The following is a 57065-nucleotide window of genomic DNA, read 5'->3' as shown; positions in this document are numbered from 1 at the left end:
TAAAGCTTAGTTTTAAGTGAGCACTTAGTTCTCAAGTGCTGGGGTTGCAGCAGCAATCGCAGCGGCAACAGCATCATCTTCAGATTGAGCACCTGTGTTATTGCTTGGACGTGCTTGAGTTGGTTTATCTTCTGCTACAGGAGCTGCCGCTTTCGGCGCAGGCGCAGGTGCAGCAGCAGGTTGTGCAGGTGTTTCACGACGGATTTCAGTTGTGGTGTTCACTGTTTCAGTGCGCTCCACTTCTACCTGTGCAGGCGCTTCTGGTTCAGCATCTTGAATGTTTTCAACAGGTTCTAGTGGTTCAAATTGAGCAGTTTCAGTAGTTTGTTCAGTTTGAACCTCTACTTGTTCTTGCTCATCTTGCTTTGGCTGTTCTTTTTTTACACATGCAGTTAATAACAACGCCGTTGCAATTGCACCACAAATTAAAAGTTTCTTATTCATAATTGCACAAAATAAAAGATCGGATAGACGGACGTATTATAGCAATAAAATGACAGATGAAAATCCTCTCAAGAAGTTCTAATTTTTTATAGGAAATGCTGATAGAATAACCAATTGTTTATTGTTCTATGAATTGATGCGGAATGACTTTGCTTTATTGGTGCAGAGTAAAGTAAAATTGCGCAACATTGCAGGCCGATTTAGGCTCGATTGTACGAGAAACCCAATGACCCATTTTATTTTCGTGACTGGTGGTGTAGTTTCATCACTAGGTAAAGGTATTTCAGCTGCTTCAGTTGCTGCACTTTTAGAAGCCCGTGGTTTAAAAGTAACCATGGTCAAAATGGATCCATACATTAATGTCGATCCAGGGACAATGAGTCCTTTCCAACATGGTGAAGTTTTTGTCACAGAGGATGGTGCCGAAACTGACTTAGATTTGGGTTATTACGAACGTTTCTTGCGTCGTGCGAAAATGACCAAGTTAAATAACTTTACATCTGGTCGCGTGTATCAAGACGTTCTAAACAAAGAGCGCCGTGGTGATTACTTGGGCGGTACTGTTCAGGTGATTCCACACATTACCGATAATATTAAAGAACGTGTACTTCGCGCTGGCGAAGGCTACGATGTCGCAATCGTAGAAATTGGCGGTACAGTAGGCGACATTGAATCTCTCCCATTCATGGAATCTGTACGTCAATTGATGGTGGAATTAGGGCATAAGCGTACTATGCTCATGCACTTAACTTTATTGCCATATATCAAATCTGCGGCAGAGTTAAAAACCAAGCCAACTCAACACTCAGTTAAAGAATTGTTATCTATCGGTATTCAGCCAGATATTCTCATCTGCCGTACTGAACATGATGTTGATGCTGACACTACCCGTAAAATTGCGTTATTTACCAACGTAGAAGCACGTGCGGTTGTGGTATGTAAAGATGCCAAAACCATCTACCAAATTCCGCGTACATTCTATGAACAAGACGTTGATGATTTAATTTGTGAGCGTTTTGGCTTCAATGATCTTCCAGAAGCAGATTTATCTGATTGGGATAACGTAGTTGATGCATTATTGAACCCTGAATACAGCGTTCGTGTGGCGATGGTGGGTAAATATGTTGAACTGCCAGATGCCTATAAATCTGTAAACGAAGCATTATTGCATGCGGGTATTCAAAACCGCGTCAAAGTTGAAATTGACTATGTCAATGCAGAAGACCTTGAAAGCCAAGACGTTAATACTGTACTTAAAGATGCCGATGCAATTTTAGTTCCGGGCGGCTTTGGTGAGCGCGGTACCGAAGGTAAAATGCAAGCCATCAAATATGCACGTGAAAACGGTGTCCCATTCTTGGGAATCTGTTTGGGTATGCAATTGGCTGTGATTGAATATGCACGTAATGTGGCAGGTATTGCCGATGCAAGTTCAACAGAGTTTAACCGTTCGACTAAGTCGCCACTTATTGGTTTGATTACTGAATGGTTAGATGAGCGCGGCGAAGTTCAACAGCGTTCTGTCGATTCTGACTTGGGCGGCACTATGCGTTTAGGTGCACAAAAATCTGAATTGGTTGAAGGTACCAAAACTCGTGAAGTGTATGGTTCTGCAGAAATTGTAGAGCGCCATCGCCATCGCTATGAAATGAATAACCGTTATATTCCTGTGCTTGAAGAAGCAGGTCTTAAAATTTCGGGTTATTCACCAATTCAGCACTTGGTTGAAACTGTTGAAATTCCGCAACATCCTTGGTTTATTGCGGTACAATTCCACCCAGAATTTACCAGCTCGCCACGTGATGGACATCCATTGTTTGCTGGCTTTATCGGTGCGGCAAAACAACAGCATCAAAAAACCAAATAAGATGGCTTTAGGGATAAACTAGGAAGTTGAAATGTCACAATTAAAACCACAAGAAATTGTACGTTTGGGTGATATACAAATGGCGAATCATTTGCCATTTGTATTGTTTGGCGGCATGAATGTACTTGAGTCTAAAGACCTTGCATTTGAAATTGCTGAAACTTATGTGGATATTTGCACACGCTTAAATATCCCGTATGTATTCAAAGCCAGTTTTGACAAAGCCAACCGTTCTAGCCTGAACTCATTTCGTGGTCCCGGTTTAGAAAAAGGCATTGAATGGCTGGCTGACATTAAAAAGCATTTTAATGTGCCAATTATTACCGATGTGCATGAGCCGTATCAGGCTGCGCCTGTGGCAGAAGTGGCAGATATTATTCAGCTTCCTGCGTTTTTAAGTCGCCAAACCGATTTGGTTGAAGCGATGGCAAAAACTCAAGCCATTATCAACATCAAAAAAGCACAATTCCTTGCGCCGCACGAAATGCGTCATATTTTGCATAAGTGTTTAGAAGCAGGGAATGACAAATTGATTCTTTGTGAGCGTGGTTCAGCATTTGGTTACAACAACTTGGTTGTCGATATGCTGGGCTTTGACATCATGAAAGAAATGAATGTACCTGTGTTCTTTGATGTAACCCATGCTTTGCAAACTCCGGGTGGTCGTGCAGATTCGGCAGGTGGTCGTCGTGCACAAATTACCACCTTGGCACGTGCAGGTATGGCAACTGGCTTGGCAGGTTTATTCCTAGAAGCACATCCTGAACCAGAGCAGGCAAAGTGTGATGGCCCATGTGCATTGCGTCTATCACAACTTGAGCCGTTCTTGGCACAGCTTAAAGAATTGGATACCTTGGTAAAAGGTTTCCAAAAGCTAGATACACACTAAATTAGATCCATATTAAATTATAGACTCATTGATGCCTAAAGCATCACGTTATTAATCAACTGAGGAATTGTTCATGAGCCAAATCGTTGACATTCGTGCACGTGAAATTTTGGACTCTCGTGGTAACCCAACCATCGAAGCAGACGTAATCTTAGCATCTGGCGTAGTTGGCCGTGCATGTGCACCATCAGGTGCTTCAACTGGTTCTCGTGAAGCTCTAGAACTTCGTGATGGCGATAAAGCACGTTACTTGGGTAAAGGCGTTAAAACTGCGGTAAATAACGTCAATACTTTAATTCGTGATGCTTTACTTGGTAAGTCTGTGTTTGAACAAAAAGACATCGACAACACCATGATTGCGCTTGATGGTACTGAAAACAAAGAAAAATTAGGTGCTAACGCAACTTTAGCCGTGTCTTTGGCTGCTGCGCGCGCTGCTGCTGATGAAAAGAAAATTCCTCTTTTCCAATACATCGCAGACCTTCGTAACAACAGCATTTTAACCATGCCTGTACCAATGATGAACATCTTAAATGGTGGTTCACACGCAGACAACAACGTTGATATTCAAGAGTTCATGATTGAGCCAGTGGGCTTTACTTCATTCTCTGAAGCATTACGTGCTGGTGCAGAAATTTTCCACTCATTAAAATCTGTATTGAATCAAAAAGGTTTAAACACAGCAGTGGGTGATGAAGGTGGTTTTGCGCCAAACTTACGTTCTAACGAAGAAGCAATCACAGTTATTCTTGAAGCTATTGAGAAGACTGGCTACAAAGCGGGTTCTGACATCATGTTGGCGCTTGACTGTGCATCTTCAGAATTCTACAAAAATGGTCAGTACATTCTTGCAGGTGAAGGCAACAAAGCATTCACAAGCAACCAATTCTCTGACTATTTAGCTGGTCTTGTAAATCAATATCCAATTATCTCAATTGAAGATGGTTTAGATGAGTCTGATTGGGAAGGTTGGTCTTACCTCACTTCGATCTTAGGTGACAAGATTCAATTGGTCGGTGATGACTTGTTCGTTACTAACCCGAAAATCTTAAAACGCGGTATCGATGAAAAAGTAGGTAACTCAATCCTGATCAAGTACAACCAAATTGGTACTTTGACTGAAACGCTTGATGCAATTTACCTTGCGAAAGCCAATGGTTACACAACTGTTATTTCACACCGTTCAGGTGAAACTGAAGATTCTACAATTGCGGATCTTGCAGTAGGTACAGCAGCAGGTCAAATCAAGACTGGTTCACTGTGCCGTTCTGACCGTGTAGCAAAATATAACCAATTACTTCGTATTGAAGAATTGACGAATGCTGCATATCGCGGTAAAGCTGAGTTCAAAGGTTTGAACTAAGCGAAATCAGTAGATGTCATTATTAAATGTATTTGACTCCAAAGCGAGTAAAGCATTGTTGGGCCTTGCGATCTTTTTGATCGCAGGGTTTCAATATTTACACTGGTTTGGTGAAGGTGGTTATCGTGACCATGCTGCACTGACAGAAAAAATCCAACAACAAATAGAATTAAATACAGAGCTGAAGGAGCGCAATCGTGTACTTGCAGCAGAAGTTTATGATTTAAAAAATGGGGTAGAAGCCATTGAAGAGCATGCCCGTTTAGATTTAGGCTTAATTAAGCCACATGAAACCTTTGTGCAAATGAGCACCATCAGCACACAATATAAACCAATTTATATTCAACCAAATTCCACAGTAGATTTACGCACCAATGAATCACAACAACCTGCAGCAGCAACCGCCCCGACACCCTAAACTTTGGGCGGTTATTCCCGCAGCGGGTTCTGGTAGTCGTTTTTCTAGAACTGAACTTAAACAATATCAGTATATTCAAGATCAAACAGTCTTAGCGCACAGCATCGCACGTTTAAATCACTTGCCTTTAGCGGGTTATGTTTTGGCGATTGGTCAAGCAGATGATGTGGCGCAAAACCTAAACTTGGCAGAAAAAGAAAAAGCACATTTTTGCGTAGGTGGTGCAGAGCGAGTGAATTCAGTCTTGAATGCACTGCATTATTTATCTGAAATCGCCCATGTAGATGACTGGGTTTTGGTGCATGATGCAGCGCGTCCTTGTGTGACAGCTGCTTGCCTTGAACAGTTGTATCAGACTGCACTGGCAACAGATCAAAGTGCAATTTTGGCTATTCCAGTGCGTGATACTTTAAAAAAGGTAAGCCAAGGCACAAAAATTGAAACCACGGTAAGCCGTGACCAACTTTGGCAAGCGCAAACTCCGCAAATTGCTAAACTTGATGTGCTTAAAACAGCCATTGAATCTGCATTAAAACAGCAATTGACGATTACCGATGAGGCCAGTGCTTTAGAAGCAGCAGGGCAAATTGTAAATGTTGTGCACGGTCGTTCGGATAATATTAAAATCACCTATCCCGATGATTTAGAGCTGGCACGTTTAATTTTAGCCTCACAACAACATGGATGATAAAAATCTAGTGTAATTAACACCGCGTTAAACTTGAATCTTCAACGATTAAGCTTTAATGATTCACTCTGTGCCGCTTTGCTTCTATAATTGTCCATCCTGTCTATTTTAAATACCTTTGAGTCGCATGAATCCATCGCAGCAGTATCGTTTTTTACGTCACTCATTACGTGATGGTAGAAGCATTAAAAATGATTCCTCACGCTGGACTAAATTACATTTAGATCCATGGTTGCTGTGTTTTCTGATTTTAAATGCGATTCTGGGTTTAATGGTGGTATATAGTGCCACCGCGCAAGATATGGGGATGGTGCTGCGTCAAGCAACCAGTTTTGGCATTGGTTTTATCGCCATGATTATTTTGGCGCAAATTCCGCCTAAGGTATATCAAGCTGCCAGTCCATATTTTTATATCTTTGCAGTCATCATGCTGGCTTTGGTTTTGGTCATTGGTGAAACCCGTATGGGGGCAAAACGCTGGATCAGCTTGCCGGGTATTGGCAGTATGCAACCCAGTGAATTTATGAAATTTGCCATGCCATTGATGATGGCGTGGTATTTTTCGCGTCGTGCTTTCCCGCCTAAATTGATCCATATCATTGTCGCTTTAGTGATTATGATGATTCCTTTTGTCTTGGTGGCATTGCAACCCGATTTAAACATTGGTTTGATTATTCCTGGTGTCTTTGCGCTATTTTTAAGTGGCATGTCATGGCGATTAATCTTAGGAGCAATCACTGCATTGGCGCTCGCAGCACCATTGCTTTGGATGTTCTTTTTGCAGGAGTACCAAAAGAAAAGGGTACTAACCTTATTTGACCCAGAGTCGGATGCCTTGGGGGCAGGCTGGAATATTATTCAATCTAAAATTGCCATTGGTTCAGGCGGCTTTACAGGTAAAGGTTATTTAGAAGGAACGCAATCACATTTGGGTTATCTGCCTGAACATCATACTGACTTTATTATGTCGACCTATGCCGAAGAATTTGGTTTTATTGGCGTATTTTTACTGTTCAGTTTGTTTGCTGCCATTATTTTACGTTGTTTGATGATTGGGATGAATTGTTTCCATAATTTTGGACGTTTGTATGCAGGCACGGTTGGTCTGACTTTCTTTTTCTTTGTATTTCTAAACTCAGGGATGGTGAGTGGTATTTTACCTGTAACGGGTGACCCATTGCCGCTGATGAGTTATGGTGGAACGGCTGTTATTTCCATGTTGGCGAGTATGGGGATTGTGATGTCTATCCATACTCATCGTTAATACAGAATCCATCTGAAAGATGATGTAGGTGAGTTTTGCTATTATCATCTTTTTCTCTTTTTGTGGTTTTAAAAAGCCTAAGCAATTAGGATAAACACAAAACAATCCTTATAATATCCAGTAAATTTACTTTATTTATTAAGCAATAATTTAAAAAGAACAGCATAACAGTAACACAGAGCACCCCATGACCCATTTAATTTTTATTGCACTTTTCCCTTTGATTGCCTTAATTGCAATGGGTTATCTGCTTAAGCAATCACGTATGTTGGATGAGCCATTTTGGAAGGGTGCAGAAAAGTTAAATTACTATATTTTGTTTCCTAGCATGTTGTTTTTAAACCTCGCTACAGCAAACATTGAAGCGAAATCAATCGCACAGATTTTGTCGGTCGTAGGGATTATTGTGGCTTTAGTAAGTTGTCTGTTATATGCCTTGCGCGGCTATTTCAAAACACCCGCAGTCCGTTTTGGGGTGTATATGCAAAGCATGGTACGTTTCAATACGTATATCGGTTTGGCTTTGGTCGCAGCATTGTTTCAGGTGCAGGGCATGGCGCTGTTTGCGATTATTTTGGTGTTCTGCATTCCATTGGTGAATGTTTTATCTGTGCTGGCTTTAAGCGATACTAAGACTTTACAGGCAAAGCAAATCTTATGGTCATTAATGAAAAATCCATTAATTTTAGGCTGTATTGTTGGCGGTCTATTTAATTTATCAGGTTTGAGCTTGTGGGAAGGTGCAGCGCATTTTATTCGTCAAATAGCGTTATGCAGTTTGCCTTTGGGATTAATGTGTGTGGGCGCAGCATTACAATTTAATGGCTTGCAACGAGATGTATTCGCATTGGCATTGAATGTGTTCGGGCGTTTGTTATTTATGCCTGCTTTGGCTTGGCTAATTTGTCAGAGCTTAAATGTTCCAGTGTTGGAGTCGCAAATTTTAGTCTTGTTTTTTGCTTTACCTACTGCATCGGCAGCTTATGTACTTACACAAGTTTTAGGGGGAGATAGTCGTTTAATGGCTTCAATTATTAGCTTGCAAACCGTATTCGCCGCATTAACTTTGCCAATTGTGTTGTGGTTGCTCATTTAATCTGTCTAATACAATCTATTGTTCAGCATTAATCGTATAAACGATAGATGCCCGCAAAGCGTTCACAACCTTTTTGTTTGGTTTGAATTTTTAAGATTGCTTTAGAATAATTAAACTCATAACTGCAATCGTGCTCATTGTCGATGATTTTGTTTTTTTGATCAGGTGTTGTATAAGCTAAAAAGGCAATACTTTGGCTTTCAAGGCGGTTATTTGGATTGCGATAAGCAATACCTTCAATTTTAATGCTGTTTTTATTGAGTTGATGAATTTGTAAATGTACGGGTTGTGCAGCAAATTGACCATTTTCATATTTTAAATAATGTTGAGTCATGCTTTGATTCATTGAAGTGAAAAAATTCAGTTGATCAATTCTAAAATCAAATTGCTGAGTATAACAATTTAAGCTTTTGCATTGCTGTAAGCGTTGGATCCACAATTGCTGAGTATCTTCTAACAAGCGAATAGGCGCATCACTCATCAAATAAGCTGTTAAATGTTGATCACTTAATTTTTCACGCAATTCTGAGAAATTTTCTGTGCACACCTGCGCCAACTTTTTATTGGGTGTAGATCTACAATCAATCCCTTGTGCATAAGAGAAAGATGAATATAAACAGCCAAATAACAGCAGTGTACTTAAGTTTTTGATAAGATGAATCTCAGATTTCAACAGCATGATCGCTTATACTTTCACTATGTTGCGCTAGGTCTAATATAGCGAAATCGAAAGTATGAATACAAGATTTCAATGATTTATTTCTACAGGAGTTGAACATGGTTGCACAGATTCGTATTGGACAAGGATTAGATGTTCATGCCTTTGAAGCGGGAGATTTTGTGACGCTTGCAGGTGTTCAAATTCCTCATACACAAGGTTTAAAAGCACACTCAGATGGTGATGTAGTGCTGCATGCACTATGCGATGCATTATTAGGTGCTTTGGCGCTGGGGGATATTGGGCAGCATTTTCCAGATACCGATCCAAATTATAAAGGTGCAGATAGTCGGGTATTGCTTAAACAGGTTTATCAACTCATTTTAGACCGTGGCTATAAACTGAATAACGCCGATATTACTGTGGCGTGCGAACGTCCTAAACTTGCACCGCATACGCTAGAAATGCGCCAAAGTGTCGCTGATGTATTGGATGTAGAGGTCACACAAATCAGTATCAAAGCGACAACCACTGAAAAATTAGGTTTTACTGGGCGTCAGGAAGGTATTTTAGCAACAGCGATTGTATTGATTTCTCATACAAAATAATCGCGTTAGAATTTTATCTATACAATCTGCTGAATTAAGAAAGTTCAGCAGATTCTAAAGCTTGTTGTAAATCTTGCGTGGCTTTACGACCTTGTAATTGCAAAGAAACGGCGTGAATTAAGCCTGTCCAAGTTTCATTTGGTTTCCAAATATCATGTAATAAGTCTTGAGCAGTTGCAATATCCACATCCATAAAATATTGACGATATAAATACATCAAACTACTGACGTGGCTGTTATTGCTGCAATGTACCCACACCATTTGGCTTTCTAATAAATGATTGACCAAATCGAGCAATAATAAACATTGATCAGAAGATGGTGTTTCCCATGAAATTGGCAGCTGAATATAGTTCAGTCCAACATCCAGACAAATTTTGTCCTCATGAGGAAGGGTATGTTCAGCATCACTTTTAGCCAAATTAATAACAGTGCCAATACCATATTCTTTAATTTGTTTTAATTCTTCAGCCGTGGGCTGACCTGAAGAAAACAAACGCTCATGAATGAACTGGAAATTTTTAATTTGGCTAAGTTGGGTTTCAATGTCATTCATGCGCGCAGAATTTCCTATGCTACAAATAGAAACGCCATCATGAAGATGGCGTTTTTAAATCTTAACGATTCACTAAAACGTCTTTTAATGCTTCATGCATTTCAAGCAATGCTTTTTCAGTGGTATCCCAGTCGATACAACCGTCAGTCACAGACTTACCATACTCTAAATCGCATAAGTTTTCAGGAATATCTTGACGACCACCTTTCAGGTGACTTTCGACCATAATCCCAACAATAGACTTATTGCCATCTAAAATTTGCTCAGTGATATTTTTTAATACCAATGGCTGTAAGAATGGGTCTTTGTTTGAGTTAGCATGGCTGGTGTCAATCATGATTTTGGTGCTGACTTTGGCTTTGCTTAATGCATTTTCAGCATTTGCAACAGAACCTGCATCGTAGTTAGGCTTACCATTCCCACCACGTAAAACCACATGTGCATATGCGTTTCCGCTAGTACGAATCACAGAAACCTGACCTTGATCATTCAGACCTAAGAAACTGTGGCCGTGTTTTACAGATTGCATAGCATTGGTTGCAACCGTTAAGCCACCATCTGTACCATTTTTAAAGCCGACTGGAGAAGAAAGACCAGATGACATTTCGCGGTGCGTTTGGCTTTCTGTAGTACGTGCGCCAATTGCAGACCAAGAAATTAAATCTTGATAATACTGTGGTGAGTTTGGATCAAGTGCTTCAGTCGCACATGGCAAACCTTTTTCATTTAACTCAAGCAAAAGTTTACGACCAAGACGCAAGCCTTTTTCAATGTTAAAAGAGTCATTCATGTCTGGATCGTTAATTAAGCCTTTCCAGCCCACTGTAGTACGTGGTTTTTCAAAATAAACACGCATCACAATATAAAGAGAATCTTTTACTTTTTCGCTTAATACTTTTAAACGATCTGCATATTCATGTGCAGCAGCAGGGTCATGAATAGAACATGGACCAATCACCACAAATAGACGCTTGTCTTTACCATCTAAAATATTGCGGATTGTTTCACGACCACGAAGAACGGTTTGATAAGCATTTTCAGTCAAAGGTAACTCAGTTTTTAATTCTGCAGGAGTCACGAGTGGCTGAATACTTTCAATATTCACGTCATCGATGTCTGATTGTGTAAGAGGATTAGACTGTAAAGTATTCATTGCCGTCACTGGTTTGATCATACAAAAGATTGTTTAATAGTCTGAATATAACATGAATTTCACTGTATTTTGTTATAAAAAGATGAATACTTCTTTAAAAAATAAGTGATGAATCGGGTAGATAAATTAAACGGTCTGTTTTAGCAAAATCCTGTCAGATAAAGCATTCATTATTGGCTGGTTTGTGCCTCAGAAACTGCTGTTGCAGTTTCTGGTGTGCTGATAGGTTTTGATTTCACAGGATTAACCATAAAGTTAATCCCGATAATAAATAAGGTAATACCTAAAACTTTACGAATCACTTTTTCAGGTAAACGTGAACTGACTAAAGTTCCCACCACAATTGCAGGAATCGAGCCAACCAACAGCCAAACCAATAGGTGAAAATCGACATTACCTGAACTCATGTGACCTAAGCCTGCAACTAGGGTAAGTAAGACGGCATGCACGACATCTGAACCGATAATACGAATCATCGGTAGATTCGGGAACATCAGCACCAATGCCATGATGCCAAAAGCACCTGCACCCACTGAAGAAAGTGTGACAAATACACCCAGTACAACTCCCATAATTACAATGAGGGCACGCTTATCTGCAGCCTGTAGTTTGACCTTTTCAAGGTCTTGGGTCATATCGGGCAATTCTTGTTTACGGTATTTATTAAAAAACGTTTCAATTTGACTGCGAAACACAATTGAGATGCCAGTTAAGGTCAACATAAAGCCCAGTACCACGGTCAGTACCATTTTGTAATGGGTAGATTGGCTTAAATAATTCTCTAAAACCCAGTGGGTCGCAAATGAAGCAGGGATACTGCCCACCGCAAGCCAAATGACAATGGGCCATACAATATTCATTTTTTTGGCATGAACCAATGAACCGCAGAACTTTGAAATAGCGGCATAAAGTAGGTCTGTTCCAATTGCGATATGCGGTTCAATTTTAAACAAGCTGATCAGAATGGGAGTCATCAGTGAGCCGCCACCCACGCCAGTCACACCTACGCAGAAGCCGACCAATACACCTGCCAAAATAAACTCTAAAGGACCAACCATGAAAATATGCCGAAGTCAAAAAACGTGAATATATTATGACTTTTGGCAATAAGTTGTTGTCTTGATTAGTGATTTACTTATTCTTAAAACAGATATAGTCGATGTGGAAAACCAGCGCAAAAGATTGCAGATTCAAGCCACGGCTTACTTTCTGTTTCTTACAAAATACAGAGGCTATGCTAAAATATGAAAAATTCATATCAATTAAAATTTAGAGGACAAAACGCTTGCAAAATCGGAAACTTAAAATAGGTATCGTTGTGGGAGAAGTATCGGGTGATACTTTAGGGGCACAACTCATGCGACGTTTTCGTGAGCAAGGCATTGATGCAGAGTTTGAAGGCATTGGTGGCCCGCAAATGATTGCGGAAGGTTTTAAAAGTTATTATCCGATGGATATTCTATCGGTAATGGGCATTGTTGAAGTGCTGAAAGATTTGAAAAAACTCTTTGCAGTACGGGACGGTTTGGTCGAAAAGTGGACTCAACATCCCGTCGATGTCTTTGTCGGAGTTGATGCGCCTGATTTTAATTTACGTCTTGCCAAAAGTTTAAAACAGAAAAACTTGCCGATTAAAACCGTGCAATATGTCAGTCCTTCGGTATGGGCATGGCGACAAGGTCGGGTACATGGCATTAAAGCCAGTATAGATTTGGTACTGTGTTTATTTCCGTTTGAAAAAGCCTTTTTTAAAAAATGGGGTGTGCCTGCAGCCTTTGTCGGACATCCTTTGGCGAGTCAGTTGCCGTTGGAAAATCCAATTGCTGCAGCAAAACAAGAATTGGGTTTAGACCAACAGCAACAACATATTGCGTTATTGCCTGGTAGCCGACGTGGTGAAATTGAGCGTTTAGGGCCGTTAGTTTTAGATGCGGCTTATATTTTGACGCAAAAATATCCGCAGTTTAAGTTTTTAATTCCTGCAATTAATGATGCACGTAAACAACAAATTGAAGCGTTACTGCAGTCTTATCCGAGTGCATTACAAGACAAAGTGCAATTGATGGAAAATCGTGGCACAGAATCCAAAATTGGTCGTCAGGTAATGAATGCGTCCGATATGATTGCACTGGCTTCAGGCACGGCGACGTTAGAAGCGATGCTATTACATCGTCCAATGGTTACGTTTTATAAGCTCAATCGCATTACGTACTGGATTGCGAAACTGTTGGTGAAAATTCCTTATTATTCATTGCCAAATATTATTGCAGGTAAAAAGGTTATTCAGGAATTAATTCAGGATGATGCAACACCAGAGCGTTTGGCAGCAGAAATTGAAAAGTTAATTTATATCGAAACTGCACAAATTCAAGTGATGCAACATATCACTATGCATAAGCAATTATTGTCCGATAACAGCGAAGACCCTGCACAAGCAATTTTGGCGATTTTAGATCGTTAAACTGTTCATTTCGTGATTGCATTGTTGTTTTGAAACTGCTGCCGATACTGGCTAGGTGTTAGCTCGAATTGCTTTTTAAAAGTTTGGCTAAAGGCGGTTTCGGAAGAATAACCGACACGATGGGCAATTTGTTGAATCGACAATTGTCCTTGCTGTAAATAATGCGATGCCAAGCGTAGCCGATGTTGTTGTAAGTATGCCAAAGGCGGCTCACCAATCACCTGATTAAACAAATTGGCAAATTTAGAACGTGACATGCAACATTGTTCTGCCAAACTTTCTACCGTCCATGCTTTTTCGGGTTGACCATGAATAGCTGCGAGCGCATTGGAAAGTTCAGGATGTGCCAAAGCGCCGAGCCAGTTATTTGAGTCATCAAGCTGAAAAATATAATCACGCACACATTCAATCAGTAAAATACTGACCAAGTGATCTAATATTTTATCCCGTCCCGGTCGGATTTGATGACTTTCCACCGCTAAAAATTGCAAGCCAATTTGTAACCACTCGGGCGCTGTGCTGCACATGATATGCGGAATATGCAGATATTCGGGTAGGGCACTTAAAAGCGGTTTTGCCATGGTGGTGTCCATGTGGCATTGAATCACCAAAATAAATGCGTCTTCAGCTTGTGTGTGATTTATCGTGCCAAAATTTATTGACTGCTGTGACTGAATTTGAAATAAATCCGAAATATCAAAGTGTTCTGTCCAGTGAGTGTCTGCAGTTGCACTTGCGTAATGACTGCAACCCGATGGAATCAGGACAATATCACCTGCATCAATGTGAAGGTGTGTCTGTGCAGATAAATGGATATGCAGCGAGCCTTGTAGTACTACATAAGCCAGCATTGCCCCTTGGTCACGATATTGAAATGACCAATCTCCTTGAGGATTTAAATAGATATATTCTGATTGGTGCAGATGTATATCATCAAAAATTTTACTTAAAGCATCCATATTTTAAGCATAAATCATTATAAAAAATAAACCTGTGATTTCAGGACAATATAGCGCATTTTTGCGCCAAAGACTTTTGCATAGCTTTTTTGGACGTCTGCAACTGTTCATTCTCGTGTCTTTCCTCAAATATATAGGTAGAACAGCGTAGAAGGAAGAAAATAAGATGAACGCACCACTTCATTTGCTTAAAGAGATGGAACAGGATGTTCCTTATAAAAGCGCGGCTCAACTCGATAAAAAGCGTTATTTATGGTTGATCAGCCCATTTTTACCTGTATTGGGGATGGGGATTTTGGCGGGTTATCAATTCGCTCCGAAGCCTGCGAAAAAAGTTTTTGCTCTAGGTGGCCCTTTATTATTGCATGTGATTATTCCAACAATTGATACTTTAATTGGTCAAGATGCCAATAACCCAAGCAATGAAGATGTGAAACGACTTGAGGAAGATCGGTATTATTCGCGTTTGGTGAAAAGTTTTATTCCTTTGCAATATGCCGCCAATATTTATGCAGCTTATTTGGTTGGACGGCCACAAACCTCGTTAGTCGATAAAATTTTTCTGGGTATTTCCATGGGGATGGTGAATGGTATTGCTGTCAATACTGCGCATGAACTCAGCCATAAATCTTCAAAAATAGATCACTTACTGTCACATTTGGCTTTAGCACCAACAGGATATAACCATTTTCGGGTTGAGCATCCGTATGGGCATCATAAACGTGCTGCGACACCTGAAGACCCTGCATCTTCACGTATGGGAGAAACATTTTATGAGTTTTGGCCCCGCACGGTAAAAGGTTCGTTTAAGTCTGCACTGCAAATTGAAACTCAGCGTTTAAAACGTAAAGGCAAAAGTTTTTGGTCGAAAGACAATGAATTATTACAAGGCTGGGGCATGAGTGCGGCATTTCATGCTGCATTGTTGGCGCGTTTTGGTACTGGGATCATTCCGTATTTGGCGACACAGGCTTTTTATGGCATTAGCCTGTTTGAAATAATTAATTATATAGAACATTATGGCTTGCTTAGACAAAAAGATGCGCATGGCAAATATGAGCGCACTATGCCTGAACACAGCTGGAATAATAACAATATTGTGACCAATTTGTTTTTGTATCAATTACAACGTCATTCCGATCATCATGCTTATCCAACCCGACCATTTCAGGCTTTGCGACATTTTGATGAAGCGCCTGAATTACCAAGCGGTTATGCCAGCATGTTGCTGCCTGCCATGATTCCTCCTTTGTGGTTTAAAATTATGGATAAACGTGTATTTGAACATTATCAAGGCAATTTAAACAAAGCCAATATTCAGCCTAAACGCCGTGCACGAATTTTTAAGAAATTTGGTGTGGTGGATAATTGATTGAATTATTAAGATTATTTTTTAATATTCATTTTGATATTTCTTTTGTATATATCTTTCAAAGGAAAGATTGAGATGTATACCAGATGTCTATTTTCACTCATCTTACTATGAATTGACTTCATCTCATTTTGGCGCATAATAAAGTTATATATTTATATAATATTGAGGTGGGTATGATTCATACAAACTTGAGAAAAGTAGGTGGTTCGGTCATGCTTGCCGTACCGCCTACATTATTAAAAAGTTTAGGTTTAGATGCGGGAAAGGAAGTTTCTCTGAGCATTGTGAATGGTAAGTTAGTGGTCGAACCTAAAGCGAAGCCATCTTATAAATTGGCTGACTTGCTGCAAGAGCATCAAGCTTTAGCATTAGAGCAAGATGCGTGGCATGATGTAAAAGCAGTTGGGCGAGAAGAAATCTAATGAATCAAGGCGATATTTATTTGATTTCATTAGATCCAACACTTGGACATGAACAACAAGGTAAGCGACCTGTATTTGTTATTTCACCTAAGTCATTTAATCTTATTACTAAAATGCCGATTGTTTTGCCTATTACTTCTGGTGGAAACTTTGCACGAAATATGGGTTTCGCTGTAGAGCTTATTGGTGGGAAAACTACAGGTATTGTGCGTTGTGATCAATCTAGAGCTTTAGATTTTGAAGCTAGACACGCGCGGTTTTTAGAATCCTCGCACGCAGATGTTTTGGATGAGGTTTTAGCAAGATATATCGCAATTTTTTCACCTGAAGATTAATTTATATCGAAAAAGACAGAAATTTATAGCAATATTTCTATGAAAATCTGTCTTTTATCTTACTTTACTATATGCCTTAAATCATAAAATCACTTGAGCTCACTCGAACTTTTACCTAATTCACGACGGGCAATAATCAATAGCTGAATCTGTTGCGTACCTTCAAAAATATCTAAAATTTTCGAATCACGTGCCCATTTTTCCAATAACTCATCTTCGTTATAACCCACCGATGCAGCTAACTCGACACACCTGAGCGTGATTTCATTACACACGCGACCAGCTTTGGCTTTGGAAATAGAAGCTTCGCGTGAGTTAGGCTGTTTATTGTCTGCCATCCATGCTGCTTTGAGCATCAATAAACGTGCGGCTTCCCATTCTGCTTCCATCCGATAAGTCTGTGCTGCGATATGTGAACACTGTAAATAGGGCGTGGCATAATTTGCATCTAATTGGTCTTTAAAAATTTCCTTAATCCGCTCTAAAGCGGCTTTGGCACAACCAACGGCCATAGCTGCCACCAAAGGGCGAGTGTTATCAAAGGTTTCCATCACACCTGCAAACCCTTTGGCAACATCAATTTCTGTATTGCCTAAAAGGTTGCTCGCAGGAACACGGCAATTTTCAAATCGAATTGTTGCTGTGTCCGAGGCTTTAATCCCTAATTTATGTTCTAAGCGTTCCACGGTCATGCCAGGTGTGCCCTTAGTCACAACAAGGGATTTGATCGCAGCACGTCCCAGTTTTTTGTCTAAGGTTGCCCACACAACAACGGCATCGGCGCGGTCACCAGAGGTCACAAAAATCTTTTCACCATTTAAAATATATTCATTGTCTACTTTGGTGGCAGTGGTACGAATAGCCGCAGAGTCAGAACCACAGTTGGGTTCGGTAATTGCCATGGCTGCCCAAACACCATTAAAGCGTTGTAATTGTTCTTCATTGGCCACCGCAGCAATCGCAGAATTACCTAAACCTTGGCGTGGCATACTGAGTAATAAACCTGTATCGCCATAACACATTTCGACAATACTCAGTGCGGTAGACATATTTACGCCATTTTTGTTACCTGTAGATGTGTCACCACGTTTGTTGACTGCTGCACCTGCATTCATGCCATCGCCCGCTTGGTTCATACCATCAACTAAGGCGGCAAGCATGTCTAATTCTTTCGGGTAGGCGTGTTCGGCTTTATCATATTTCCTTGAAATGGGACGTAATACATTTAAAGCAACTTCATGTGCCTGATCGACCAACATTTTGAATTTTTTTGGATTTTGTAAATTCATGGATGTATTCCTTATTTTTCTAGCTGGCTATCGTTTATTGATGGTGTGAGATTAAGCATGCAAGCCTGAATGCATAATTGCAGTCGCACGTAAATCACGATACCAACGCTCTACAGGATGTTCTTTGGTAAAGCCATGACCACCTAAAATTTGCACGCCATTGGTGGCAATTTGCATAGATTTTTCTGCACAGAGCAGACGTGCTAAATATGCTTCTCGATGAAAGTTTTTACCCGATTCGGCAAGACTCGCTGCATTCAGCAACAGCATGCGCATGGCTTCAATTTCAATGGCCATATCTGCAATCATAAAAGCCACACTTTGACGATGTGAAATTGGTTCGCCAAATGCAGTGCGCTCATTGGCATAGCGAATACAATAACTTTTCACTGCTTCACAGCAACCAACTGCCATGGCGCACCACATGAGATTGCCTAAATCTAAAAATGCGCTGTAATCGAAATCATCTGTGCCTAAACGCTCCGCAGGGGTTTGATTAAACTTTAAAGTCGCCGTTTCGCAGGCTTTTAAGCCCATTGCAGGCGCTGCTTTAAATTGAATAGAAGCATCACGTTGCACAATGAACACATCGGCTTGACCATTTAGCTCTGCACTAACCAAAAATAAATCTGCTGTTTCGGCCAAAATCACCAGCGTTTTTTCACCTGTAATTAGGTACTGTCCATTTTGCAAAGTCGCTTTGGTTTTTAGCTGATACGGATTAAACGCAGCAGTATTTTCCTGAATCGCAAAAGTGGCTTGAAGTGGCGTTGGATGGTTCGCGTCTGTTTCGGAAAACGCAGATAAATACTGATTTTGAACCTGTTCTGAACCCCAGCGAGTTATGGCATTCATTACGCCAAATGTGGAAAGTAATCCTGCGGTTAAGCCAAAGTCGCCACGTGCCAATTGTTCGGCAATTAAAATATGGCTGACAATATTTTGTTCAGTGGCAACACCGCCTAAAGCTTCGGGCAGAGCATAGGTGTTCAAACCTAAATCTGTGCTGTATTGCCATAATACTTGTGGGAATTTCGCATCATGATCTGCCTGATGTGCCAATGGATAGATCACTTCTGTAGCAAATTGCTGCATGGCATCGACCAGCATTTGCTGTTCTTCACTCAATGACAAATCAAATAAATCTTTGGATTGACGTGTCAGTCGTTGTTGCGGTAATTTTTGTGTGCTTTTAAAATTTTTTTGAGTGGTTTCAAAGGTTTTAAAACCTGCTTTGGCTGAGTGATATAGAGATTGTTCAACCCATTTGCGTAATTTGAATTGATCGAGCAGATCACTCGATGCCATTTTAGTGAGTAGCGCTAAGCCGAATCCTTGGGCTTTGTTTATCATTTGACTCATGATTGTGTTGTCCTACACAGAGAATGCTTGTTTTTTATGCTGACATGCAGACTATAAAAAAACTATGTCATTGCTGACATGCAGAATTGTCAAAGATAAACGGTAAAAATTTTCTTATAACTGGACTAATATGTGGATTTTTATAGATTATTAATTTTATAGAAATCTACGCTTTTAAAATAAATTGACCTAAATGACAATTGCATCGAGTGGGCAACAATCATTTAGGTCTATATAACAGCTTTGATCAAAGAAATAAAAGTTGGGACTTAAATAAACTTTTGAATCATTTTGCGGACATTGGTTTTCGCATCAATCACGGTCATAAAGGTGTAGGCACCAATAAATTTACGGCTAATAAACATAAATTCTTTAGGCGGCACACTAAAGTAACGCGAAGCCATCGATTTAGATGCTTGTTGCATGACACGGCTATGCAGCTGACTTTTTTTCCAGTCATAGCGCGATTGTTCATCCATCACGCCTGCAGGTAAATCGCGGTTATTGTCTAAGTGACTAAAGGCTTCGGTTGCCAATAGAAACACTTTTGCCATGTCAGGTTTAATGCTTTCAGGGATGCTGTCAAAAAACTCATAACCCGTCATGGCATTCACCATCATTTGTGGGTCGTGGTAATAACCCGCCTTGATCAAATTACGCGCCACAGTCAGCAAGTGTTGATCAAATTGACGAATAGCACCAAAGTCGAGCAGTACAATTTTATCGTGAATATCTTCACCATTACCTAAGCGAACTAAGTAGTTGCCAAAGTTCGGGTCAGTCTGCATTTCGCCCCATTCAAATACTTCACGCACAGCAATTTCTAAAGAGGCTTCGCCTAATTGGTTACGGCGTTCTTGAGGTAATGAGAGCATGACAGGGCTGTTAATCGGTACGCCACGTTCAAAGGTCATACACAGCACTTGGTCGCTACAGTATTCATCCACAATTTGCGGCACAATGTAGCGCGGATCATCTTTTAAACGGGCAGCAAAACGACGTGTCGTTTCCGCTTCAATTTGATAGTTGACTTCACGATGCATCATTTCACGCACTTCATCAAACCACTGATCAAATTCACGGGTTTGCGGCACCATGCGTGTCAATTTGAGCATATTTCTAAATAGGCTCATGTCTGAGTCAATCGCATCTGCTACGCCTGGATATTGGATTTTTAATACCAACTCCAAACCATCCGACTTGCGGGTCGCGCGGTGAACTTGAGCCAAAGAGGCTGTACCTAATGGCTCATGATCAATGGTGAGATCATCAAGTTTGGCACCTAACTGTGCCTGTAATTGCTGTTTAATTGCAGGCCATGCCAATGCGACAGTCTGGTTATTCAGCGTGTTGAGTGCTTGCGTAATTTCTTCAGGTAAAAAATGTTCGCCGTACAGCGCCATCATTTGCCCAATCTTCACGATAGAGCCTTTGAGTTTGCCAATTTCAGCCACCAAGTAATCGGCTTGTTCTTTCATGGCTTTTTTTCGTTTACGTTCTTTTTCTTCTTCGCTTGAAAACATAGAGGTGGCATTCGAGGCTGCCCATCGTGTTCCTGCAAGTAAAGATGCCTTTGCGATGGATAAGCGTCGATCCATAGAGGAAGTCTTGAGTTGTTTAAGCTTATCGTTCTGATCTGACATTAAAATCAATCCTTAAATCAGCAATACGCAGGAAAATTAGATTGTAACGGATATTAGCGCGTCTTAACGTATTAAAAAAGTTCAACTTGCTGAACGACGAGTTTCCTCGTGAAAAAAGTATGAAAAACGGCTTAAAAGTACTTTTACATCCGATATTGCACTTTGGTTTCGGCTTTTTTCATCAATTGCGCTTTGTTGTCTTGGATAAATTTGAGAATCATCAATTTTACAGAATCGTGTAAAAAACCATGCGCATATCCCTTAACAATAATCACGCTGGGCAAACTAAAAAATAGATATTTGGCATCATCTAATGACGAATTTTCAAAAATGCCGTTTTCAATCAAAATTTGCTGAAAAAATTGTTTTTCAATCAAGACTGCTTCGGAGTGGTTGTCGTTCCAATAGCTTTGGCGCATGGCCATCAAATTATTGTGTTTGTAGCTCATAAGGCTGAAAGTTTCATCTATAAAATGAGTAATTCAATTATTGGGATATTGTCACATTTTTCAATGATTGTTGTGAATTTATCATAGACTGAATCATAAAAAGCAGGGGATTGACTATATGCTTTTTAACCTGAATCTTGTAGCATCAATGCAGCAATTTGGGTTTTGTAAAATTATAAAATATTGAAAATTTACCGCGCTTTAAAAACAGACTGCGCTCAGGGGAAAATATGAAAGTTTGGATATTTACACTATTGGGGATGTTGACTTTGGGTACAGCTCAAGTTTGGGCGAATGGCGTTTCACAAGGCTATACGCAATGTATGAACAATAGTTATGGCAAAATTTCCCAATCGCAAAAATGTATTAAAACTGAGCAAAAAGCACAAACCAAACGACTCAAAAAACACTATAAAGCCTATGTAAAACGCAGCGCAGGCAATGCCAGTAATATTCAACAACAGCATCAACTTTGGGAAAACCGTGTAAAACAACGCTGTTATTTATCGACTCAAAGCGATTTTGCCGCATTACAACGTGCACAATGTGTTTTGCTGCAAACAGCAGAGCGCGCTGATTATTATCAAGGTCAGTTTGTGGGAATCAAATAAGTAAAACCATAGTAAATAAATTACTTGGAAACTGCTTAAACATTATAAAACCGAGCAAAACAAGGTATCATAAGGCGTTTTAAAATTTGACCTTGGAGCGCCTTAAGTGGATCGACCGACAATTAGCCCTGAACATTTGCAGGAAGCTGCTGAAAACCTATCAACCATTCGTGATTTTATTCGCTTTGGGGTTACAGCACTACGTCAATACGATGCACATTTAGGTCAAGGTACAGAAGATTATTTTGCAGAAAGTTCTGCATTGGTGTTGCAAACTTTGTCTTTAGACTGGAATGCAGACGCTGAAATTTTAGATGCTAAATTATTGCCGAGTGAAGCAGCTGAATTTTTAAGCTTGCTCGAACGCCGTATCAATGAAAAAGTACCAACTTCTTACTTATTAAACTTGGCGTATTTCTTCGGAAAACCATTTTATGTTGATGAGCGTGTTTTAATTCCACGTTCACCTATTGCCGAGTTAATTGAAAATCGTTTTGCGCCATATTGCCTAGATGAAGAAGGTCAAATGCGCGAAGCAGATAACAATTTACCAGCCAATACTGCACCTAAAACCCCACAACGTATTTTGGATATGTGTACGGGTTCAGGTTGTATTGCGATTGCTTTGGCTTATGCTTTTCCTGATGCTGAAGTCGATGCAACTGACATTTCAAAAGATGCTTTGGAAGTCGCACAAATTAACTGTGAACATCACAACAAACAGTATCAAGTGGCGTTACTTGAGTCTGATTTATTCGCCAAAATCCCAGCCGAAAATCAGTATGATTTAATCGTATCTAACCCGCCGTATGTTGATGCGGAAGATATGGCAGATTTACCTGAAGAATTCCACCATGAGCCAGAATTGGCATTGGCAGCAGGGCAAGACGGCTTAGATTTAGTCCGTAAGATGTTGGCACAGGCAGCAGATTACTTAACTGAAGATGGTCTGATTGTGATTGAGGTAGGTAATTCTGAATGGGCGATGAAGCAAAACTTCAACACGGTTGATTTGCACTGGTTAAAATTCCAAAAAGGTGGTTCAGGTATTTTTGCATTGACTGCAGCACAATGCCGTCAATATCGCGATTTATTTATTCAATCTGTTCAAGCATAAGGAGTCGTTGGACGTGGCAGGTAATAGTATAGGGCAACTTTTCCGTGTAACGACTTGTGGTGAATCTCATGGCGTAGGTCTGATGGCGATTGTCGATGGCGTGCCACCGGGGATTGAACTGTCTGCAGAAGATTTACAAAAAGATTTGGATCGCCGTAAACCGGGTACGTCTAAGTTTGCGACACAGCGTAAAGAACCCGATGAAGTTGAAATTATTTCAGGTGTCTTTGAAGGTAAAACCACTGGAACTTCAATTGGTTTACTGATTCGTAATACTGACCAAAAATCGAAAGACTACGGTAATATTGCACAGACTTTCCGCCCTGGGCATGCAGATTATACCTATACGCAAAAGTATGGTTTCCGCGATTATCGTGGTGGTGGACGTTCAAGCGCACGTGAAACAGCAATGCGCGTTGCAGCAGGTGCAATTGCAAAAAAATACCTGTTCGAAAAATTTGGAATTGTGATTCGTGGTCACGTCACTCAAATTGGTACAGAAAAAGCTGAAAAGCTAGATTGGAACGAAGTACCAAACAATCCATTTTTCTGTGGCGATGCCGATGCTGTACCACGTTTTGAAGCTTTGGTAACGTCTTTGCGTGAACAGGGTACAAGCTGTGGTGCAAAACTGGAAATTGTGGCTGAAAAAGTTCCTGTGGGTTGGGGGGAACCTGTTTTTGATCGTTTAGATGCCGATATTGCCCATGCCATGATGTCTATCAATGCTGTGAAAGGCGTTGAAATTGGGGATGGTTTTGCCGTAGCAGCGCAGTTTGGGCATGAAACCCGTGACGAACTGACCACTGACGGCTTTTTGGCGAACCATGCAGGCGGTATTTTAGGCGGTATTTCTAGTGGTCAAGATATTCGTGTTGCGATTGCTTTAAAACCAACAGCCAGTATTACTACACCTGGTAAAACCATTAATTTAAACCGTGAAGATACGGATGTACTGACCAAAGGACGCCATGATCCTTGCGTAGGTGTGCGTGCAACGCCAATTGCAGAAGCTATGCTTGCGATTGTATTGATGGATCATTTCATGCGTCATCGTGCGCAGAATGCCGATGTGGTTGCACCGTTTGCACCCATTGAGCCGAAATAACAATATGCTTTAAGCAAGGTGCATAATCATTGCCAAGTGCGAAAATATGTTGTGAAAAAAGCCAAACCGTAGTGTTTGGCTTTTTTCTGCCTGAGTTTTGAGCTTAGTTCTTCTTTTAGATTGTAAGTTTCAAAATTTTATACGCTGTTTTATATGGTGAAGATGCAAGGAATGATCTGCGGCTCCTAAATATTAAGCCAATAAAAAAGAGCGCATATTGCGCTCTTTTCAAGGAATTTATTTACACCTCATTAAAGAAACCAAGTGTAATAACCCCAAATCATCAATGGCCAAGCCACAAATGGGCTAAATAACCATTTCCAAAACCAAAAGCGTGGAATAAAACCAACACCGTGTACAAAGCCACCTGAAATACCAATCATAATAAACATCATGGCACGGTGGCTATATTCACCGTTGGCATCCAGCATTGCTGCTGGATGAAGAAGCAGTACAGCTGCGAGTGGGAATGCCAATAAACATGAAATAACCATCGCAATCTTGTTCGGTTTTTGAACTGTTGTTTCAGCGTTCACTGCAGTGTCTGTCATCTAATTATTCCTCGTCAAGGTCTTGATGAGATTCAATATACAGGGCACTCAAGACACCTGCAAAGCATGCCATCAGAATACCGAGAATCCATGCAAAGTACCACATAATTTATTCTCCTTAGACACAGCCTTAGTAAAGGCTGTGTGAATTCTCTTTAATGTGCTTGTTGGTGATAACGCCCCACATTTTGTAGTAACACCAAGTGGTGTATAGCAAAATAATTGGTACGAAGATACATGCTGCAACAGTCATTACAGTTAATGTATTTTTACTTGATACCGCATCCCACATGGTCAAGCTTGCAACTGGGTTGAGGCTTGATGGCATTAAGAATGGGAACAATGCAAAACCTGCAGTTAAAATCGCACCGATCACCGCTAAAGATGAACCTGTGAAACTTAAACCCGCTTTGTTTTTACCTGCTGCAAGAATAATCAAAATACCGCCCAAGATGCCCATAATTGGTGCAATCATGGTAATAGGGTACGCTGAGTAGTTGTTCATCCAACCTGGGTTTGCATTGGTTAAAACTTCTTTAGCCAATGGGTTTGCTACGCCGTTCGTGTCGTATGGAGTGACTAGGGTATAACCTTCGATACCACCGAAGTATAGCCATGCGCCTGCACCCAAGAAACACACAAGGAACACAATGCCCATGATTTGCGTTGCTTTTGCAGAGCGTGCACGTAAGTCACCATCGGTACGCAGCATTAACCATGCACCACCATGCGCGCAAAGCATAGACAAGCTGACTAAACCACACACTAAAGCGAATGGGTTTAATAATGCAAAGAAGCTGCCTGTATATGTTGAACGTACAGTTTCGTCTAGGGTAAATGGTACGCCAAGGAACATATTACCAAACGCAACACCGAACACTAATGCAGGAACTGCACCACCTACAGCCAAACCCCAGTCCCAAGATGTACGCCATTTGGTGTTTTCAAGTTTTGAGCGGTAGTCAAAACCAACTGGGCGCAGGAATAGGGCAAACAGAACTAAGAGTAGTGCCCAATACATGCCTGAGAATGCTGTTGCATATACCATTGGCCAAGCAGCAAATAACGCGCCACCCGCTGTAATGAACCAAACCTGGTTACCATCCCAGTGCGGTGCAATCGTGTTGATTGCAGCACGGCGTTCTTCGTCATTTTTACCTACAAATGGCATGATCGCCATTGAGCCCATGTCGAAGCCATCGGTGAGGGCAAAGCCAATGAGTAATACACCCACTAACACCCACCAAATGATTTTGAGTAATTCATATTCGATCATGCTTAAGCCTCCTCATTGGCTTTTTTCGCAGCTTCAATTTTCTCGAAGTGGTATTTACCAGTATGAAGCGAGCTTGGGCCTAGACGTGAGAATTTGATCATCAAGTACATTTCAATAATCAGCAAAACGGTATAGAACGCTGCCAATGCAATGATTGAGCCCCATACGTCGCCAGTGCTGAGTGAAGATGCAGACAAGTGTGTTGGAAGTACTTCACCAATTGTCCATGGTTGACGACCAACTTCTGCTACATACCAACCTGTTTGCGCTGCAATCCAAGGTAATGGTAATGAGAATAACGCAAATTTTAATAACCAAGGTTTGCTTTCTGCGTTGCGTTTAGCCACTGCAAAAGTTGCAAGTGCGAATAACAACAGCATTAAGAAACCAGAAGCTACCATGGCACGGAATGCCCAGAACAAACTTGGTACGTGTGGAATAGTATCCGCAGCAGCCATTTTAATTTGTTCGTCAGTCGCATCTACTACGTTTGGCGTGTATTTTTTCAACAATAAACCATAACCCAAATCGGTTTGAGTTTGCTCAAATGCAGCTTTAAGTTCAGGAGATTGGTCGCCCGCACGTAATTGCTCAAGTTGTTGATAAGCAACCATACCGTTACGAATACGAACTTCGTGGTTTGCGATCAGGTCTTTAATACCAGTCACTTCTTCGGTGATAGAACGCGTTGCAATAATCCCCATGACATAAGGAATTTTAACTGCGTAATCTGTCGTTTGCGTTTCTTCGTTTGGAATACCAAATAAAGTGAACGCTGCAGGAGCAGGGTGAGTATCCCATTCTGCTTCAATTGCTGCGAGTTTGGTTTTTTGAACATCACCTAATTCATAACCTGATTCATCACCAAGTAGAATTACAGATAAAGTAGAAGCTAAACCGAAAATTGCTGCAATAGCGAATGAACGACGCGCAAATGGCAAGTCTTGCTTTTTCAATAAGTAATAACTTGAAATCGCTAAAACGAAAATAGCACCCGTTACATAACCTGCAGAAACAGTGTGTACGAATTTAACTTGCGCAACAGGGTTAAAAATTAACGCCCCGAAGTCAACCAATTCCATACGCATGGTTTCGTAGTTAAAGGTAGAACCCACTGGGTTCTGCATCCAGCCGTTGGCAACTAAAATCCAGAGAGCGGACATATTAGAACCAAGCGCAACCAGCCACGTTACACATAAGTGCTGCACTTTGGAGAGGCGATCCCATCCAAAGAAGAATAAACCAATGAAGGTCGATTCTAAGAAGAAGGCCATTAAACCTTCAATTGCGAGTGGTGCACCAAAGATATCACCCACGTAGTGTGAGTAATACGCCCAGTTTGTACCAAACTGGAACTCCATGGTTAAACCAGTGGTTACCCCTAAGGCAAAGTTAATACCGAAGAGTTTTCCCCAGAATTTGGTCATGTCTTTATAAATTTCTTTACCAGAAATCACATACGTGGTTTCCATAATGGCAAGAATAAAAGCCAGACCTAAAGTCAGTGGAACAAAAATAAAGTGATACATCGCGGTCATTGCGAATTGGAACCGCGAGAGATCGACCACGCTTTCAGAAATCATCAACGTGTCTCCTTGATTGAGGAAGGACTGCCAGCAATACGCTCAGCAACTTGTGAATCAAAATTTTGAGGAATAGTTGGGGCATCAAACCAAATATTTTTGATGACCATTAACAGCACGACCTTAATTATTAAAATGACCGTGAGTTCACGAACTACTTTTCTATTTAAATCTTTAGGAACTAAGCTCACTTTTATAAGCCTATTTTTTAAACTGTGTTTTATATTATTAAACAAAAACATACAAAAAAAAATAGCTGCCACAGTTAAAATGAAAATATATTGTTAACTTATTATAAATCAATGGTTTGTTTTTGTGTTTTGCTGATAATAAACGGGAGAAATTAGTATTTTTAAACTTGACAGGAACACTTGTAATTAATAATTCCAAATCTGACTAAAATGCTTATATTTTAAAAAAGCAAATCTGACTAAATTGCTATGAATAAAAAGCAATCTAAAAACCACAATAAATTAGAGATATTATCAGCTAATAATTATTCTCATTCATTAGTTAAAGTTTAATGACGATTCCGCATATTTTTTATTTCCCTACAATGTAGTGGTGCTTTGTCTTTGGCTTAGTCTAGGGTAAACAGCATTTTTTCATAATGATTTTGTGTAAATATTGTTCAGATCACATGAAATGTATCGTTTATAAACAAACAGATTGTGTTGAGTTTGAGTGAAAAATTTTAACTTTCTTAGGTCAGCAAGATTGGTTTTAAATCTTAAAAAATAACTTATTGATTGCTAAATAGGTTATTTGATGCCGAAATTTTTTTGGCAAGATAGTGAGATCTTTTTTTGCGCACAATAATAATTTGAGCTTGAAATTCAAGTTCACCAAATTCAGGTTCAACCTGCACATAATGCAGTTGCCCAAACTCATCACGTACACGTGCTTGTGCAGAAAAACCAGGACGGGCATTACCACTGGAAATTGTGGCTAAACGTCCGAGTAAATCGACTTGGCGCACGCTATATTTGGGCTTAATCACTTGGTCTAAACAGTGAATCATGAAGACTGTAAAAAAGATGGCAATAATAAACGCTGGAATAATAATGTAATAAGCAGGAACGAAATGTTGTTGTTGTGAGTAAATCAAAAACTGTAAAAAATATCCTGCAACACTGAAATTCATCAGTAAAAAAATAAAAATCAGTACCTTAGAAAATTTAACATCTAAAAGTGGTGATTCTGTAATCCGTTGTGAAAATGCACGCTTGAGCAACTGACTTGGACGAAAATTAAAGTAATAACCAATCGTTTCGACAGTGCTGAGTAGCAATAAAACAACTAGGCTGAGGTGAAAGGGCATTAAGTTCAAATCAGATAAAAACTCATGCATGCGCTAAACTCACGTGTTGAAATATTTATAGGTGATGCTATTTAGACACAGATCATTGATCTAGCTCTGCTTAGAGAGCATAGATAAATGATCTAGTTTTGTATAGAGCTAAGATTTGGAACTTTTCGCTTCTTTCTGAAAGTTGCAAAAAAGTTAGTCGTTGATCAAGTAAATCCCACCATCTGAATGAACGCTGATCTCGACTTTTTCAAGTGATTGACCTAAACAAGGGCCAGAAATACATTCACCTGTTTCAACCATAAACAATGCACCATGCGTTGAGCATTCGATATATTCTTGGTCGCGGTCTAAGAACTGGTTTTCTAAAAATTCTAATTCCACTTGTAGGTGTGGGCAGACGTTTTGGTAAGCGTAATACATGCCATCACGTTGGGTGATAAAAATTGTGTCACCATTTGGCGTTTCGTAGGCACGTGCTTCACGCTCAGGAATGTCTTCCATCATACAAATTTTATTCATTATGCAGATTCCTTTTGAATGCTATGCAAAAGTTTAGCGTAATCTTCTACCGCAAGACGAGGGCCGAATTGAGAAACCACTTCACTTGAAATCAGAATGGCAAGTTGAGCTGCAGTTTGGAAACCTAAGCCTGCATTGAGTGCATACAGGAATGAACCTGCAAAGGCATCACCCGCACCGTTGGCATCAACAGCAGTGACTTGACGACCTGGTACAGAAAAAGCGTTGTTGCCATCATAAATTAGGGCACCTTGTGCGCTCAATGTAATGACAATGTATTTGCTTTTTTGTTTTAGTTGTTCTAATGCCGCTTCAGCCGTTTCCGTTCCTGTGTACATCATGGCTTCTTGCTGGTTACAGAAGATCAAATCCACACCATCATCTAGTAACTCATCCAAACCTTCACGCGCATATTGCACCATGGCAGGATCAGATAAAGTCAGTGCAATTTTAACCTGATTGGCTTTGGCAATTTCACGCGCTTGTTTTACCGCAGCACGTGCAGTATCACTAGTAGATAAATAACCTTCGATATAAAGCCATTTTGCTGTTTTAAGTGGCTCAAAATCAATTTGTGTAGCAGAAAGTTCTGCGGTAATGCCCAAGTAAGTGTGCATGGTACGTTCAGAGTCATCACTCACAAGTACCATACAAGTCCCTGTAACGCCTTCACTGACCGATTTGGTTGTGGTGTGAATACCTGCTTCATTTAAGCCTTTGAGGTAAATATCACCCAATTCATCGTTACCAACACGGCAGGCATAGAAGGCTTGACCACCTAAAGCACTAAATGCAACGGTGGTATTTGCGGCAGAACCACCCGAAGCTTGGCCTTTATGTCTTTGTGTTTTAATTAAGTTGTTGTATAAATTTGCTTGTGTTTCACCATCGGTTAATTGCATAGTACCTTTTTGCAAGCTATGTTGAATGAGAAAGTCATCCGAGACTTGAAATTCTTGGTCAATTAATGCATTACCAATTGCAAAAAGGTCAACAGTTGCCATGTCTTTAAATCACAGTCAAAATTAAAAACGCTAAGTTTACACCAATGCTCAGGATTGCTGTAGTTTCATGAATAAAATTCAGCTGAATGAATGTTATTGATGAAAAATAGGGGTTTAGCAGAGTTATCAGGAAGGTTAGATGAACATCGAAATTAAAGAAGCACAAGAGTTACCAACGCAAATTCAGACTTTGGCCAAACATGCTGCTCAAGAAGGCTTTGATTTTGTCCATCGTTTAATTGAAGAATGGGAAAGTGGTAAAAACCGCTTTAATCAGCCTGGTGAGTTTTTATTGTTTGTTTACGATGGTGATCAATTGGTTGCATGTGGTGGCTTAAACCAGCAATGGAATGAGCAAGATATTGAAAGTCGTATTGGACGTGTACGTCGTTTTTATGTTTTGCCAAATTATCGTAAACATGGCGTAGGTAAACAGCTCTTGCAACATTTAGAGAAAAAAGCACGTGCTAATTTTTCGGCGTTGTGTTTAAACACTGATACCAAATCGGCAGCGCATTTTTATCAAAAACAGAATTATGTGTATGTCGAAAATCATCCAAACTATAGTTATTTTAAATACCTGATCTAGTTTTGCTCATGCTACAGCCAGTGCAGCGCAGCATTTTGTTGATACTTTGCAAATTTCAATCAATTTAGTCGGGTTTTCAACGTGAATTATCTAAAGAACTAAAGCTATAATGGCTTTAGTTTTTTATTTGCTTATTTTTAGGAGATCACATGACTGTAGATGTCACTGAAACCATTTCCCAGACTGTACATCCTGCGTTTCAGTTGGTACGTCAACACCATGTTGAAGCCTTAGACATTTTAGTGTCTGAATATAAACATAAAGTTACAGGTGCGGTGCATTATCACTTAGCGACAGAACATGATGAAAATGTATTTTTAGTCGCATTTCGCACTCAGCCGATGGACTCCAAAGGTGAGGCACATATTTTAGAACATACTGCGTTGTGTGGTTCTGAAAAATTCCCTGTCCGTGACCCGTTCTTTTTAATGATTCGTCGTTCATTGAATACTTTTATGAACGCATTTACCGCGGCAGATTGGACAGCTTATCCATTTGCAACACAAAACAAAAAAGATTTCCAAAACCTGCTTGCGGTGTATATGGATGCGGCTTTTGCAGCCAATTTAAATCCTCTCGATTTTGCTCAGGAAGGTATTCGTATTGAGCTGGAAAATGGCGAGCCTGTTTATAAAGGCGTGGTATTTAATGAAATGAAAGGTGCGATGAGTTCGCCATCCGATCAGCTTTATCACCAATTGGCTTATCATTTATTCCCTGAAACAACTTACCACTACAATTCAGGTGGCGACCCGAAAGATATTCCAGATTTAACCTATCAAGAATTGGTAGATTTTTATAAGTCACATTATCACCCAAGTAATGCGGTATTTATGACTTTTGGCAATACGCCTGCATACGATTTACAAGAACAGTTTGAACAGTTGGCTTTGGCGAAATTTGAACAGGGCGAAACGTTGTATTCGAAGCCTGAGCGTCGTTTAGCTGCGCCAGTGGCAGTGACTGAAAGTTATGCAGTCGATGCAGAAGAACTCAAAGATAAAACTTATCATGTTTTGGCGTGGTTATTGCCTGAAGCAAGCGATATTAAATTACGCTTAGGTATGCGTTTGGTTGAAGGTGTTTTACTTGAAAATTCTGCATCACCACTGCGTCATTATTTGGAAACTTGGGCGCATGCACAATCTACAGGGCCATTGACGGGCGTGGATGATTCCAACTTTGAAATGACCTTCTTCTGTGGTGTGCAAGGTTCTAACCCTGAACATGCAGCAGAATTTCAGGCGGGCGTTTTAAAAGTTTTACAAGACGTGGCTGCACAGCCTGTGGATACGGCATTGGTCGATGCAATTTTGCATCAAATTGAATTGCATCAGCGTGAAATTAATGGCGATGGTATGCCATACGGGTTGAGCTTGATTTTAAATGGTTTAAGCAGTGCAATTCACCACAATGACCCAATTCAGGTGTGGGATGTAGATACTGCGATTGAGCAAGTCAAAGAAGAACTTAAAGATCCAATGTGGTTATCACGGCTAATTCAGACGCATTTAATTGATAACCCGCACCGTGTTCAAATGACTTTGGTTCCAGATGCAGAAAAATCGGCCAAAGATGCTGCACTTGAAAAAGCACGTCTGGCTGAGATAGGCGCACAACTCACAGATGAGCAAAAAGCAGAAATCGTCGCGCAAACGGAAGCTTTAAAAGTCCGTCAAGATACGCCAGATGATTTGAATTTATTGCCAAAAGTTGGTTTGGAAGATGTGCCTGCAGCTTTGCATATTGTGCAGGGTGAGTTGCGTGAAATTATCAGTAACCGCATTGATTATCCTTTAAATTTATATCATGCAGGAACCAATGGAATTTACTATCAGCAAGTATTGATTCAAATTCCTGATGAAATTGTTCAATCGCCATATTTTAATTTGCTGTCTATTTTGATGGGCGAAGTGGGTGCAGGTGAATACGACTATTTAGAATTACAACAGCTACAAACCGCAGTCAGCGGTGGTTTGGGCATGGGCGCATCTTTACGCTCTAAAGTCGATGACAAAAATCAGATCAGTGCATGGCTCACTTTAACCACTAAGTCTTTGGTGAATAATCTTGAAGCCATCCGCTTGCTGAAACTGGCATTTGAGCAATTACGTTTTGATGAAAAAGACCGTATTATCGAGCTATTACAACAACGTAAAACCCGTTGGCAGTCGCGTTTGTCGGGTTCGGGGCACAGTTATGCCATGCAAATTGCAGGACGTCATCACAGTGCTTTGGCACAGCGCGATTACAACAACACAGGTTTGGGCGCATTAAATTGGTTGGCAGACTTGGTTGCTAAAATTGAAAAAGATGCAGCGGAATACGAGAAACTGATTGCTGAATTGCAATTGATCCACCATAAATTACTGCAAGCACCTAAACAATTTTTGTTGGTATGTGAAGAACATCAATCTGACCGTTTGGTCGAAGAAGTTCAAGAAGTTTGGGATAAACTTACTGTTGCAGAAAATCCTGCTGCTTTAACTCAAGTTCCTGTAGATGATTCAGCGCAAGATCAAGCATGGTTGATTCAAGCCAATGTGCAATTCTGTGCAGCAGCGTATCCTGCGGTGGAAGTGTCGCATCCTGATGCTGCACCTTTGATGGTATTGGCTGCATATTTGCGCAATGGTTTCTTACACAGCGCAATCCGTGAAAAAGGCGGCGCTTACGGTGGCGGTGCAAGCTACGATGGCAATGCATGTTCATTCCGTTTCTATAGTTATCGTGACCCACGCTTGGCAGAAACTTTTGCAGACTTTGAAGCGAGTATTGATTGGTTATTTAATGCAGAGCAGTTGCCGCATCAACTAGAAGAAGCGATTTTAGGTTTGATTGCCAGCATGGATAAACCGGGTTCGCCTGCAGGTGAAGCGATTACTGCATGTTATGCATTATTGCACGCGCGTACACCCGCATTCCGCACAGTTTTGCGAGAGCGTTTATTGGCGGTTACTTTAGACGATTTAAAACGTGTTGCGGAGCAATATTTGCGTCAGCAGCAAGCATCTAAAGCCGTAGTCGCACCTGTGTCAAAACGTGAAGCATTGCTCGAACTTGGTTTTGAAATTAAACAAGTGAACTGATACGTGAAATAACAACGAAAACTTAGGGGGATTTATGAGCGCGTTCAAACTGTTTGAACGCACAGGACTGTCGCTGAGTGTTGCCGCACTCAGCACTGTGTTTGTGGCGAAAACCTATGCACAAGACCCAGCTAGCTTAGTTGCACCTGCAACACCTGAAGCCTGTGTGGCTTTAGAGTCAAATGCTGATCGTTTGGTGTGTTACGATGCTCTGTTTAAAACTCCTGAAGCAGAAAAAACAGCGCTGATTAGCGAACGTCAAGCCGCTCAGGCACTTGCTCCTGCACCTGAAACTGTGAAAGAAAAAATTGCAGTGGGTGTGAGTAATTTATTTTCATTTGATGTACCAAAGCTTGATCCGAATGTATCTTTACTGGATAAGCGCTGGGAGCTTTCACCCGATAGCAAATTAGGCACATGGAATTTACGTGCTTATCAACCTGTGTATTTGATGCCTACTTTTTGGACGTCCGATAAAAATGAACGTCCACAAAGCTTGAATGAGCAAAATACCGTTCCCGTGGGTAAGGAGCAAAACCTGACCTCAATGGAAACCAAATTTCAGCTGTCTTTAAAAACCAAAGCGGTAGAAAATCTGTTGGGTGATAACGGTGATGTGTGGCTAGGTTATACCCAGTCATCACGTTGGCAGGTTTATAATGGTGATGAGTCACGTCCATTTCGTGAAACCAATTATGAGCCTGAAGCCAGTTTGATGTTCCGCACCAACTATACACTTATGGGGCTGCATGGTCGTTTATTGGGTGTGACGTTGAACCATCAATCCAATGGTCGTTCTGATCCATTATCACGCAGTTGGAATCGGGTGATTTTTAATTTAGGTTTTGAAAAAGACAATTTTGCCTTGATGTTACGTCCGTGGTATCGCATTGAAGAAGACCGCAGCGATGACAATAACCCTGAAATTAAAAATTATATCGGGCGTGGTGACATGTTGGCATTTTATCGCTGGAAAGAGCATGACTTTTCTTTGATGTTGCGTCATAGCCTAAAAGGTGGTGATGACTCGCACGGTGCGGCACAGTTTGATTGGGTTTTCCCGATTAGTGGTAAGTTACGTGGTCATTTCCAATTATTCGATGGTTATGGCGAAAGCTTAATTGACTATAATCACCGTGCAACCTATGTAGGTTTAGGTGTTTCATTAATGAATTGGTTTTAATGACCTAGCATTGATTTAAAAAGTTTTAACTGAATTTAAAACGCCAATCTTGAAGATTGGCGTTTGTTTTTGAAGTCGGATCGTATCCAGCTTTTATCCAACTTGAATATCTGCGGTTGGATGTTTAAGTCGGCTTTTTTGTGGTGTGGCGATTAAATAAGCCAAAGTCAGCGGCCCTAAACGACCTGCAAACATCAACAACATTAAAATAATTAAGCTGGCAGGTTGTAATTCACCTGTAACACCACGGGATAAACCCACCGTGCACGCTGCAGATACAGCCTCAAACAACAGGTCTAAAAAATTCAGTTTCGGTTCAAGGGCAAGTAAGCTAAACAAACCGAGGCAAATTAACATACCTGTGATGCTGATCACCGCCAAAGCTTTAAAGGTGGTACGTTCAGGTACAGCATGATTAAACACACGCACCTCATCTGAACGTCTTAAAAAACTGATCACACTTAAAATGACAATAATAAATGTGCCAACTTTAATACCGCCTGCGGTACTAAGCGAACCACCACCAATAAACATCAGAAGCATGGTGAGCAAGGTCGAGCTATTTTGCATACTTGCGACATCTAGACTATTAAAGCCTGATGAGCGAGGAACGGTAGCGTGAAACCATGCATTGAGGGCTTGATCGCCAATACTCATGGCTGCAAGGGTATGTGGATTATTGGCTTCAATCGCCCAAATCAGCAGAAAGGCCACAAAGTTTAAACCAGCAATGGTCGATAAAATCAGCTTGCTATTGGGTGAGAGTTTTTTCCAGCGTTTGGCACGTTTAATATCCATGAGTACCACAAAACCAATACCGCCAATGATATACAGCATACTAATAGTTAAGGTAATCAGGTATTGATCTGCAAAACTCATTAAGCTATTGGGAAATAATGAAAATCCACCATTGTTAAAGGCTGAAACACTATAGAAAGCCGCATAGAAAAATGCATCGCTAAATGGATAATCCTGCATCCATGCCAAGGTTAAAATAACCGTGCCAATCCCTTCAAAAAACAATGAGTAGAGCAACACGCTTTTAATGGTCATCGACACTTTAGACAGGTTGGTTTGCCCAATGGTGTCTTGCGCCATGATTTGTTGTTTTAAACCAATTTTGGATGACAAACTTAAAACCGCTAAAATCGCAAAAGTCATAAAACCTAAGCCACCACATTGTAACAACAACATAATGACCATTTGCCCAAATACGGTATAAGCATCGCCAATATTCACTACAGACAATCCAGTGATCGTCACTGCAGATGTAGCAGTAAATAAGGCATTAATCCAACTCATCTCGCCATGATGGGAAATGGGCAGTTTCAGCAAGATTGTGCCAATGCTAATAAAGCTTAAAAAGCCCAGTGCCAAAAGACTGGGTGGGCTTAAATTGACAGTTTTGATTGGTTGTTTCGCTGTTTTTTTCATTCTGACTTAAATTGTTTAGATAAGCGTTTTAATGGTTCAAGTTGTCCTTCAACCACCAAAATATCATCTGTTTGTAGCATTAAATTGGATTCAAGCGTATAGAAAATCGTTTCGGCACGTTTAAACAGTAAAAGTTTAACTTCGGGTGCATGTGACATCAGACTATGAATGCGCGTGCCATGCAAGTTGTCTTTAATTTTTACTTTTACAATATAGTGGTTGTCGTTTAGGCTCATATAACGACTCACCATCGGATAACTCAGCGATTGCGCGATGCGAACGCCCATATCTTCTTCAGGGTGAATAATTTTACTTACGCCCAAATGGGTCAAAATCATGGTGTGCGCTTTACTTTTGGCTTTAACGTAAATTTTAGAAATACCCAAATTCTTTAAATTTAAGACACACAAAATACTGGCTTCAATATCTTCACCAATGGCGACCACCACTGCATCACAATTTTGAATATTCAGTTCTTCCAAAACGTGTTCATCGGTTGCATCGGCAATCACCGCATGGGTAATTTGATCGGCAATGTTTTCTACAAACTTTTTATTGCTATCAATCCCAATGACATCATGGTTGAGTTTGACCAATTGTGTCGCCACAGTTGCACCAAAGCTACCTAAACCAATGACAGCAAATTGTGCCATAGCATCATCCTGAAAAATTATATTATTCTTCCAATATTCTAAAATATTTTAGGGCTCTATACTGTAGCAATATGACTAAAAAACCGCTGAAATCAGCGGTTTTTTGCACTTATTGAGATGTGTGATCGGTTATTTTAAGAAACGCTGATAACCCAAGTTATTAGTAATCTCTTGGTATGGATAAGTGATCTTTTCCAAAGTTTCAATTAAACCATCTGGGTTCTGTTTGGCATCCGAAGCTTCTAAACCGACCAATACACGACCTTCCGCTGCACCGTGGTTACGGTAATGGAACAGGGTGATGTTATGGGTTGGGCCTAAGCGCTCCAAGAAAGTCAGTAATGCACCCGGACGCTCTGGAAATTCCACACGGAATAGACGTTCATTTTCAATATCGGCATGACCACCGACCAAATAACGAATGTGTAGTTTTGCTACTTCATCATCCGACAAATCATCAACATCGTACTGGGTTTTGAGTAACTCATAAATGTCGTGGCGTTCTTTTTCACCAGATTTTAAGCTGATGCCGACAAAGACTTGTGCAGCAGTAGCATCGCTGGCGCGGTAGTTAAACTCGGTGATATTACGACCTTGCAGCGCACGGCAGAAGTTAAGGAACGCACCTTTTTCTTCTGGAATGGTCACGGCAAAAATTGCTTCTTTATGTTCACCGAGTTCAGTACGTTCCGCAATATAGCGTAAACGGTCAAAGTTCATGTTTGCGCCACAGACAATTGACACAATATTTTTATTTTGCAATTGGTGTTGCTCGACATATTTTTTGATGCCTGCCAAAGCCATTGCACCTGAAGGTTCTACAATGCTGCGGTTTTCATCAAAGGTGTCTTTAATTGCCGCACAGATTTCATCGGTATTCACCAAAACTACATCGCGCTCAACAATTGGGCCTGATTGATCTGATTTTTGTAGTTGTAAAACTTCAAACGGTTTCTCACCAATTTGTGCGACAGCAGTACCATCGGCAAATAAACCCACTTGCGGCAAAATAACCCGTTCATTGGCTTCAAAAGCCGCTTTTAAGCAAGCCGATTCATCATATTCTACAGGAATGACTTTGACATGCGGTGCGACATCGCCCAAGTAGGCTGCAACACCTGCAATTAAACCGCCACCACCAACAGCAACGAAAACATATTCGACATCGCGCCATTGACGCAAAATTTCGTTGGCAATCGTACCTTGACCTGCCATGACCAATTCATCGTCATACGGTGGAATAAAAGTCATGCCTTCATCTTGGGCACGTTGAATTGCATATTTGTTGGCAACATCAAATGAGTCACCATGTAATACCACTTCGCCACCCAAGCGTTTTACCGCTTGTACTTTAATATCTGGCGTGGTTTTAGGCATAACGATAATGGCGCGAATGCCCAGTTTTTGCCCAGACAATGCTACACCTTGCGCATGGTTGCCTGCAGAGGCAGTAATTACACCACGTTCAAGTTGGTCTTTGGGTAATTGGCTAATACGGTTATACGCACCACGCAATTTAAAAGAGAATACAGGTTGTAAGTCTTCACGTTTAAAGCGAATGTTATTGTTCAGTTTTTCACTAATTCGTGGCGCTGCGTCGAGTGGGGTTTCGATTGCAACATCGTAGACCGTTGCTTGTAAAATTTGTCGAACCAAACGAGACAGCATGTTAATCTTCCATCTAACAGTTTAAAATAGGGGGTTATTGTAACAAACCCCTGCACATTTGCGCTGTAAAATCGGCAACAAATGTCAAAAATAGTTGAGTGAAGTCATGAGTCTGTATGCTACCCAAGATGAAAAGAAGCAAGCGGCTGCCAAAGCAGCATTAAAACATTTGCCTAAAGGCGGGATTTTGGGGGTAGGTACAGGCAGTACAGTCAATTTCCTGATTGATTTATTGCCTGAATTACAATTAGAAGCAGCTGTGGCAAGTTCTGAAGCGACTGCGGAGCGCTTAAAGAAACTTGGTATTGAAGTGGTCGATATGAACTCTGTGGGCAGTTTAGATGCTTATGTTGATGGTGCAGATGAAATTGACCGTCACATGCACATGATTAAAGGCGGCGGCGCAGCGTTGACCCGTGAAAAAATTGTGGCTTCTATTGCACGTAAGTTTATCTGTATTGTCGATGATTCAAAATGGGTAGAGCAGTTAGGACGTGAGTTTGCATTGCCAATCGAGGTCATTCCAATGGCTCGTTCTGCGGTAGCACGTAAAATTGTGGCTTTAGGTGGCGATCCTGCTTACCGTGAAGGTGTGGTAACTGATAACGGTAACGTGATTTTAGATATTTATAATTTAAATATTTTAAATGCGTTGGAATTAGAAAAAACCTTGAATGATATTCCGGGTGTTGTGACCAATGGTATTTTTGCCATCAATAAAGCAGATATTGCAATTGTAGCGACCAATAACGGCATTGAAGAACGTACTGCGGTTTAATTCGTCTCCCAAGTCCCTTGTTTTTAATGGGGAACTTTTCTTCCTCCTTTATTAAAGGAGGGGTCGGGGAGGATTTAATAAAAGAACAACAATGACATTATCCGACTTACCTGAAATTCAAATCACACCACATGCAAAAGCAACACGTTTACGTTTGCGTGTCGAGCCGCATCAAATTCGCTTAACTGTACCGAAATATTGTACTCAGCGACAAATTCAGGATTTTTTGCAGCAATCTGAACAGTGGATGATTGAAACTTGGCATAAACAGCAGGCGCAGCAAGGACTTGTGCAGCGTGAATTGCCAAATCAGTTATCACTTTTTAATTTGGCTAAGCCTTTAAATATTCATTATCAAACACAAAAACACAGTTTTATTTTAGATTTAAAACAGCATTGCCTATGGGTTAGTGACCGCCAACCTGCGGCATATTTAAAAGCCTTTGTTATTGCTTATGCCAAACAAATGTTGCCGATATATTTGCAAACAGTCAGTCATGAAATTGCTTTGCCATTTAAACAGTGCGCAATTCGTCAACCGAAAACCCGTTGGGGCAGTTGCAGTACGCAACAGCATATTATGCTCAATAGCGCCTTGGTGTTGTTTCCTGAACAAATTGTGCGATATGTTGCTGTGCATGAGTTGGCGCATACACGACATTTTGATCATAGTCCTGCATTTTGGGTTGAAGTACAACGGCATGATGCGCACTATTTGCAGCATCGCAAGCAGTTAAAAACAACGTCTTTGCCTTGGTGGTGGTATCAATAAAAAAGCCAACACCCACATGATAAGACTACAATGCAAAGGTGTTGCACGTATTGACTACAATCCAAATCATCTTTTATAAAATCAACAGAATAAAGAAAAGCCCCAAAACCCTAGTAAAACAGTTCAGAAAACCAAAACTTCCTGTCATACTATAGCGTTAGCTTAAACATGCTTTTGAATTGAGGTAATGCACGTGATTTCAGTTGGTATTGTCGGTGGTACAGGTTATACAGGCGTTGAATTATTGCGTCTTTTGCTACGACACCCAAATGTGAAAGTAAATGTACTGACTTCACGTACAGAAGCGGGTCGCCGTGTAGATGATATGTTCCCAAGCCTGCGTGGACACACAGACCTGTGCTACTCAGATTTAAACATCGAAGAATTAAAACAGTGTGATGTGGTGTTCTTTGCTACACCGCACGGCGTTGCAATGCAACATGCTGCGGAGCTTGTTGCAGCCAACACCAAAGTGGTCGATTTAGCAGCAGATTTCCGTTTGCAAGATTTAGCACAGTTTGAAAAATGGTATGGCATGCAACATGCTTGCCCAGACATTTTAAAAGATTCAGTTTATGGCTTGTCTGAACTCAACCGTGAGCAAATTAAACACGCACAGGTGATTGGTAACCCAGGGTGTTATCCAACCACAGTGCAACTTGGTTTAGCGCCATTATTTAAACAAGCTGAAGCTTTAGTGAAACCTGAAAGTATTATTATTGATGCAAAATCGGGTGTATCTGGTGCAGGGCGTAAAGCCAGTTTGGGCATGATTTACTCTGAAAATGCCGACAACTTTAAGGCTTATGGCGTTGCGGGGCATCGTCATCATCCAGAAATTGTAGAAGCATTGGAAAATATTTCGGGTCAAAAAGATGTGTTTAATCACATTGTGTTTGTACCGCATTTAGTACCTATGATTCGCGGTATGCTCAGCACCATTTATGTAGATTTAACTGATGCAGGTGATGCAGCAGATTTACAAAGCCTGTATGAGCAGTTTTATGCCAATGAACAGTTTGTAGATGTCATGCCAGCCAACAGTTCACCAGAAACACGCTCAGTACGTGGCGCTAACCAGTTGCGTATCGCATTGTATAAGCCACAACCGAAAAAATTAGTACTTTTGGTGGCACAAGATAACTTGGTGAAAGGTGCAGCAGGGCAAGCAGTACAAAATATGAACCTCATGTTTGGTTTTGCAGAACATGCAGGACTTGAGGTGATTGGTTTATTACCATAAGAACACGTTTTTCAACTTCACACACATTTAGATTTCGATTTAAATGTGTGTTTTGAATGAATCAAAACAAGAGATGACGATGCATAACACCGATACAGAAACCACGTCACAGTCGAATTCAAGCATGACACCCTCATCTACACCGCCAGAAAAAAAGCCATTTCTTGAAAGCAATGCGCCTTTGGCAATTGGTGCTGCCATTTTAATTTTAGGTAGTGGCTTTTTGGGCTATTCAGTCGGGCATCGTCAGGGCTTAACTGTGGTTGGTTACGATGCCGATGCAGAACAACTGATTGAAGTGGTGCAAGAACAAAAAACGCGTTTGGAAAGTCTGAATAAGAGCTTAAATGCTGCGGTTCAAGAACGCGATGTTGCGGTCAGTAACTCCAATGATTTGTATCAAGCTTTCACTCAAGCAACTGAAGATAAGCAACGTACTGAAGGCATGAGTGCGATTTATCGTGAAGTTTTGCGTCAACGTGGTGGTTTAAGCCTGACCGTGCAAAATCTTGGGGTGAAACCATTACCAGACAATGCTTATGAATATCAGGTCGATTTGGTACAAGTGAGTCCAAACAAGCGACGTGCAAGTGGTACGGTAGAACTGCGTTTAATTCAAGGCACAGAAGTGCTGGTTGTTCCGATGGAAGACAGCAATTTTAATTTTGATAATTATGAGCGTTTAACAGGGCGCTGGAGCATGCCTAAAGGCTTTAATCCAGACTTTATTGAAGTCCGTTTAAATGGCGCAACTCCTGTGATTAAACGCTTCAGTTGGAGCAAAGGCAAAGCCGTGGAGGCAGATTCTGCCTTTATTTCTGAAATTCCACAAGCAGAAGCTAGCGCTCAATAATGTGTGATATGTAAAACTTATGCGAACCCAAAAAAGATCCATCTGTTTAAATGAAATTAAAACCACTTTTCATCAATCTGGCTATGTCGATTGGCATTTAACCCCGCGTTTAAGTGTGGATGATGCAGGACATGAAGATGATGGTGATATTGCGGTACAAACTGCGCCGCCACAATTAAAACGCCCACCTTTATATGTTGTCGTTTTAATGAACGATGATTACACCCCAATGGACTTTGTAATTGAAATTTTACAACAATATTTTGCAATGAATCTTGACCAAGCGACTCAAGTAATGCTAACTGTACACTATGAAGGAAAAGGTGTCGCAGGGGTCTATCCGCGGGATATTGCGGAAACGAAAGCGAACCAAGTCAATAATTACGCTCGATCACAAGGTCATCCATTACTTTGTCAGATTGAGCCTAAAGATTAAGGGGGTTACATGCTCAGTCGTCAATTAGAAGTATCACTACGTTTGGCTGTTAGCATGGCTCGTCAAAAGAGACACGAGTTTCTAACGGTTGAACATTTATTATTGGCTTTATTAGACAATGATTCGGCAGTCAATGCACTCAAGGCGTGTGGTGCAGATGTTATTGTGCTGCGTAAAGAACTCGAAGAATATGTAGAACAACATACCCCTAAACTTGCTGAAAATAACGATCAGGCGCCGCACCCGACCGAAAGTTTTGATCGCATTTTGCAGCGTGGTATTTTCCATGTGCAATCTAGCGGTGGTGACCGTACGGTTGAAGGCGCAGATATTTTAGTGGCAATGTACTCTGAACGTGATTCATTTGCCGTGTATCTACTCAAGCGTCATCAAATTAACCGTTTGACCTTAACGCAATACTTATCGCACGGTACACGTAAAGACGAAACGCAAGCGGAAGAAGAGGTTGAAGAATTAGATAGCGAAAGTTCAAGCTCTGCCAATGCTGGCCCGTTAGAGCTTTACACGCTAAATTTGAATACTGAAGCGCAAAAGGGTAAAACCGATCCGTTAATTGGGCGTGAAAAAGAAATTGAGCGTGCTGCACAAATTCTATGCCGTCGTCGTAAGAACAACCCATTGTTGGTGGGTGATCCAGGCGTGGGTAAAACCTCTATTGCCGAAGGTCTGGCGTGGCTGATTGTGAATGGTAAAGCGCCAAAACCACTCGAAAATGCCGAAGTATATAGTTTGGATATCGGTGCGTTGGTAGCGGGTACAAAATACCGTGGTGACTTTGAAAAGCGTTTAAAACAACTGTTAAATGCCTTGAAAAAGAAACCTGATGCCATTTTATTTATTGACGAAATCCACATGATTATTGGTGCAGGCTCAAGCATGGGCAGCACTATGGATGCATCAAATTTAATTAAACCTGCGTTGGCAAATGGTACTTTGCGTTGCATTGGCTCGACGACATTCCAAGAATATCGTCAGGTATTTGAAAAAGACCATGCACTTTCACGCCGTTTCCAAAAAATTGATGTGAATGAGCCTTCAATTTCAGAAACGATTGATATTTTACGTGGTTTAAAATCGAAATTTGAAGAATTTCACCATGTTAAATATGATGATAAAGCATTGGTGTCTGCGGTAGAGTTATCGGCCAAATTTATCAATGACCGTTTCTTGCCAGACAAAGCTATTGATGTGATTGATGAAGCAGGTGCGCAGCGCCGTTTAAGAGCTGAGCAAGATGATACTTTAATCACAGTAGAAAACATTGAAGATATCGTCTCTAAAATTGCACGTATTCCACCTAAAACCGTATCGAAAGATGACAAGACTGTACTTGAACATCTTGAGCGTGATTTAAAACGTGTGGTCTTTGGTCAAGATGAAGCTATTGAAGCGTTAGCATCAGCAATTAAACTGTCACGTGCTGGTTTAAAAACACCAGACAAACCAGTGGGTAGTTTTGTATTTGCTGGCCCGACAGGCGTTGGTAAAACCGAAGTTACCAAGCAGTTGGCAAAACTGTTGGGTGTGGAATTGGTTCGCTTTGATATGTCTGAGTACATGGAGCGCCATGCCGTTTCACGTTTAATTGGTGCACCTCCAGGCTATGTCGGTTTTGATCAGGGAGGCTTACTCACCGATGCGATTCATAAAAATCCGCATTGTGTGTTGTTGTTGGATGAAATTGAAAAAGCGCATCCTGATGTATTTAACCTATTGCTGCAAATTATGGATCATGGTTCATTGACCGATAATAATGGTCGTAAATCAGACTTCCGTAATGTGATTTTGGTTCTGACCACTAATATTGGTGCGGAAAGTATTTCCCGCGTGAGCATTGGTTTCATGGATCAAGACAACAGTAATGACAACCAAGAAGCGATGAAAAAAGCCTTCTCACCTGAGTTCCGTAACCGTTTGGATGGGGTCATTCAATTTAAAGCTTTACCTACTACAGTAATTGAAAATGTAGTGGATAAATTCTTGACTGAATTACAAGCGCAGTTGGATGATAAAAAAGTCATTCTTGAGGTTGATCAAGATGCGCGTGAATGGATGGCTGAGCATGGATATGATCGCTTAATGGGCGCACGTCCAATGCAACGTCTGATTCAGGAACACTTGAAAAAGCCATTGGCAGAAATGATTCTGTTTGGTGAACTTGCAGAACAGGGCGGTAATGTGGCTGTTTCTGTGAAGAAAGAGAACGGTAAGGCAGTCGGTTTGAAACTTGAAGTCTTTGAAGATCAAACGGCTGAACTAGCCTAATCAATCCTTATTTGAATTTTGAAAATAACCCATGTTGAACATGGGTTATTTTTTATGAATTCGCAGATGCGTGAACTTGAATCGTTACTGCTAAAAGAGAGACCACACAGGATTTATGGATTTTCAGATCACTAAAATTGCCAGCACAACGTTCTTGTTTTTTGTTACGGCAGTTATGGAAATATTAGGCTGTTATTTTCCTTATTTGATTTTAAATCAGGGGAAATCACAGTGGTTATGGCTGCCAACAATTTTAGCCTTAGCGGCTTTTGTGTGGTTATTGACTCTACATCCTGCGGCATCGGGGCGAATTTATGCGGCTTATGGTGGTATTTATATTTGTACAGCCTTGATTTGGTTAAAGTATGTAGATCAAGTCAATTTAACACGTTGGGATATGTTCGGTGGAATGATAGTAGTTTTAGGCGCATTGATCATTATTTTACAACCGCAAGGTTTAATACGTTAGGTTATATTTGGGTTTACGCATTAAACCTTAGGCATTAAATCTTAAAGCTGAGGTTGTTTTAGTTTTAAATACAGTTCAGTCTGCTTTAAATTGGCACTCGCTATTTGCCAATTGCACATTAAACTGGGTTTTTTCTGCACTGAGTTTTAAGTTCAATACATAGGGATTTACCCGTTGGAACTGATGCTCAAAAATAGATTCACAATTATGAATTAAGTTTTGTTTAATCATATTTTTGACATTGTTATAACCCGTACTTTCTACAAACTGCGTGAAGTCAGGTGAAATAATCATGCCACGAATATTGATTTGTTTGTCTGTCGCCGTACTTTGTTCAATCACTGTATTTTGATCGACCTGATAAGGCATAGTACGAGAATCTTCATCACTAATGACATCTAAAATTTCATTTAAAGCGACGATATTTTGAATTTTATAATCTGCACTTAGAATCTTTTGTTGGACTAAATATTGATCTAATTCACTGGCTTTGGCATAGAGTGAAGCACTCGCGATCAGTGTAGTAGTGCACAGCGTAATTGTGGCAAGTGTTTTATCAATCATATTGTTTATCTAGGCTCTTTTAGAAATTTTAGAAAAATAGACCATAACTCAAGATTATAGCGAGCCAAATAAAAAAACAGCACCTTTTGGTGCTGTTTGTAACAAAACTCATCAAAGTTTTGCGAATATTTAAGACGGGTTTTAAAGCTTAGTCTTTTTTAAGATTTTCATTCAATAAAAACTCAACCAATGCTTTTTGAGCATGTAAGCGATTTTCTGCTTCATCCCACACTACAGCATTTTTGTGATCGAGCATATTTTCAGAAATTTCTTCACCACGGTGCGCAGGTAAGCAGTGCATAAATAAACAATCAGGATGTGCTAAATCCATCAGGCGTTCATTCACTTGATAGTCTGCAAACGCTTTTTCACGAATTTTTTGTTCTTCTTCCTGTCCCATGCTTGCCCAAACATCGGTCACAATCAGATCAGCATTCACTGCTGCATCCTCAGCAGAATCGACCAATTCTACGCAGTGTGCAAATTCAGACAGGAAGCGCTGTTCTGGCTCATAACCTTTCGGTGTCGCAATTTTTAAATTAAAGCCCCACATGTGTGCTGCTTCAATATATGAGTTACACATATTGTTGCCATCACCAATCCACGCCACAGTTTTACCTTCAATTGAACCACGGTGTTCAACATAGGTTTGCATGTCTGCAAGGAGTTGGCATGGGTGATGATCGTCAGTTAAGGCATTGATCACAGGAACTTTAGAGTAAGAAGCAAAGCGTTCTACAATGTCGTGACCAAAGGTACGAATCATCACAATGTCAAGCATACTTGAAATGACGCGTGCAGAATCTTCAATTGGCTCACCGCGACCTAATTGTGTGTCACGTGATGATAAGAAGATCGCGCTACCACCAAACTGACTCATGCCAGCTTCAAACGATACACGGGTTCGGGTGCTGGATTTTTCAAAAATCATACCCATGACTTTGCCAGGAAAAGGCTGGAAAACTTCATTGTTATGCTGTTTACGCTTAAGCTCAATGGCGCGTTGCAAAATTTGATTCAGTTCTAAAGTCGATAAATCGCGTAATGTTAGAAAGTGACGTAGAGCCATTCGTTACTCCACAATAATTGCTGAATGAGAAAAAACAACAATTAGTTGTTGGTTGGTTAAGTGAAAAAGGGAATCGGCTAATATACTATAGGATGCAGAAATTGCAAAAAACTAAGCTTTTTGATGAGCGTCTAGAAAGCGATCTACACAATAACTTACATAATTGGTTGTTTCTTGTTCTGTTTCTTGTTTTGGAATACCCATGATGATACGCCATTCAAAATTTCTTAAAATACCGAAATACAGTTGTGCAGAATAAATAGGCTGTTCACAGCAAATTAAACCTTGCTGACTGGCATGTTCCAATACTTTGGCAATACAAAGTTGCACATGCAAAGGGCCGCGCTCATGTATGTGTAAGGCAATATCAGGATTGCGCTGACTTTGCTCTAATACCAGACGCATAAAGGCTGCATTTTCTGGTTCCAAAATATGATGATAAAAATTCAATAAGGTTTGAATCAAATAACCACGTAAATTTGAATCAATTTGTTCAAAGGGAATGTGAATATCCTGAAAAAATTTATCACGGCGATAATCACAAATAGCTTTGAATAACCCTTCTTTATTGCCAAAGTATTTATAGATCGACGCTTTAGAACCGCCTGCGTGTTGCACAATATCATCTAAGGATACGGCATCGTAACCACACTCTAAAAATAGCTCAGTTGCACTGACTAATAACGCTACACATCGCTCATGACCACGCTTGGTTGGTGGTATATCTTTACCTAAAGGAGCGAAATGGGCGAGTTCGTGCATATTGAGTAAAAAATCATCAATTAAATAGAAGGGAGATTGTCATTATAACAAATATATGTACAGCGTGCTGTGTCGAAGTGTACTTGCACATGGCATGATTTGAGCTGAAAAAGCCATATTTTTAGAAAATAGTTTAAATTTTGCTTATTTAGTGTACTAAAAAGCTGTGTTTATCAAAAATAAAGAATAACCAACATCACGAAAATTTATTGTGCAATAAATTTGAAAATTATTTGACTAAAGTTTTAGAGTATAGATTCTAAAAAGCCATGGCGTGATCTCGCATTCTCGATATACTCGAATCTCGAAAAATATAGTAAGAAAAGCGGAAAGGAAGATGACAGAACAAACATCTGCGGGCTTAAGATTCAGACAAGCCTTGGAAGTCGAAAAGCCATTACAAATTATCGGCACGGTAAATGCTTATGCTGCCATGATGGCAAAACAAGTGGGCTATAAAGCCATTTATTTATCTGGTGCAGGTGTTGCCAACTATTCTTACGGTTTACCTGACTTGGGCATGACCAGTTTAGACAACGTCTTGGAAGATGTACGTCGTATTACTGAGCGTGTTGATACACCATTATTGGTGGATATTGACACAGGTTGGGGCGGTGCATTCAATATTGCCCGCAGTATTAAACAAATGATTGCTGCGGGTGCTGCTGCAGTTCATATTGAAGATCAGGTTGCACAAAAGCGTTGTGGACATCGTCCAAACAAAGAAATTGTAACCCAGCAAGAAATGGTTGATCGTATTAAAGCGGCTGTTGATGCGAAAACCGATTCAAACTTTGTAGTCATGGCACGTACTGATGCCTTGCAAAAAGAAGGTTTACAGGCGGTTATTGACCGTGCTTGCGCATGTGTGGAAGCGGGTGCAGATGCAATTTTTGCAGAAGCTATGACTGATATTACCATGTATAAAACTGTATGTGATGCCGTAGGTGTACCTGTATTGGCAAACATTACCGAGTTTGGTGATACCCCTTATTACACCACTGAAGAATTGGCTGAGCAGGGCATTCGCATGGTGTTGTATCCACTTTCACCAACTCGTGCTATGCAAAAAGCAGCACTTGAAGTGATGCAATCCATTCGTAAAGATGGCACGCAAGTGAATGTCTTAGACAAAATGCAACAACGTAAAGAATTATACGAATTCCTTGATTATCATACTTTTGAAAATACATTAGACAAGCTGTTCAAACAGGAGAATTAAAAAAATGGCTGAAGGAAAAGTACTCACAGGCGCAGGATTGCGTGGACAAGTGGCAGGTAAAACCTCACTCTCAACTGTTGGTAAAAGTGGCGCAGGCTTAACTTACCGTGGTTATGATGTGCAAGACTTGGCAGAAAACTGTCAGTTTGAAGAAGTTGCATACTTGATTTTCTTTGGTGAATTGCCGACTTCAGAGCAATTGGCTGCCTATAAAGCAAAATTGAAATCTTTACGTGCATTGCCTCAAGCACTCAAAGAAGTGCTTGAGCGTATTCCTGCAGATTCACACCCAATGGATGTGATGCGTACAGGTGTTTCAATGCTAGGTAACTTAGAAACCGAACAGTCATTTGAACAGCAACAAGATGTAGCAGACCGCATCTTGGCGACTTTGCCAGCTATTATTTGCTACTGGTATCGTTATAGCCACGATGGCGTGCGTATTGAAGAAAATACGGATGATGATTCAATTGGCGCACAATTCCTGCATTTATTACGTGGTGAAAAACCAAATGAATTGCATGAACAAGTCATGAATGTGTCATTAATTTTGTATGCAGAGCATGAGTTCAACGCATCAACATTTACAGCACGTGTTTGCGCATCAACTTTGTCTGACATGCATTCATGTATTACAGGCGCGATTGGTTCATTACGTGGCCCATTACACGGTGGCGCGAATGAAGCAGCGATGGAAATGATTGAAAATTGGACATCGCCAGAAGAAGCTGAACGTGAAATGCTAGGCAAGTTGGAACGTAAAGAAAAGATCATGGGCTTTGGTCATGCGATTTATAAAGACAATGATCCACGTAACGGCATCATCAAAATCTGGTCTGAGCGTTTAGCGCAAGATGTAGGTGATACAGTACTTTATCCTGTATCGGTGCGTTGTGAAGAAGTGATGTGGCGTGAGAAGAAATTATTCTGTAATGCTGACTTCTTCCATGCGTCTGCGTATCACTTTATGGGTATTGCGACCAAACTATTTACACCAATCTTTGTGATGAGCCGTGTAACAGGTTGGGCAGCACACGTGATGGAACAGCGTGCAGATAACCGTATTATCCGCCCAAGTGCAGATTATACAGGCCCAGAATTGCGTAAAGTTGTACCAATTGCAGAGCGTTCGGCTGCTTAATTGGTTGTCTAAAAAGCTGTACCGTGCATGAACATCATGTGATGCAGCAGTTTAGGCTGAAGATAAGGTTTCATTGTTAAGCAATGGAACCTTATTTTTTTTGAGGTTTGGATGAGGGTAGTCAAAAATACAATGAGTAATTATTGAAGCGTTAGAGAATTAAAAAAGATCGGGCGTACGATAGCGCATTTTTAAATATTTGATCATAAAAGAAGGTTGTTGTATTTTGTTTCTTAAGGTTGTAAATGGTTGCATGATTGGCTAAAATTTATTCCATAATTAATATGAGGAAAAAGCAATGTCACATGTAGCAGTTAAAATAGACAGCGATATTGTTGAATCAGCAAAGATTTACGGGATGGCTGAAAGTAGAAGTGCAACTAAACAAATTGAGTACTGGGCTAAAATTGGAAAAATCGCACAAGACAATCCCGATTTAACTTTTCAAGATATAGCAGATTTGTTGCTTAGTATGGCGCATGTCAAAGCAGGGAATACAACACCATATAGCTTTGGTTGAGTTCAATGAATATACAACAAACTCCCCTATTTGAACGGACAGTGAAAAAACTAACCAAGCAGCAGAAAAAAGATGTTGATAATGCCGTAATAACCGTTTGGAATAATCCTGATATCGGAGAAGCTAAAGTGGGGGATTTAGCAGGAGTATTTGTTTATAAATTTAAAATGGACAAACAGCTTGTGCTACTGGCTTACTCTGTGAGTGATGACGAAATCATGACACTCTATCTTTTAAAATTGGGCAGTCATGAGAATTTTTATAGAGACTTAAAAAGATAGGTTTACTTCAGGGTGCAGTACAAGTGTTTGTATCTTGCATTAGATCAATCAGGTCTTGAGCGACTAACAGAGTGAGCTGTTCTAGTCGTTGTAATGGATTGCCATCTAAAAAATATTTGTACTGAAAAGTTTGCTGCTGATAATGAATGGCGATAAAAAATGTCCCTACAGGTTTTTCTGGTGTGGCACTGCCGCCTGGTTTCAGTAACCCTGTGCATGCCACAATAAAATCTGCATGTTGAAATAGTTTTTTGCCTTGAACTGCCATGGCTTGTGTGACTTCTGCGGATTCAGCGGTATAGGTGGCAATTAAGTCACTATTCACATGCAAAATCTCACGTTTAATGCTTGGGTCGTAACTGACTAATCCACCAAGTAAAATATTGGCACCGCTATTTTTATAAATAGAAAACTGACTACATAAGTAACCTGAGCTGGCACTTTCAATAAAAGCCACAGTCTGTTGGCGTTGTTCAAGTATGGCACAGCATTGTTTGAGCATGATAAATCTGCAAGTGAATAGAATAAGTTGCTCAAGTGTACTGAATTTTGTCGACTTGTGCGAAAAAACATCAAAAAGTGAAATGCTAAAATAAGAATGTTCACGATTTAACTGCCTATAAATACAGCAAAATTTACAATTATAGGTTTAATCGTGGCATGAACGGTGATACAAATAAAAGTAAAGCAAAAAGTAATAAAAAGGATGCTGTGATGAAAACAACGGTGAAATATATCGTTTTAAAAAGTTTGGACTATCAACTTGGTACATCATTATTTGAGGATGAAATTGATGCTGATGCACAATATTTTGACCAAATTCCAAGCATTATTGAATATCAAAACTTGCGCTTTAAAGTCGTGAGTAAAGAACAAAAGCGTTTACAACTGATTGAGGAAAATGAGGAGCATCAAACCATCATTGTCAGAGTTTTGGTGATTTAAAGTCATTTCAATCTAGATTAGTCAGAGCTTCAATATAACAGCAGAATGATTGAGCATCAGTGGAGCGTATCGAAGTTGGTGTTTTTTTAGTCACTGGATGCAAAAAATTGTATTTCACATTACAAGAAAAAATTGAAGAATTGATTAAAAATGCTAACTACGTCACATATTTGTGTTGGTATTTTTGTAGATTAGCATTTTTCAAACGGGCTGTAATGGCTTAAATAAGCTTATGTTTTTTAGATCAATTTTTATTTTAACAGACTGATAATTGAGATAGAGAGAAAATTAATTAAAATATCTTAAAAATATAATCATGACAGATAGAACAAAATATAATTGAATTTTAACGTATTTTTTGAATGCGTGTTACATTTTGGTTTTTATTATATTGTTAAATAATAAAGTGTTTTTCTTAGATAAAATTAAAAAAAACAGTGTATTTTCTTTACTGGAATTGAGCATTTTTGTTATTGCTGTGTATAGTCCTTGCATCTCACAATAGTGAGGAAGTTTAAAGGGGCTAAATATAATGAATCATAATGCAATTATCATGATGACGCTGATCATTTTAGCTGTGGGATTTTCTCTAGGCATTTATGTGTATTTTGAACAAAAGAGAAAGCAAAATGAAGAAATTCAGCTGATCATTACAGAAGCAAGACAGGGTCTAGTAGAGTTAGATCGGAAATAATAATCTAGGTGTAAATCGTATACTTCGATGCGGATCCAATGGGATATGTTAAAGGTGAAAAATAGACTTAAAAAAGTAATTTTATGCCACTGTTTGTCGGTCAGATGACGATAAAATAAATGAACGAAACATAGCTGTAGTTTCTTAGTTTTCCCACATTCCCATGTGGGATTTTTTTTGTCTAAAATTTAGACTAGCGCAGTATTTATTAAGATAAGTCATTATTTTTATGTACAAAAGTGACCTTTATTATAAAGATCAAAATAAGGCGAATTGTATAAAAAAACTATTAAAATTCGATTTGTTTTTCAGCATTTAGATGCATAAAAAATTTACCGTTGATAAAAAAATCACACCACTTTGTAGAAATGTTATAACATAACAACAGATTGTATTGGGGGATTTTTAAATGCGTTTGACGCTACTCGGCTTATCCATTTTTTATATGATGCATACAGCTCATGCTGAAACAACTGTACTTGAAATCATAAGCTTGCAGGCACAACAAGAAAACTCAGACCATGTTGTGGGAAAAGAAAAAATTCAAACGGCAAATACTTTGGGAGATGCTTTAAAGCATTTATCGGGTGTACAAAGCAGTGCTTTTGGGCCACATGCAGGTACGCCAGTCATTCGTAGTTTGAGCGGGCATCGTGTTGGTGTAATGGAAAATGGATTAAGTATTCAAGGTTTAAATACCATGAGTGGTGATATAGCCATTCCGTTTGATTCTTTATTCAGCCAAAACATCACTGTAAATAAATGGTCGGATGTAGTGAGACATGGTGGGCAGGCAATTGGTGGGAGTGTTGATATTGATACAGGTTTAATACCCAAAGAAATTGCCAACAAATTAGATTATATGGAAGTTGTTTTGCGTAAAGGATTCAATCAGTTTGATGCAAAAGACATGCGTATAGAATTGAATAATCAAAAAAACTGGGCAACCACGTTGCAATTTTCGCAGCAGGAAATAGATGTGTATGATATTCCTGGCGCAAGTAAGGCGGCTGTGTGTGAAACGCAAGTATTTGGTGAGCGTGGTGGGGTAAACACAGGTTTAGCCAGCCAGTGTCAAAAAGATACTCGTATCGAAAAAATATTTAATACGCGTTATCAACCTTATTTAAATAATTATGTGCTTGAACATATTCAACAAAATCCAAGTAATTTATCAGATTATTATGATAGTCAGGAGTCGGCTAAATATACCGATAAACCTGTATCAACTTGGTATGTAAATGGCAGATATGTAGATTATGTCAATACACCAAATCCCGACTATGTTGCAGGTGAGAGTAAGGAAGCAATTCAAAAAATAAACCAGGATGTTACACCCAATTATTATAAAAAATTGGCCAATTCAGCCTCAACACAAGATCATTATGCGATTGGCACAACTTATTTTATGGAGCAAGGCTATATTGGTTTCAGTGCAGATCATAAAAGCAGTCAATATGGTGTGCCGGGTTTTTCTTTAGAAAATGAGTCATTTCAAAGTAGCTATACTGAGTTGTTACCAGTTAGTGTACACACCAAGCAGAACCGTTTTGCGCTAGATGCACTATGGGAGCAGCCTGCAAATTTTGTAGAGTCGATACAAGTTAAAGCAGCAAAACTCAATAATAGTTCGGGTGAATATATTGCGGCGGAAAATGCCAATCAGTATCAATTTAATACTCAACAGGCTGAATTAAGTATTCAACAACACCATTGAAGTTGTTGAATAATTATACCTTGAGTGGTGAAATAGGAACGATTTACTTTAACAGTGATGTAACAGGAGCAGGGGATTTAAAGTATTTACCGAATGTCAAAAGTGAAACTTTTGCGTATTTTATTCAACAAAAGCTGGATTTTAATCGTTTTTACTTGGATGCAGGTTATCGCGCCGAGCGATTGCAGCATAAAATTCAGGATCAAAGCTTTAAATTGGCACGGAATGCACAAAATACAACATTAGAAAATAGAGATTTTGATTTAAACAGTTTTTCTGTTGGTGTGGGGACTCGATTAACAGATTATTTAGAATTAAAAGCAAAATATAGTGCAGCTAAACGTGCACCTGAAATTAATGAGTTATATAGTAGTCAGCCGCATTATTCGGTTTTAGCTCAAGAAGAAGGCAATCAAGATTTAAAAGTTGAGAAACTAAAAGCGAAAGAATTAACGGCAATTTTTTCTAATTCTGCATCACGTTTACAAACCACAGTGTATGAAATGAATTTTGATAATTATTTATATTTACGCAATACAGGAATGTCGATGCGTAATCGTTTACCGTTAAAATATTGGACGCAAACAGATACGACAATTACTGGTTTTGAGGTGGATGCAGCACATACATTTTCACTACAAAAATACGGTGATTTAAGTGTTTCAGCTTTCGCTGATTTAGTGAAGAATAAGACCCAATTAAATACAGACAATACAGACTCTAATAATGAAGGGCAGTATTTTTCCAATATGCCAACAAATCGTTATGGGGCGAGCTTAACTTGGGATTGGTTAGATTGGTCTGTAAATGTGACGAGTACCTATTATGATCAGCCTAAATATTTAGGTAAAATATTTTTGATGAGGTTGCTTTACCAAGTTATCAGTTGTTAGATATGTCTATTAAAAAGAAAGTTGCATTAAAAAATGCCAGTTTTGACTTTTTCTTACATGGCTCAAATTTATTAAATGAAGAGGCACGCCCACAAAATTTACCATTGAAATATATTGCACCATTACCTGGTCGCGGATTTCAAATTGGCATCAATATACATTTGTAGTTTTTACGCTTAGAAGGAAGCAAACATGAAAAAAAATTATTTAGTTCTTTCAGTAGTGTGTTCAGCAATATTACTTAGTGCATGTAATCAATCTAAAGCACCTGAAAATCCAGCTGAAAAAGTAGAAACTCAACAGCCTGCTGTGCAAAATACCACGAATGACGCAGCAGCCTCTGAGGTTGTAAATGATGGTCCAATCCAACAATTTACAGCTTATGGTGTAACACAATCATGGCGTGTACTTGTAGATGGCGACCAGATTGAGGTTGAAGGAACAGCGTTGCCAAACTTTAAAATTCCAGTTGAACGTTCAGCGTATGCAAAAGGGGTTGAGTTTATGGGGCAACATGACAATAAAGCGGTGAATGTGAATATTAATTCGACACCGTGTAAAGATGCAGATGGTACAATGGCTGAATTTTCTGTGACCTTAGATTATGGCGATCAAGTTTTCAAAGGCTGTGCTGTTGCAGGTATTGTTCCAACAGCAGATACCTAATTTTCTTAGAATTTAAGCCCTAAAAAAGTATAGAAAAAACCACCTTTCGGCATATCGCTCAAAAGGTGGTTTTTTAATTCAGTATTTATTTTAAAGCTTGCTTGTATAAATAAAAGCATCATCAATATAACAAATAGAATGATTTATCAATCATAAATAATATGAATGATGTTTTTAAGTGTAGATCAGCAAAAATCTATTTTTTAAATTCAGTAATATTAATAGGCTGATCTTTGACTAACTCAAGTACACCTTCACCACCTTTAAAATGAATAGATACACCATCATCATTGCTCAGTAAAATACCGCTACCAGATACAGCACGTTTTAAATGATACACTGTGTCAGAATTATCTACCATTTCTGCAGTTTCAAAATTATCTGAAGATTTTAATTCAATGGTTAAGTCTTGTGGGCCATTAAAATAAATAACTTGTGTTTCTGCAGGTGCATTACTTTGTACTTTTTCTTGGCTCACTTCATTATTCGAATTTGAGTTACATCCCATTAAACCGAATGCAAGTAATGTTGCCCCTAAAAAATATTTCATTTTGTACCTTTTCTAAAAAATTGAAGCAAACTTATACTAATGACTTTAACTTTTGATAAAAAGATAGAATTACACTTTTATACGGCTTTGTTGCACAAAGATTTGAAATGCAAAGCGCCCCTAATTGATCCAAATTTAAGGCGTAACTTGGGTAAGTGGGCGACCTAATTCCGTAAATCTGTTAAGGACTGCTACACGTGCATGGATC

58 protein-coding genes and 1 pseudogene are annotated in these 57065 nt (G+C 39.9%); 33 read left to right on the top strand and 26 right to left on the bottom strand.

The features are described 5' to 3' along the window. Positions 1 to 24: 24 nt before the first annotated feature. Positions 25 to 444 carry an internalin gene (locus FTT91_RS08310; RefSeq protein ID WP_096900861.1) on the bottom strand — a complete coding sequence of 140 codons (420 nt, stop codon included), beginning with the start codon at positions 442 to 444 and terminating at the stop codon, positions 25 to 27. 226 nt (positions 445 to 670) lie between these two features. On the opposite strand from FTT91_RS08310, the gene FTT91_RS08305 reads away from it, so the two are divergent. From FTT91_RS08305 to FTT91_RS08275, 7 genes are all read left to right on the top strand, one after another. Next, positions 671 to 2311 carry a CTP synthase gene (locus FTT91_RS08305; RefSeq protein WP_004973343.1) on the top strand — a complete coding sequence of 547 codons (1641 nt, stop codon included), beginning with the start codon at positions 671 to 673 and terminating at the stop codon, positions 2309 to 2311. Between the two features lie 31 nt (positions 2312 to 2342). After that, positions 2343 to 3200, top strand: a complete 858-nt coding sequence (gene kdsA / locus FTT91_RS08300) for a 3-deoxy-8-phosphooctulonate synthase (RefSeq protein WP_004973345.1) — start codon at positions 2343 to 2345, stop codon at positions 3198 to 3200. A gap of 73 nt (positions 3201 to 3273) precedes the next feature. Beyond that, positions 3274 to 4563 carry a phosphopyruvate hydratase gene (eno, locus tag FTT91_RS08295; RefSeq protein WP_179991097.1) on the top strand — a complete coding sequence of 430 codons (1290 nt, stop codon included), beginning with the start codon at positions 3274 to 3276 and terminating at the stop codon, positions 4561 to 4563. A 13-nt stretch (positions 4564 to 4576) separates the two neighbouring features. Then, a complete protein-coding gene (locus tag FTT91_RS08290) occupies positions 4577 to 4981 on the top strand; it encodes a septum formation initiator family protein (protein WP_167846043.1) in 405 nt (134 codons plus the stop codon). Further along, the gene (gene ispD, locus FTT91_RS08285; protein WP_179991098.1) at positions 4938 to 5669 is read left to right on the top strand and encodes a 2-C-methyl-D-erythritol 4-phosphate cytidylyltransferase; all 732 of its coding nucleotides are present in this window, start codon (positions 4938 to 4940) and stop codon (positions 5667 to 5669) included. Before FTT91_RS08290 ends, ispD begins: the two co-directional genes overlap by 44 nt. Before the next feature lie 127 nt (positions 5670 to 5796). Continuing rightward, positions 5797 to 6933: a rod shape-determining protein RodA gene (rodA, locus tag FTT91_RS08280; RefSeq protein ID WP_154320713.1), complete on the top strand. Its 1137-nt coding sequence runs from the start codon at positions 5797 to 5799 to the stop codon at positions 6931 to 6933. A gap of 187 nt (positions 6934 to 7120) precedes the next feature. Further along, positions 7121 to 8029: an AEC family transporter gene (locus FTT91_RS08275; RefSeq protein WP_154320714.1), complete on the top strand. Its 909-nt coding sequence runs from the start codon at positions 7121 to 7123 to the stop codon at positions 8027 to 8029. 28 nt (positions 8030 to 8057) lie between these two features. On the opposite strand, the gene FTT91_RS08270 is transcribed toward FTT91_RS08275, so the two are convergent. Then, complete coding sequence (locus tag FTT91_RS08270; RefSeq protein ID WP_004973366.1) at positions 8058 to 8708, bottom strand: hypothetical protein; 651 nt, start codon at positions 8706 to 8708, stop codon at positions 8058 to 8060. 98 nt (positions 8709 to 8806) lie between these two features. Between FTT91_RS08270 and ispF the strand changes: the two genes are divergently transcribed. After that, positions 8807 to 9295, top strand: a complete 489-nt coding sequence (ispF, locus tag FTT91_RS08265; protein ID WP_004973369.1) for a 2-C-methyl-D-erythritol 2,4-cyclodiphosphate synthase — start codon at positions 8807 to 8809, stop codon at positions 9293 to 9295. A 34-nt stretch (positions 9296 to 9329) separates the two neighbouring features. On the opposite strand, the gene FTT91_RS08260 is transcribed toward ispF, so the two are convergent. From FTT91_RS08260 to FTT91_RS08250, 3 genes are all read right to left on the bottom strand, one after another. Further along, the gene (locus FTT91_RS08260; RefSeq protein ID WP_180169251.1) at positions 9330 to 9851 is read right to left on the bottom strand and encodes a hypothetical protein; all 522 of its coding nucleotides are present in this window, start codon (positions 9849 to 9851) and stop codon (positions 9330 to 9332) included. A gap of 61 nt (positions 9852 to 9912) precedes the next feature. Further along, the gene (locus FTT91_RS08255; protein ID WP_180169250.1) at positions 9913 to 11004 is read right to left on the bottom strand and encodes a 3-deoxy-7-phosphoheptulonate synthase; all 1092 of its coding nucleotides are present in this window, start codon (positions 11002 to 11004) and stop codon (positions 9913 to 9915) included. Positions 11005 to 11174: 170 nt separating this feature from the next. Then, positions 11175 to 12062, bottom strand: a complete 888-nt coding sequence (locus tag FTT91_RS08250) for a sulfite exporter TauE/SafE family protein (protein WP_180169249.1) — start codon at positions 12060 to 12062, stop codon at positions 11175 to 11177. Positions 12063 to 12289: 227 nt separating this feature from the next. Here FTT91_RS08250 and lpxB point away from each other — a divergent pair, with 227 nt between their 5' ends. Then, on the top strand, positions 12290 to 13465 hold the full coding sequence (lpxB, locus tag FTT91_RS08245; RefSeq protein WP_180169248.1) for a lipid-A-disaccharide synthase: 1176 nt from the start codon (positions 12290 to 12292) through the stop codon (positions 13463 to 13465). A gap of 5 nt (positions 13466 to 13470) precedes the next feature. On the opposite strand, the gene FTT91_RS08240 is transcribed toward lpxB, so the two are convergent. Beyond that, positions 13471 to 14424 (bottom strand): AraC family transcriptional regulator, encoded by a 954-nt coding sequence (locus FTT91_RS08240; protein ID WP_096900855.1) that lies wholly within the window; start codon positions 14422 to 14424, stop codon positions 13471 to 13473. Positions 14425 to 14590: 166 nt separating this feature from the next. On the opposite strand from FTT91_RS08240, the gene FTT91_RS08235 reads away from it, so the two are divergent. The 3 genes from FTT91_RS08235 to FTT91_RS08225 all read left to right on the top strand — a co-directional run bounded on the left by FTT91_RS08235 (position 14591) and on the right by FTT91_RS08225 (position 16556). Further along, positions 14591 to 15796: an alkane 1-monooxygenase gene (locus tag FTT91_RS08235; protein WP_004973378.1), complete on the top strand. Its 1206-nt coding sequence runs from the start codon at positions 14591 to 14593 to the stop codon at positions 15794 to 15796. Between the two features lie 176 nt (positions 15797 to 15972). Beyond that, positions 15973 to 16221: an AbrB/MazE/SpoVT family DNA-binding domain-containing protein gene (locus FTT91_RS08230; RefSeq protein ID WP_004973383.1), complete on the top strand. Its 249-nt coding sequence runs from the start codon at positions 15973 to 15975 to the stop codon at positions 16219 to 16221. Then, positions 16221 to 16556, top strand: a complete 336-nt coding sequence (locus FTT91_RS08225; protein WP_096900853.1) for a type II toxin-antitoxin system PemK/MazF family toxin — start codon at positions 16221 to 16223, stop codon at positions 16554 to 16556. The genes FTT91_RS08230 and FTT91_RS08225 overlap by 1 nt, the downstream gene beginning before the upstream one ends. A gap of 89 nt (positions 16557 to 16645) precedes the next feature. Here the strand turns inward: FTT91_RS08225 and FTT91_RS08220 are convergent, their stop codons facing one another. The 4 genes from FTT91_RS08220 to FTT91_RS08205 all read right to left on the bottom strand — a co-directional run bounded on the left by FTT91_RS08220 (position 16646) and on the right by FTT91_RS08205 (position 21299). Beyond that, a complete protein-coding gene (locus FTT91_RS08220; RefSeq protein WP_180169247.1) occupies positions 16646 to 17845 on the bottom strand; it encodes an acyl-CoA dehydrogenase family protein in 1200 nt (399 codons plus the stop codon). Positions 17846 to 17896: 51 nt separating this feature from the next. After that, positions 17897 to 19207, bottom strand: a complete 1311-nt coding sequence (locus FTT91_RS08215; protein ID WP_004973388.1) for an acyl-CoA dehydrogenase family protein — start codon at positions 19205 to 19207, stop codon at positions 17897 to 17899. Between the two features lie 269 nt (positions 19208 to 19476). Next, on the bottom strand, positions 19477 to 20850 hold the full coding sequence (locus FTT91_RS08210) for an AarF/ABC1/UbiB kinase family protein (RefSeq protein ID WP_004973390.1): 1374 nt from the start codon (positions 20848 to 20850) through the stop codon (positions 19477 to 19479). A gap of 143 nt (positions 20851 to 20993) precedes the next feature. Further along, a complete protein-coding gene (locus tag FTT91_RS08205) occupies positions 20994 to 21299 on the bottom strand; it encodes a hypothetical protein (RefSeq protein ID WP_154320717.1) in 306 nt (101 codons plus the stop codon). 230 nt (positions 21300 to 21529) lie between these two features. On the opposite strand from FTT91_RS08205, the gene FTT91_RS08200 reads away from it, so the two are divergent. The 3 genes from FTT91_RS08200 (at position 21530) to aroC (ending at position 24135) form a co-directional block, all read left to right on the top strand. Then, on the top strand, positions 21530 to 21910 hold the full coding sequence (locus tag FTT91_RS08200; protein ID WP_004973395.1) for a DUF1311 domain-containing protein: 381 nt from the start codon (positions 21530 to 21532) through the stop codon (positions 21908 to 21910). Positions 21911 to 22016: 106 nt separating this feature from the next. Next, entirely contained in the window at positions 22017 to 23027 is a 1011-nt protein-coding gene (gene prmB / locus FTT91_RS08195; protein ID WP_180169246.1) for a 50S ribosomal protein L3 N(5)-glutamine methyltransferase, read from the top strand. Between the two features lie 13 nt (positions 23028 to 23040). Then, entirely contained in the window at positions 23041 to 24135 is a 1095-nt protein-coding gene (gene aroC, locus FTT91_RS08190; RefSeq protein WP_004973401.1) for a chorismate synthase, read from the top strand. A 251-nt stretch (positions 24136 to 24386) separates the two neighbouring features. Here aroC and FTT91_RS08185 read toward each other — a convergent pair whose 3' ends face one another. From FTT91_RS08185 to FTT91_RS08150, 8 genes are all read right to left on the bottom strand, one after another. Further along, the gene (locus tag FTT91_RS08185) at positions 24387 to 24686 is read right to left on the bottom strand and encodes a cyd operon YbgE family protein (protein WP_004973403.1); all 300 of its coding nucleotides are present in this window, start codon (positions 24684 to 24686) and stop codon (positions 24387 to 24389) included. A gap of 4 nt (positions 24687 to 24690) precedes the next feature. Continuing rightward, the gene (gene cydX, locus FTT91_RS08180; protein WP_004860610.1) at positions 24691 to 24792 is read right to left on the bottom strand and encodes a cytochrome bd-I oxidase subunit CydX; all 102 of its coding nucleotides are present in this window, start codon (positions 24790 to 24792) and stop codon (positions 24691 to 24693) included. 24 nt (positions 24793 to 24816) lie between these two features. Next, complete coding sequence (gene cydB, locus FTT91_RS08175; RefSeq protein ID WP_004973405.1) at positions 24817 to 25962, bottom strand: cytochrome d ubiquinol oxidase subunit II; 1146 nt, start codon at positions 25960 to 25962, stop codon at positions 24817 to 24819. Positions 25963 to 25964: 2 nt separating this feature from the next. Continuing rightward, positions 25965 to 27545, bottom strand: a complete 1581-nt coding sequence (locus tag FTT91_RS08170) for a cytochrome ubiquinol oxidase subunit I (RefSeq protein WP_096900849.1) — start codon at positions 27543 to 27545, stop codon at positions 25965 to 25967. Next, a complete protein-coding gene (cydP, locus tag FTT91_RS08165; protein ID WP_004973408.1) occupies positions 27545 to 27736 on the bottom strand; it encodes a cytochrome oxidase putative small subunit CydP in 192 nt (63 codons plus the stop codon). Before cydP ends, FTT91_RS08170 begins: the two co-directional genes overlap by 1 nt. A 551-nt stretch (positions 27737 to 28287) precedes the next feature. Then, positions 28288 to 28896, bottom strand: coding sequence for an OB-fold-containig protein (locus FTT91_RS08160; RefSeq protein ID WP_004973411.1), 609 nt, complete (start codon positions 28894 to 28896; stop codon positions 28288 to 28290). Positions 28897 to 29049: 153 nt separating this feature from the next. After that, positions 29050 to 29361, bottom strand: coding sequence for a Rieske 2Fe-2S domain-containing protein (locus tag FTT91_RS08155; protein ID WP_179988655.1), 312 nt, complete (start codon positions 29359 to 29361; stop codon positions 29050 to 29052). Positions 29362 to 29375: 14 nt separating this feature from the next. After that, a complete protein-coding gene (locus FTT91_RS08150) occupies positions 29376 to 30380 on the bottom strand; it encodes an adenosine kinase (protein WP_004973415.1) in 1005 nt (334 codons plus the stop codon). Between the two features lie 139 nt (positions 30381 to 30519). Here FTT91_RS08150 and FTT91_RS08145 point away from each other — a divergent pair, with 139 nt between their 5' ends. From FTT91_RS08145 to FTT91_RS08135, 3 genes are all read left to right on the top strand, one after another. Further along, positions 30520 to 30969: a GNAT family N-acetyltransferase gene (locus tag FTT91_RS08145; protein ID WP_004973417.1), complete on the top strand. Its 450-nt coding sequence runs from the start codon at positions 30520 to 30522 to the stop codon at positions 30967 to 30969. Between the two features lie 149 nt (positions 30970 to 31118). Next, positions 31119 to 34058, top strand: coding sequence for an insulinase family protein (locus FTT91_RS08140; RefSeq protein ID WP_180169245.1), 2940 nt, complete (start codon positions 31119 to 31121; stop codon positions 34056 to 34058). A 34-nt stretch (positions 34059 to 34092) separates the two neighbouring features. After that, positions 34093 to 35241: a phospholipase A gene (locus FTT91_RS08135; RefSeq protein ID WP_180169244.1), complete on the top strand. Its 1149-nt coding sequence runs from the start codon at positions 34093 to 34095 to the stop codon at positions 35239 to 35241. 93 nt (positions 35242 to 35334) lie between these two features. Here the strand turns inward: FTT91_RS08135 and FTT91_RS08130 are convergent, their stop codons facing one another. From FTT91_RS08130 to ilvA, 3 genes are all read right to left on the bottom strand, one after another. Then, positions 35335 to 36675 (bottom strand): TrkH family potassium uptake protein, encoded by a 1341-nt coding sequence (locus tag FTT91_RS08130; RefSeq protein WP_004973423.1) that lies wholly within the window; start codon positions 36673 to 36675, stop codon positions 35335 to 35337. Further along, a complete protein-coding gene (locus tag FTT91_RS08125; protein ID WP_004973425.1) occupies positions 36672 to 37328 on the bottom strand; it encodes a TrkA family potassium uptake protein in 657 nt (218 codons plus the stop codon). The genes FTT91_RS08130 and FTT91_RS08125 overlap by 4 nt, the downstream gene beginning before the upstream one ends. 129 nt (positions 37329 to 37457) lie before the next feature. Next, a complete protein-coding gene (gene ilvA, locus FTT91_RS08120; RefSeq protein WP_019837302.1) occupies positions 37458 to 38996 on the bottom strand; it encodes a threonine ammonia-lyase, biosynthetic in 1539 nt (512 codons plus the stop codon). A gap of 106 nt (positions 38997 to 39102) precedes the next feature. Here ilvA and rpiA point away from each other — a divergent pair, with 106 nt between their 5' ends. From rpiA to FTT91_RS08085, 7 genes are all read left to right on the top strand, one after another. Beyond that, complete coding sequence (rpiA, locus tag FTT91_RS08115; RefSeq protein WP_179995374.1) at positions 39103 to 39774, top strand: ribose-5-phosphate isomerase RpiA; 672 nt, start codon at positions 39103 to 39105, stop codon at positions 39772 to 39774. A gap of 91 nt (positions 39775 to 39865) precedes the next feature. Continuing rightward, positions 39866 to 40546, top strand: a complete 681-nt coding sequence (locus FTT91_RS08110) for a M48 family metallopeptidase (protein ID WP_180169243.1) — start codon at positions 39866 to 39868, stop codon at positions 40544 to 40546. A gap of 187 nt (positions 40547 to 40733) precedes the next feature. Continuing rightward, the gene (argC, locus tag FTT91_RS08105) at positions 40734 to 41789 is read left to right on the top strand and encodes an N-acetyl-gamma-glutamyl-phosphate reductase (RefSeq protein WP_178867407.1); all 1056 of its coding nucleotides are present in this window, start codon (positions 40734 to 40736) and stop codon (positions 41787 to 41789) included. Between the two features lie 79 nt (positions 41790 to 41868). Further along, on the top strand, positions 41869 to 42642 hold the full coding sequence (locus FTT91_RS08100; protein WP_180169242.1) for a DUF6776 family protein: 774 nt from the start codon (positions 41869 to 41871) through the stop codon (positions 42640 to 42642). A 19-nt stretch (positions 42643 to 42661) separates the two neighbouring features. Continuing rightward, positions 42662 to 43078: an ATP-dependent Clp protease adapter ClpS gene (gene clpS, locus FTT91_RS08095; RefSeq protein WP_004973438.1), complete on the top strand. Its 417-nt coding sequence runs from the start codon at positions 42662 to 42664 to the stop codon at positions 43076 to 43078. 9 nt (positions 43079 to 43087) lie between these two features. Then, the gene (clpA, locus tag FTT91_RS08090; RefSeq protein WP_180169241.1) at positions 43088 to 45364 is read left to right on the top strand and encodes an ATP-dependent Clp protease ATP-binding subunit ClpA; all 2277 of its coding nucleotides are present in this window, start codon (positions 43088 to 43090) and stop codon (positions 45362 to 45364) included. Positions 45365 to 45479: 115 nt separating this feature from the next. Next, on the top strand, positions 45480 to 45833 hold the full coding sequence (locus FTT91_RS08085) for a YnfA family protein (RefSeq protein WP_004973443.1): 354 nt from the start codon (positions 45480 to 45482) through the stop codon (positions 45831 to 45833). A gap of 75 nt (positions 45834 to 45908) precedes the next feature. Here the strand turns inward: FTT91_RS08085 and FTT91_RS08080 are convergent, their stop codons facing one another. The 3 genes from FTT91_RS08080 to FTT91_RS08070 all read right to left on the bottom strand — a co-directional run bounded on the left by FTT91_RS08080 (position 45909) and on the right by FTT91_RS08070 (position 48228). Next, positions 45909 to 46397, bottom strand: a complete 489-nt coding sequence (locus tag FTT91_RS08080; protein WP_004973445.1) for a hypothetical protein — start codon at positions 46395 to 46397, stop codon at positions 45909 to 45911. Between the two features lie 148 nt (positions 46398 to 46545). Next, positions 46546 to 47466, bottom strand: a complete 921-nt coding sequence (argF, locus tag FTT91_RS08075; protein ID WP_004973455.1) for an ornithine carbamoyltransferase — start codon at positions 47464 to 47466, stop codon at positions 46546 to 46548. A 111-nt stretch (positions 47467 to 47577) separates the two neighbouring features. Further along, entirely contained in the window at positions 47578 to 48228 is a 651-nt protein-coding gene (locus tag FTT91_RS08070) for a TetR/AcrR family transcriptional regulator (RefSeq protein WP_180169240.1), read from the bottom strand. 337 nt (positions 48229 to 48565) lie between these two features. Here FTT91_RS08070 and prpB point away from each other — a divergent pair, with 337 nt between their 5' ends. The 4 genes from prpB (at position 48566) to FTT91_RS08050 (ending at position 51392) form a co-directional block, all read left to right on the top strand. Further along, positions 48566 to 49450, top strand: coding sequence for a methylisocitrate lyase (gene prpB, locus FTT91_RS08065; RefSeq protein WP_004973459.1), 885 nt, complete (start codon positions 48566 to 48568; stop codon positions 49448 to 49450). A gap of 4 nt (positions 49451 to 49454) precedes the next feature. Further along, positions 49455 to 50591, top strand: coding sequence for a 2-methylcitrate synthase (gene prpC, locus FTT91_RS08060; protein ID WP_004973461.1), 1137 nt, complete (start codon positions 49455 to 49457; stop codon positions 50589 to 50591). Positions 50592 to 50889: 298 nt separating this feature from the next. Then, the gene (locus tag FTT91_RS08055) at positions 50890 to 51111 is read left to right on the top strand and encodes a hypothetical protein (RefSeq protein ID WP_004973462.1); all 222 of its coding nucleotides are present in this window, start codon (positions 50890 to 50892) and stop codon (positions 51109 to 51111) included. 5 nt (positions 51112 to 51116) lie between these two features. Then, the gene (locus FTT91_RS08050; protein ID WP_004973465.1) at positions 51117 to 51392 is read left to right on the top strand and encodes a type II toxin-antitoxin system RelE/ParE family toxin; all 276 of its coding nucleotides are present in this window, start codon (positions 51117 to 51119) and stop codon (positions 51390 to 51392) included. Between the two features lie 7 nt (positions 51393 to 51399). On the opposite strand, the gene FTT91_RS08045 is transcribed toward FTT91_RS08050, so the two are convergent. Beyond that, complete coding sequence (locus FTT91_RS08045) at positions 51400 to 51894, bottom strand: CinA family protein (RefSeq protein ID WP_096901591.1); 495 nt, start codon at positions 51892 to 51894, stop codon at positions 51400 to 51402. A 212-nt stretch (positions 51895 to 52106) separates the two neighbouring features. Between FTT91_RS08045 and FTT91_RS08040 the strand changes: the two genes are divergently transcribed. The 4 genes and pseudogenes from FTT91_RS08040 (at position 52107) to FTT91_RS08025 (ending at position 56307) form a co-directional block, all read left to right on the top strand. Then, entirely contained in the window at positions 52107 to 52337 is a 231-nt protein-coding gene (locus FTT91_RS08040) for a hypothetical protein (RefSeq protein WP_026438431.1), read from the top strand. Between the two features lie 532 nt (positions 52338 to 52869). Beyond that, entirely contained in the window at positions 52870 to 53031 is a 162-nt protein-coding gene (locus FTT91_RS08035) for a hypothetical protein (protein ID WP_004973471.1), read from the top strand. Positions 53032 to 53440: 409 nt separating this feature from the next. Further along, positions 53441 to 55808: pseudogene (locus FTT91_RS14885) on the top strand (TonB-dependent receptor domain-containing protein). Between the two features lie 25 nt (positions 55809 to 55833). After that, positions 55834 to 56307, top strand: coding sequence for a hypothetical protein (locus FTT91_RS08025; RefSeq protein ID WP_180060069.1), 474 nt, complete (start codon positions 55834 to 55836; stop codon positions 56305 to 56307). Between the two features lie 196 nt (positions 56308 to 56503). Here FTT91_RS08025 and FTT91_RS08020 read toward each other — a convergent pair whose 3' ends face one another. Further along, positions 56504 to 56857, bottom strand: a complete 354-nt coding sequence (locus FTT91_RS08020) for a hypothetical protein (protein ID WP_096901594.1) — start codon at positions 56855 to 56857, stop codon at positions 56504 to 56506. Positions 56858 to 57065: the final 208 nt, after the last annotated feature.

Origin of the sequence: Acinetobacter sp. YH12021 (assembly GCF_013420145.1) — a bacterium.
Classification (GTDB): Bacteria; Pseudomonadota; Gammaproteobacteria; order Pseudomonadales; family Moraxellaceae; genus Acinetobacter; species Acinetobacter towneri.
This window is presented reverse-complemented; position numbering and strand designations above follow the sequence as displayed.

What these genes read in the sequence shown, in the direction of transcription:
- FTT91_RS08145 (WP_004973417.1), top strand. Translation starts at nt 30,520, where the DNA reads ATGAACATCGAAATTAAAGAAGCACAAGAGTTACCAACGCAAATTCAG.
- FTT91_RS08045 (WP_096901591.1), bottom strand. Translation starts at nt 51,894, where the DNA reads ATGCTCAAACAATGCTGTGCCATACTTGAACAACGCCAACAGACTGTG.
- FTT91_RS08150 (WP_004973415.1), bottom strand. Translation starts at nt 30,380, where the DNA reads ATGGCAACTGTTGACCTTTTTGCAATTGGTAATGCATTAATTGACCAA.
- FTT91_RS08055 (WP_004973462.1), top strand. Translation starts at nt 50,890, where the DNA reads ATGTCACATGTAGCAGTTAAAATAGACAGCGATATTGTTGAATCAGCA.
- FTT91_RS08310 (WP_096900861.1), bottom strand. Translation starts at nt 444, where the DNA reads ATGAATAAGAAACTTTTAATTTGTGGTGCAATTGCAACGGCGTTGTTA.
- FTT91_RS08125 (WP_004973425.1), bottom strand. Translation starts at nt 37,328, where the DNA reads ATGGCACAATTTGCTGTCATTGGTTTAGGTAGCTTTGGTGCAACTGTG.
- FTT91_RS08290 (WP_167846043.1), top strand. Translation starts at nt 4,577, where the DNA reads ATGTCATTATTAAATGTATTTGACTCCAAAGCGAGTAAAGCATTGTTG.
- rodA (WP_154320713.1), top strand. Translation starts at nt 5,797, where the DNA reads ATGAATCCATCGCAGCAGTATCGTTTTTTACGTCACTCATTACGTGAT.
- clpA (WP_180169241.1), top strand. Translation starts at nt 43,088, where the DNA reads ATGCTCAGTCGTCAATTAGAAGTATCACTACGTTTGGCTGTTAGCATG.
- FTT91_RS08305 (WP_004973343.1), top strand. Translation starts at nt 671, where the DNA reads ATGACCCATTTTATTTTCGTGACTGGTGGTGTAGTTTCATCACTAGGT.
- prpC (WP_004973461.1), top strand. Translation starts at nt 49,455, where the DNA reads ATGGCTGAAGGAAAAGTACTCACAGGCGCAGGATTGCGTGGACAAGTG.
- ispD (WP_179991098.1), top strand. Translation starts at nt 4,938, where the DNA reads ATGAATCACAACAACCTGCAGCAGCAACCGCCCCGACACCCTAAACTT.
- FTT91_RS08270 (WP_004973366.1), bottom strand. Translation starts at nt 8,708, where the DNA reads ATGCTGTTGAAATCTGAGATTCATCTTATCAAAAACTTAAGTACACTG.
- FTT91_RS08130 (WP_004973423.1), bottom strand. Translation starts at nt 36,675, where the DNA reads ATGAAAAAAACAGCGAAACAACCAATCAAAACTGTCAATTTAAGCCCA.
- FTT91_RS08070 (WP_180169240.1), bottom strand. Translation starts at nt 48,228, where the DNA reads ATGCACGAACTCGCCCATTTCGCTCCTTTAGGTAAAGATATACCACCA.
- FTT91_RS08135 (WP_180169244.1), top strand. Translation starts at nt 34,093, where the DNA reads ATGAGCGCGTTCAAACTGTTTGAACGCACAGGACTGTCGCTGAGTGTT.
- FTT91_RS08255 (WP_180169250.1), bottom strand. Translation starts at nt 11,004, where the DNA reads ATGAATACTTTACAGTCTAATCCTCTTACACAATCAGACATCGATGAC.
- FTT91_RS08210 (WP_004973390.1), bottom strand. Translation starts at nt 20,850, where the DNA reads ATGTCAGATCAGAACGATAAGCTTAAACAACTCAAGACTTCCTCTATG.
- FTT91_RS08215 (WP_004973388.1), bottom strand. Translation starts at nt 19,207, where the DNA reads ATGAGTCAAATGATAAACAAAGCCCAAGGATTCGGCTTAGCGCTACTC.
- FTT91_RS08100 (WP_180169242.1), top strand. Translation starts at nt 41,869, where the DNA reads ATGCATAACACCGATACAGAAACCACGTCACAGTCGAATTCAAGCATG.
- FTT91_RS08275 (WP_154320714.1), top strand. Translation starts at nt 7,121, where the DNA reads ATGACCCATTTAATTTTTATTGCACTTTTCCCTTTGATTGCCTTAATT.
- ilvA (WP_019837302.1), bottom strand. Translation starts at nt 38,996, where the DNA reads ATGCTGTCTCGTTTGGTTCGACAAATTTTACAAGCAACGGTCTACGAT.
- FTT91_RS08160 (WP_004973411.1), bottom strand. Translation starts at nt 28,896, where the DNA reads ATGCATGAGTTTTTATCTGATTTGAACTTAATGCCCTTTCACCTCAGC.
- FTT91_RS08225 (WP_096900853.1), top strand. Translation starts at nt 16,221, where the DNA reads ATGAATCAAGGCGATATTTATTTGATTTCATTAGATCCAACACTTGGA.
- eno (WP_179991097.1), top strand. Translation starts at nt 3,274, where the DNA reads ATGAGCCAAATCGTTGACATTCGTGCACGTGAAATTTTGGACTCTCGT.
- argC (WP_178867407.1), top strand. Translation starts at nt 40,734, where the DNA reads ATGCACGTGATTTCAGTTGGTATTGTCGGTGGTACAGGTTATACAGGC.
- cydX (WP_004860610.1), bottom strand. Translation starts at nt 24,792, where the DNA reads ATGTGGTACTTTGCATGGATTCTCGGTATTCTGATGGCATGCTTTGCA.
- FTT91_RS08260 (WP_180169251.1), bottom strand. Translation starts at nt 9,851, where the DNA reads ATGAATGACATTGAAACCCAACTTAGCCAAATTAAAAATTTCCAGTTC.
- FTT91_RS08080 (WP_004973445.1), bottom strand. Translation starts at nt 46,397, where the DNA reads ATGATTGATAAAACACTTGCCACAATTACGCTGTGCACTACTACACTG.
- FTT91_RS08040 (WP_026438431.1), top strand. Translation starts at nt 52,107, where the DNA reads ATGAAAACAACGGTGAAATATATCGTTTTAAAAAGTTTGGACTATCAA.
- FTT91_RS08200 (WP_004973395.1), top strand. Translation starts at nt 21,530, where the DNA reads ATGAAAGTTTGGATATTTACACTATTGGGGATGTTGACTTTGGGTACA.
- kdsA (WP_004973345.1), top strand. Translation starts at nt 2,343, where the DNA reads ATGTCACAATTAAAACCACAAGAAATTGTACGTTTGGGTGATATACAA.
- ispF (WP_004973369.1), top strand. Translation starts at nt 8,807, where the DNA reads ATGGTTGCACAGATTCGTATTGGACAAGGATTAGATGTTCATGCCTTT.
- FTT91_RS08205 (WP_154320717.1), bottom strand. Translation starts at nt 21,299, where the DNA reads ATGAGCTACAAACACAATAATTTGATGGCCATGCGCCAAAGCTATTGG.
- FTT91_RS08020 (WP_096901594.1), bottom strand. Translation starts at nt 56,857, where the DNA reads ATGAAATATTTTTTAGGGGCAACATTACTTGCATTCGGTTTAATGGGA.
- rpiA (WP_179995374.1), top strand. Translation starts at nt 39,103, where the DNA reads ATGAGTCTGTATGCTACCCAAGATGAAAAGAAGCAAGCGGCTGCCAAA.
- clpS (WP_004973438.1), top strand. Translation starts at nt 42,662, where the DNA reads ATGCGAACCCAAAAAAGATCCATCTGTTTAAATGAAATTAAAACCACT.
- FTT91_RS08035 (WP_004973471.1), top strand. Translation starts at nt 52,870, where the DNA reads ATGAATCATAATGCAATTATCATGATGACGCTGATCATTTTAGCTGTG.
- FTT91_RS08085 (WP_004973443.1), top strand. Translation starts at nt 45,480, where the DNA reads ATGGATTTTCAGATCACTAAAATTGCCAGCACAACGTTCTTGTTTTTT.
- FTT91_RS08235 (WP_004973378.1), top strand. Translation starts at nt 14,591, where the DNA reads ATGAACGCACCACTTCATTTGCTTAAAGAGATGGAACAGGATGTTCCT.
- FTT91_RS08110 (WP_180169243.1), top strand. Translation starts at nt 39,866, where the DNA reads ATGACATTATCCGACTTACCTGAAATTCAAATCACACCACATGCAAAA.
- FTT91_RS08170 (WP_096900849.1), bottom strand. Translation starts at nt 27,545, where the DNA reads ATGATTTCTGAAAGCGTGGTCGATCTCTCGCGGTTCCAATTCGCAATG.
- argF (WP_004973455.1), bottom strand. Translation starts at nt 47,466, where the DNA reads ATGGCTCTACGTCACTTTCTAACATTACGCGATTTATCGACTTTAGAA.
- prpB (WP_004973459.1), top strand. Translation starts at nt 48,566, where the DNA reads ATGACAGAACAAACATCTGCGGGCTTAAGATTCAGACAAGCCTTGGAA.
- cydB (WP_004973405.1), bottom strand. Translation starts at nt 25,962, where the DNA reads ATGATCGAATATGAATTACTCAAAATCATTTGGTGGGTGTTAGTGGGT.
- FTT91_RS08240 (WP_096900855.1), bottom strand. Translation starts at nt 14,424, where the DNA reads ATGGATGCTTTAAGTAAAATTTTTGATGATATACATCTGCACCAATCA.
- FTT91_RS08230 (WP_004973383.1), top strand. Translation starts at nt 15,973, where the DNA reads ATGATTCATACAAACTTGAGAAAAGTAGGTGGTTCGGTCATGCTTGCC.
- FTT91_RS08025 (WP_180060069.1), top strand. Translation starts at nt 55,834, where the DNA reads ATGAAAAAAAATTATTTAGTTCTTTCAGTAGTGTGTTCAGCAATATTA.
- FTT91_RS08185 (WP_004973403.1), bottom strand. Translation starts at nt 24,686, where the DNA reads ATGACAGACACTGCAGTGAACGCTGAAACAACAGTTCAAAAACCGAAC.
- FTT91_RS08220 (WP_180169247.1), bottom strand. Translation starts at nt 17,845, where the DNA reads ATGAATTTACAAAATCCAAAAAAATTCAAAATGTTGGTCGATCAGGCA.
- FTT91_RS08140 (WP_180169245.1), top strand. Translation starts at nt 31,119, where the DNA reads ATGACTGTAGATGTCACTGAAACCATTTCCCAGACTGTACATCCTGCG.
- FTT91_RS08050 (WP_004973465.1), top strand. Translation starts at nt 51,117, where the DNA reads ATGAATATACAACAAACTCCCCTATTTGAACGGACAGTGAAAAAACTA.
- FTT91_RS08250 (WP_180169249.1), bottom strand. Translation starts at nt 12,062, where the DNA reads ATGGTTGGTCCTTTAGAGTTTATTTTGGCAGGTGTATTGGTCGGCTTC.
- FTT91_RS08155 (WP_179988655.1), bottom strand. Translation starts at nt 29,361, where the DNA reads ATGATGGAAGACATTCCTGAGCGTGAAGCACGTGCCTACGAAACGCCA.